General features: G+C 64.5%; 53 protein-coding genes and 2 pseudogenes (2 of these 55 cut by a window edge). 32 read left to right on the top strand and 23 right to left on the bottom strand.

Annotated elements, in window-relative coordinates:
• Positions 1 to 3,013 (top strand): annotated as a pseudogene (locus QRN59_RS21770) (NAD-glutamate dehydrogenase) (its annotated part extends 626 nt beyond the left edge of the window); the annotation flags it as partial.
• 58 nt (positions 3,014 to 3,071) lie between these two features.
• Here the strand turns inward: QRN59_RS21770 and QRN59_RS21765 are convergent.
• From QRN59_RS21765 to QRN59_RS21745, 5 genes are all read right to left on the bottom strand, one after another.
• On the bottom strand, positions 3,072 to 4,259 hold the full coding sequence (locus QRN59_RS21765) for an acetyl-CoA C-acyltransferase (protein WP_284984536.1): 1,188 nt from the start codon (positions 4,257 to 4,259) through the stop codon (positions 3,072 to 3,074).
• A gap of 78 nt (positions 4,260 to 4,337) precedes the next feature.
• The gene (locus tag QRN59_RS21760) at positions 4,338 to 6,413 is read right to left on the bottom strand and encodes a 3-hydroxyacyl-CoA dehydrogenase NAD-binding domain-containing protein (protein ID WP_284984535.1); all 2,076 of its coding nucleotides are present in this window, start codon (positions 6,411 to 6,413) and stop codon (positions 4,338 to 4,340) included.
• A gap of 15 nt (positions 6,414 to 6,428) precedes the next feature.
• A complete protein-coding gene (locus QRN59_RS21755; protein WP_284984534.1) occupies positions 6,429 to 7,592 on the bottom strand; it encodes an acyl-CoA dehydrogenase family protein in 1,164 nt (387 codons plus the stop codon).
• Positions 7,589 to 8,830, bottom strand: coding sequence for a CaiB/BaiF CoA transferase family protein (locus QRN59_RS21750; RefSeq protein ID WP_284984533.1), 1,242 nt, complete (start codon positions 8,828 to 8,830; stop codon positions 7,589 to 7,591). The genes QRN59_RS21755 and QRN59_RS21750 overlap by 4 nt, the downstream gene beginning before the upstream one ends.
• 33 nt (positions 8,831 to 8,863) lie before the next feature.
• A complete protein-coding gene (locus QRN59_RS21745) occupies positions 8,864 to 10,225 on the bottom strand; it encodes an MFS transporter (RefSeq protein WP_284984532.1) in 1,362 nt (453 codons plus the stop codon).
• Between the two features lie 360 nt (positions 10,226 to 10,585).
• Here QRN59_RS21745 and QRN59_RS21740 point away from each other — a divergent pair, with 360 nt between their 5' ends.
• The 5 genes from QRN59_RS21740 (at position 10,586) to QRN59_RS21720 (ending at position 14,948) form a co-directional block, all read left to right on the top strand.
• Positions 10,586 to 11,617: a LacI family DNA-binding transcriptional regulator gene (locus QRN59_RS21740; RefSeq protein ID WP_284984531.1), complete on the top strand. Its 1,032-nt coding sequence runs from the start codon at positions 10,586 to 10,588 to the stop codon at positions 11,615 to 11,617.
• A 97-nt stretch (positions 11,618 to 11,714) separates the two neighbouring features.
• Positions 11,715 to 12,716 (top strand): VOC family protein, encoded by a 1,002-nt coding sequence (locus QRN59_RS21735; protein ID WP_284984530.1) that lies wholly within the window; start codon positions 11,715 to 11,717, stop codon positions 12,714 to 12,716.
• A gap of 59 nt (positions 12,717 to 12,775) precedes the next feature.
• Positions 12,776 to 13,318 (top strand): carboxymuconolactone decarboxylase family protein, encoded by a 543-nt coding sequence (locus tag QRN59_RS21730; RefSeq protein WP_284984528.1) that lies wholly within the window; start codon positions 12,776 to 12,778, stop codon positions 13,316 to 13,318.
• A gap of 60 nt (positions 13,319 to 13,378) precedes the next feature.
• A complete protein-coding gene (locus QRN59_RS21725) occupies positions 13,379 to 14,488 on the top strand; it encodes an alcohol dehydrogenase catalytic domain-containing protein (RefSeq protein WP_284984527.1) in 1,110 nt (369 codons plus the stop codon).
• 175 nt (positions 14,489 to 14,663) lie between these two features.
• Positions 14,664 to 14,948, top strand: a complete 285-nt coding sequence (locus QRN59_RS21720) for a hypothetical protein (RefSeq protein WP_284984526.1) — start codon at positions 14,664 to 14,666, stop codon at positions 14,946 to 14,948.
• 27 nt (positions 14,949 to 14,975) lie between these two features.
• Here QRN59_RS21720 and QRN59_RS21715 read toward each other — a convergent pair whose 3' ends face one another.
• Entirely contained in the window at positions 14,976 to 15,506 is a 531-nt protein-coding gene (locus tag QRN59_RS21715) for a cupin domain-containing protein (protein WP_284984525.1), read from the bottom strand.
• 174 nt (positions 15,507 to 15,680) lie between these two features.
• Here QRN59_RS21715 and QRN59_RS21710 point away from each other — a divergent pair, with 174 nt between their 5' ends.
• From QRN59_RS21710 to QRN59_RS21670, 9 genes are all read left to right on the top strand, one after another.
• Positions 15,681 to 16,763, top strand: a complete 1,083-nt coding sequence (locus tag QRN59_RS21710) for a fumarylacetoacetate hydrolase family protein (RefSeq protein ID WP_284984524.1) — start codon at positions 15,681 to 15,683, stop codon at positions 16,761 to 16,763.
• A complete protein-coding gene (locus QRN59_RS21705; protein WP_284984523.1) occupies positions 16,760 to 17,749 on the top strand; it encodes a C-terminal binding protein in 990 nt (329 codons plus the stop codon). Before QRN59_RS21710 ends, QRN59_RS21705 begins: the two co-directional genes overlap by 4 nt.
• A complete protein-coding gene (gene eno, locus QRN59_RS21700) occupies positions 17,746 to 19,050 on the top strand; it encodes a phosphopyruvate hydratase (RefSeq protein ID WP_284984521.1) in 1,305 nt (434 codons plus the stop codon). Before QRN59_RS21705 ends, eno begins: the two co-directional genes overlap by 4 nt.
• Positions 19,047 to 20,108, top strand: a complete 1,062-nt coding sequence (locus QRN59_RS21695; protein ID WP_284984520.1) for a phosphotransferase family protein — start codon at positions 19,047 to 19,049, stop codon at positions 20,106 to 20,108. Before eno ends, QRN59_RS21695 begins: the two co-directional genes overlap by 4 nt.
• The gene (locus QRN59_RS21690; RefSeq protein ID WP_284984518.1) at positions 20,105 to 21,043 is read left to right on the top strand and encodes a fumarylacetoacetate hydrolase family protein; all 939 of its coding nucleotides are present in this window, start codon (positions 20,105 to 20,107) and stop codon (positions 21,041 to 21,043) included. Before QRN59_RS21695 ends, QRN59_RS21690 begins: the two co-directional genes overlap by 4 nt.
• Before the next feature lie 70 nt (positions 21,044 to 21,113).
• Complete coding sequence (locus QRN59_RS21685) at positions 21,114 to 22,052, top strand: quinone oxidoreductase family protein (protein WP_284984517.1); 939 nt, start codon at positions 21,114 to 21,116, stop codon at positions 22,050 to 22,052.
• 30 nt (positions 22,053 to 22,082) lie between these two features.
• Positions 22,083 to 22,319 (top strand): hypothetical protein, encoded by a 237-nt coding sequence (locus tag QRN59_RS21680; RefSeq protein ID WP_284984516.1) that lies wholly within the window; start codon positions 22,083 to 22,085, stop codon positions 22,317 to 22,319.
• 202 nt (positions 22,320 to 22,521) lie between these two features.
• A complete protein-coding gene (locus QRN59_RS21675) occupies positions 22,522 to 22,662 on the top strand; it encodes a hypothetical protein (RefSeq protein ID WP_284984515.1) in 141 nt (46 codons plus the stop codon).
• 115 nt (positions 22,663 to 22,777) lie between these two features.
• On the top strand, positions 22,778 to 23,392 hold the full coding sequence (locus QRN59_RS21670) for a carbonic anhydrase (protein WP_284984514.1): 615 nt from the start codon (positions 22,778 to 22,780) through the stop codon (positions 23,390 to 23,392).
• Positions 23,393 to 23,556: 164 nt separating this feature from the next.
• Here the strand turns inward: QRN59_RS21670 and QRN59_RS21665 are convergent, their stop codons facing one another.
• Positions 23,557 to 24,258 carry a FadR/GntR family transcriptional regulator gene (locus tag QRN59_RS21665; protein ID WP_284984513.1) on the bottom strand — a complete coding sequence of 234 codons (702 nt, stop codon included), beginning with the start codon at positions 24,256 to 24,258 and terminating at the stop codon, positions 23,557 to 23,559.
• 140 nt (positions 24,259 to 24,398) lie between these two features.
• Between QRN59_RS21665 and QRN59_RS21660 the strand changes: the two genes are divergently transcribed.
• From QRN59_RS21660 to QRN59_RS21605, 12 genes are all read left to right on the top strand, one after another.
• The gene (locus QRN59_RS21660) at positions 24,399 to 24,545 is read left to right on the top strand and encodes a hypothetical protein (RefSeq protein ID WP_284984512.1); all 147 of its coding nucleotides are present in this window, start codon (positions 24,399 to 24,401) and stop codon (positions 24,543 to 24,545) included.
• A gap of 80 nt (positions 24,546 to 24,625) precedes the next feature.
• Entirely contained in the window at positions 24,626 to 25,945 is a 1,320-nt protein-coding gene (locus QRN59_RS21655) for an MFS transporter (protein ID WP_284984511.1), read from the top strand.
• Positions 25,942 to 27,237 (top strand): CaiB/BaiF CoA transferase family protein, encoded by a 1,296-nt coding sequence (locus QRN59_RS21650; RefSeq protein ID WP_284984510.1) that lies wholly within the window; start codon positions 25,942 to 25,944, stop codon positions 27,235 to 27,237. Before QRN59_RS21655 ends, QRN59_RS21650 begins: the two co-directional genes overlap by 4 nt.
• Positions 27,234 to 28,013: an enoyl-CoA hydratase/isomerase family protein gene (locus QRN59_RS21645; RefSeq protein WP_284984509.1), complete on the top strand. Its 780-nt coding sequence runs from the start codon at positions 27,234 to 27,236 to the stop codon at positions 28,011 to 28,013. The genes QRN59_RS21650 and QRN59_RS21645 overlap by 4 nt, the downstream gene beginning before the upstream one ends.
• A 68-nt stretch (positions 28,014 to 28,081) precedes the next feature.
• Positions 28,082 to 28,291: a YegP family protein gene (locus tag QRN59_RS21640; RefSeq protein WP_284984508.1), complete on the top strand. Its 210-nt coding sequence runs from the start codon at positions 28,082 to 28,084 to the stop codon at positions 28,289 to 28,291.
• A 98-nt stretch (positions 28,292 to 28,389) separates the two neighbouring features.
• Positions 28,390 to 28,800, top strand: a complete 411-nt coding sequence (locus QRN59_RS21635) for a CBM35 domain-containing protein (protein ID WP_284984507.1) — start codon at positions 28,390 to 28,392, stop codon at positions 28,798 to 28,800.
• 449 nt (positions 28,801 to 29,249) lie between these two features.
• The gene (locus QRN59_RS21630) at positions 29,250 to 30,245 is read left to right on the top strand and encodes a LacI family DNA-binding transcriptional regulator (protein WP_284984506.1); all 996 of its coding nucleotides are present in this window, start codon (positions 29,250 to 29,252) and stop codon (positions 30,243 to 30,245) included.
• A 499-nt stretch (positions 30,246 to 30,744) separates the two neighbouring features.
• Complete coding sequence (locus QRN59_RS21625) at positions 30,745 to 31,791, top strand: sugar ABC transporter substrate-binding protein (protein WP_284984505.1); 1,047 nt, start codon at positions 30,745 to 30,747, stop codon at positions 31,789 to 31,791.
• 93 nt (positions 31,792 to 31,884) lie between these two features.
• On the top strand, positions 31,885 to 32,943 hold the full coding sequence (locus tag QRN59_RS21620; protein WP_284984504.1) for an ABC transporter permease: 1,059 nt from the start codon (positions 31,885 to 31,887) through the stop codon (positions 32,941 to 32,943).
• 4 nt (positions 32,944 to 32,947) lie between these two features.
• Positions 32,948 to 33,790, top strand: coding sequence for an ATP-binding cassette domain-containing protein (locus tag QRN59_RS21615; RefSeq protein WP_269992230.1), 843 nt, complete (start codon positions 32,948 to 32,950; stop codon positions 33,788 to 33,790).
• The gene (locus tag QRN59_RS21610; RefSeq protein ID WP_284984503.1) at positions 33,787 to 34,350 is read left to right on the top strand and encodes an ArsR/SmtB family transcription factor; all 564 of its coding nucleotides are present in this window, start codon (positions 33,787 to 33,789) and stop codon (positions 34,348 to 34,350) included. Before QRN59_RS21615 ends, QRN59_RS21610 begins: the two co-directional genes overlap by 4 nt.
• A 246-nt stretch (positions 34,351 to 34,596) precedes the next feature.
• Positions 34,597 to 34,959, top strand: a complete 363-nt coding sequence (locus QRN59_RS21605; protein ID WP_284984502.1) for a hypothetical protein — start codon at positions 34,597 to 34,599, stop codon at positions 34,957 to 34,959.
• A gap of 241 nt (positions 34,960 to 35,200) precedes the next feature.
• Here QRN59_RS21605 and QRN59_RS21600 read toward each other — a convergent pair whose 3' ends face one another.
• Positions 35,201 to 35,827: a LysE family translocator gene (locus QRN59_RS21600; protein WP_284984501.1), complete on the bottom strand. Its 627-nt coding sequence runs from the start codon at positions 35,825 to 35,827 to the stop codon at positions 35,201 to 35,203.
• A gap of 123 nt (positions 35,828 to 35,950) precedes the next feature.
• Here QRN59_RS21600 and QRN59_RS21595 point away from each other — a divergent pair, with 123 nt between their 5' ends.
• A complete protein-coding gene (locus QRN59_RS21595) occupies positions 35,951 to 36,403 on the top strand; it encodes an Lrp/AsnC family transcriptional regulator (protein ID WP_284984500.1) in 453 nt (150 codons plus the stop codon).
• A gap of 301 nt (positions 36,404 to 36,704) precedes the next feature.
• On the opposite strand, the gene QRN59_RS21590 is transcribed toward QRN59_RS21595, so the two are convergent.
• From QRN59_RS21590 to QRN59_RS21570, 5 genes are all read right to left on the bottom strand, one after another.
• Positions 36,705 to 37,967, bottom strand: a complete 1,263-nt coding sequence (locus QRN59_RS21590; protein ID WP_284984499.1) for a glycoside hydrolase family 1 protein — start codon at positions 37,965 to 37,967, stop codon at positions 36,705 to 36,707.
• Positions 37,968 to 38,130: 163 nt separating this feature from the next.
• Positions 38,131 to 38,961, bottom strand: a complete 831-nt coding sequence (locus QRN59_RS21585; RefSeq protein WP_284984498.1) for an ATP-binding cassette domain-containing protein — start codon at positions 38,959 to 38,961, stop codon at positions 38,131 to 38,133.
• Positions 38,958 to 40,775, bottom strand: a complete 1,818-nt coding sequence (locus QRN59_RS21580; RefSeq protein WP_284984497.1) for a dipeptide/oligopeptide/nickel ABC transporter permease/ATP-binding protein — start codon at positions 40,773 to 40,775, stop codon at positions 38,958 to 38,960. The genes QRN59_RS21585 and QRN59_RS21580 overlap by 4 nt, the downstream gene beginning before the upstream one ends.
• A complete protein-coding gene (locus tag QRN59_RS21575; protein ID WP_284984496.1) occupies positions 40,772 to 41,713 on the bottom strand; it encodes an ABC transporter permease in 942 nt (313 codons plus the stop codon). The genes QRN59_RS21580 and QRN59_RS21575 overlap by 4 nt, the downstream gene beginning before the upstream one ends.
• A gap of 56 nt (positions 41,714 to 41,769) precedes the next feature.
• A complete protein-coding gene (locus QRN59_RS21570) occupies positions 41,770 to 43,287 on the bottom strand; it encodes an ABC transporter substrate-binding protein (protein WP_284984495.1) in 1,518 nt (505 codons plus the stop codon).
• Between the two features lie 205 nt (positions 43,288 to 43,492).
• Between QRN59_RS21570 and QRN59_RS21565 the strand changes: the two genes are divergently transcribed.
• Positions 43,493 to 44,491: a LacI family DNA-binding transcriptional regulator gene (locus tag QRN59_RS21565; protein WP_284984494.1), complete on the top strand. Its 999-nt coding sequence runs from the start codon at positions 43,493 to 43,495 to the stop codon at positions 44,489 to 44,491.
• Between the two features lie 60 nt (positions 44,492 to 44,551).
• Here QRN59_RS21565 and QRN59_RS21560 read toward each other — a convergent pair whose 3' ends face one another.
• Both QRN59_RS21560 and QRN59_RS21555 read right to left on the bottom strand, forming a co-directional pair.
• The gene (locus QRN59_RS21560; protein WP_284984493.1) at positions 44,552 to 45,580 is read right to left on the bottom strand and encodes a Gfo/Idh/MocA family protein; all 1,029 of its coding nucleotides are present in this window, start codon (positions 45,578 to 45,580) and stop codon (positions 44,552 to 44,554) included.
• 33 nt (positions 45,581 to 45,613) lie between these two features.
• Positions 45,614 to 47,326, bottom strand: coding sequence for a CocE/NonD family hydrolase (locus tag QRN59_RS21555; RefSeq protein WP_284984492.1), 1,713 nt, complete (start codon positions 47,324 to 47,326; stop codon positions 45,614 to 45,616).
• Positions 47,327 to 47,582: 256 nt separating this feature from the next.
• On the opposite strand from QRN59_RS21555, the gene QRN59_RS21550 reads away from it, so the two are divergent.
• Positions 47,583 to 48,584, top strand: a complete 1,002-nt coding sequence (locus QRN59_RS21550; RefSeq protein WP_284984491.1) for an alpha/beta hydrolase fold domain-containing protein — start codon at positions 47,583 to 47,585, stop codon at positions 48,582 to 48,584.
• 228 nt (positions 48,585 to 48,812) lie between these two features.
• Here QRN59_RS21550 and QRN59_RS21545 read toward each other — a convergent pair whose 3' ends face one another.
• The 6 genes and pseudogenes from QRN59_RS21545 to QRN59_RS21520 form a co-directional block, all read right to left on the bottom strand.
• Positions 48,813 to 49,466, bottom strand: coding sequence for a TetR/AcrR family transcriptional regulator (locus tag QRN59_RS21545; RefSeq protein WP_284984490.1), 654 nt, complete (start codon positions 49,464 to 49,466; stop codon positions 48,813 to 48,815).
• A pseudogene (locus QRN59_RS21540) lies at positions 49,463 to 49,651 on the bottom strand (hypothetical protein); the annotation flags it as partial. The gene QRN59_RS21545 and the pseudogene QRN59_RS21540, both read right to left, overlap by 4 nt.
• Before the next feature lie 4 nt (positions 49,652 to 49,655).
• Positions 49,656 to 49,910 (bottom strand): thiolase family protein, encoded by a 255-nt coding sequence (locus QRN59_RS21535; protein WP_284984489.1) that lies wholly within the window; start codon positions 49,908 to 49,910, stop codon positions 49,656 to 49,658.
• Positions 49,907 to 50,686 carry an SDR family oxidoreductase gene (locus QRN59_RS21530; RefSeq protein WP_284984488.1) on the bottom strand — a complete coding sequence of 260 codons (780 nt, stop codon included), beginning with the start codon at positions 50,684 to 50,686 and terminating at the stop codon, positions 49,907 to 49,909. The genes QRN59_RS21535 and QRN59_RS21530 overlap by 4 nt, the downstream gene beginning before the upstream one ends.
• Positions 50,683 to 51,483 carry an enoyl-CoA hydratase/isomerase family protein gene (locus QRN59_RS21525; RefSeq protein WP_284984487.1) on the bottom strand — a complete coding sequence of 267 codons (801 nt, stop codon included), beginning with the start codon at positions 51,481 to 51,483 and terminating at the stop codon, positions 50,683 to 50,685. Before QRN59_RS21525 ends, QRN59_RS21530 begins: the two co-directional genes overlap by 4 nt.
• Positions 51,480 to 53,120 (bottom strand): AMP-binding protein, encoded by a 1,641-nt coding sequence (locus QRN59_RS21520; protein ID WP_284984486.1) that lies wholly within the window; start codon positions 53,118 to 53,120, stop codon positions 51,480 to 51,482. The genes QRN59_RS21525 and QRN59_RS21520 overlap by 4 nt, the downstream gene beginning before the upstream one ends.
• 368 nt (positions 53,121 to 53,488) lie before the next feature.
• Between QRN59_RS21520 and QRN59_RS21515 the strand changes: the two genes are divergently transcribed.
• Both QRN59_RS21515 and QRN59_RS21510 read left to right on the top strand, forming a co-directional pair.
• Positions 53,489 to 54,985 (top strand): glycoside hydrolase family 43 protein, encoded by a 1,497-nt coding sequence (locus QRN59_RS21515; RefSeq protein WP_284984485.1) that lies wholly within the window; start codon positions 53,489 to 53,491, stop codon positions 54,983 to 54,985.
• A 43-nt stretch (positions 54,986 to 55,028) separates the two neighbouring features.
• Positions 55,029 to 56,039: an alpha/beta hydrolase gene (locus tag QRN59_RS21510; protein ID WP_284984484.1), complete on the top strand. Its 1,011-nt coding sequence runs from the start codon at positions 55,029 to 55,031 to the stop codon at positions 56,037 to 56,039.
• A 53-nt stretch (positions 56,040 to 56,092) separates the two neighbouring features.
• Here QRN59_RS21510 and QRN59_RS21505 read toward each other — a convergent pair whose 3' ends face one another.
• Positions 56,093 to 56,296, bottom strand: coding sequence for a hypothetical protein (locus QRN59_RS21505; protein ID WP_284984483.1), 204 nt, complete (start codon positions 56,294 to 56,296; stop codon positions 56,093 to 56,095).
• Between the two features lie 59 nt (positions 56,297 to 56,355).
• Positions 56,356 to 57,671, bottom strand: partial view of an MFS transporter gene (locus QRN59_RS21500; RefSeq protein WP_284984482.1) — the 3' portion only. The gene runs 61 nt beyond the window's last position; 1,316 of the gene's 1,377 nt are visible here — the last part of the coding sequence; the start codon falls outside the window, past its right edge — the gene reads right to left on this strand; it ends in the stop codon at positions 56,356 to 56,358.

Genomic DNA, 57,671 nt, shown 5'->3' with positions numbered 1-57,671 from the left:
TGTTTCTTTACGACCTCGGCGTGAAGTATCCCGGCGGTGTCGACCCCGAGGCTACGAGCGGACTGCTCGCGGAGGCTTTCGCGGCCGCCATGCGGGGGGACAGCGAATCCGACCGGATCGACGCACTCGTCATCCGGGAACGGCTTGGCTGGCGGCAGGCAGCAATCCTGAGAAGCTACGCGAAGTACCTCCAGCAGCTGGGGACCACCAACTCGTACGGATTCATCGCGGACACGCTGATCAGCAACGTCCGGGCAACGCGCGCGCTCCTGGCACTGTTCCAGGCGAAGTTCGATCCCGGACTGGACGGGCCTGACCGTGTCCGGAGCATTGCTGTGGCGACGAAGGAGTTGCTGGGCGCGATCGACGACATCCCGGTCCTCGACGCAGACCGCCTGCTGCGCACCTTCATGAACCTCGTGGAAGCCACAACGCGGACCAACTACTTCCAGGGCAAGGCCCACCTGAGCTTCAAACTCAATCCTGCTGCGATCGCCAGTGCCCCGTTTCCGCGTCCGAAGTACGAGATCTGGGTCTACTCGCCGCGGGTGGAAGGCGTGCACCTGCGCTTCGGGGACTTGGCGCGCGGAGGTTTGCGTTGGTCCGACCGAAGCGAGGATTTCCGGACCGAGGTCCTGGGACTCGTCAAGGCCCAGAACGTGAAGAACTCCGTCATTGTGCCCACCGGGGCCAAAGGAGGCTTCTACCCCAAACGATTGCCGGACCCTGTGACGGACCGCGAAGCCTGGCTCGCGGAAGGCCTGGAGTGCTACCGGATCTTCGTCAAGGGCATGCTGGACCTCACAGACAATCTGGTCACCACGCCACGAGGTGAAGAGGTGGTTCCCCCGGACCGCGTGGTGCGCCATGACGGTGATGACTGCTACTTGGTGGTTGCGGCCGACAAAGGAACAGCATCGTTTTCGGACGCAGCCAACGCCGTGGCCCGGGAATACGGCTTTTGGCTGGGCGACGCGTTCGCTTCCGGAGGATCCGTGGGATATGACCACAAGCAGATGGGCATCACCGCCCGTGGTGCATGGGAATCCGCCAAGCACCACTTCAGCGAGCTTGGCATGGATCCACAGAGAGAAGACTTCACCGTGGCCGGCATCGGAGACATGAGCGGGGACGTGTTCGGAAACGCGATGCTGCTCTCGCCGCACATCCGCCTCGTGGCCGCATTCGACCACCGGGACATCTTTCTTGATCCGACCCCCGACGCCGCAACATCCTTCGAAGAACGCAAACGCCTCTTCGGTCTTCCCCGTTCGTCCTGGGCCGACTACGACCCGGCCCTGATCAGCGAAGGCGGGGCTGTCCACTCCCGCGCGGCCAAGAACATCGAGATCACCGAGCAGGTCAGGCTGTGCCTCGGCCTGGAGCCGGGAACTGTATCCCTGCCACCCCACGCACTGATGCAGGCCATACTCCGGGCGCCCGTGGACCTGCTCTACAACGGCGGCATCGGAACATACGTCAAAGCCTCCACCGAGGACCACACCGACGTCGGCGACAAAGCCAACGACACCATCAGGGTCAACGGCAACGAGCTCAGGGCCCGGACCGTGGCAGAGGGCGGGAACCTGGGCGTCACCCAGCGCGGCCGGATAGAGGCGGCCCTGAACGGTGTCCTCCTCAACACCGATGCGATAGACAATTCGGCCGGCGCGGACTGCTCGGACCACGAGGTCAACATCAAGATCTTCATCGACCGGATGATCGCGACCGGCAAGATGCGGCCCGAGGAACGGACAGGGTTCCTGCATTCCCTGACCGACGAGGTAAGCCGCCTGGTCCTGGCAAACAACAGGGACCAGAACGTCCTCCTCTTCAACGACCGGCACCTGGCCCCGGAGCTGAGCCCCGGCTTTGAACGGATCATGGACTGGCTCGAGACTGCCGCGGACCTGGACCGGAACCTGGAAGCTCTGCCGGGCACGGAACAACTCCAGGACCGGCTGCGGGCAGGCACCGGGCTGACCGCCCCGGAACTGTCGGTGCTTGCCGCCTACGCAAAGGTCGAACTGGCAAAGGAGCTCACCGCCAGCAACCTCGCCGACGATCCTGGTTCAAGCGGGTCCTCCGCGGCTACTTCCCCCGCCAGCTGTCCGAACGCTTTGACGCCGAACTGGACTCCCACCCGTTGCGCCGGCAGATCATCTGCACCGTGGTGGCCAACGACATGATCAACCTCGGAGGGATCACGTACGCCTTCCGCGCCATCGAGGAAACCACCGCCACCGCCGCGGCCGTGGCCAGGGCCTTCGTGGTTGTCCGCGAGGCCTACGACCTGCAATGGATAACGGGCAGGATGACCGCCCTTCCCTCCGGGTTTCCCAGCGAATGCGCGGCGGAAATGGCACTGTATATGCGCAGGGCCCTGGACCGGGCAACCCGCTGGTACGTGACACACGATCATCGGGACCAGCCCGTCGAGGATGCCCTTGCGAGGATCGGGCCGACCTTTGGGCTGCTGCGGGCCCGGACCCTGGACTTTCTGCGCGGCTCCGATCGTGACCACACCGAGGACCGGTTGGCGCGTTGGGCTGACGCCGGGATGCCGGATGAGCTGAGACGGCGCTCCTCCGATCTGCTGGAAAGCTTCGGGCTCCTTGACATCTCCTTGATTTCGGAACTGGTTGACGAACCAGCGACCACGATCGCTGATATGTACTATGCGGTTTTCCATCGGATCGGTGCGTTGAGTCTGCTGCTGCGCATCACCGACCTGCCCCGGCAGAACCGCTGGGAAGCCCTGGCCCGGGCCTCATTGCGCGACGATGTGTACTCCGCCGTCGCAGACATGACCCTTTCGGTCATGCAGACCACTCGGGACCCTGATACGACAGGTGCCAATACCGTGGAACGCATCGTGGAATGGGAGCGCGGACACCAGGAACAACTGGGAAGGATCAAGGACACCTTCGCGGAGGTCACCAAACCCGGACAGGTGGACCTCGCCTCGATCTCCGTGGCCCTGAAACTCCTGCGAACCACGGTGCGGCGGTGAGGGACAGACCAGCACCTACGTGACTAACCGGTTAGGCGGAGCATCGGTCTGGTTTGAGTCAGCGTGACAGGAGCAACGCTTCCCCCTGGCCGCCCCCGCCGCACAGTGCCACGGCCGCCTTGCCGGTGCCGCGGCGCATGAGTTCGTATACGGCCGAGACGACAACCCGCGCGCCGGAGGCACCAAGGGGATGGCCAAGGGCGATCGCTCCCCCGTTGATGTTGACTCTGTCCATGCCGATTCCGAGCTTTGCCGCGGAATGCAAGGCTACCGAGGCGAACGCCTCATTGATCTCCACGAAGTCCAGATCCTCCACGCTCCAGCCGGCCACCTCAAGTGCCTTGCCAATGGCACGGGCCGGCTTGTCCGGCAGCGAGGTGTCTGGCCCCGCTGTCTGGCCCGGGGCGCAGAGAATCGCCATGATCTCGAGACCGTGGCCGTCTGCATAGCCGCGCGTTGTCAAGACGGTGGCGGCCGCGCCGTCGTTGAGCGGCGAGGCATTTCCCGCGGTCACCGTGCCGCTCGGGGAGAACGCCGGCCTGAGCCTACCGAGCGACTCCTCGTTGCTGTCCGGACGTACACCCTCGTCAGTTCCTGCCAGTTCGGCCTCGCCGCGGCCCCGCGAAACCTTGACAGGGACGATCTCCGCGTCGAAGAACCCGGCGGCCTGAGCAGCGCCTGCCCGCCGGTGGGAATCGGCTGCGGCCTTGTCCTGCTCGGCGCGCGAGATGCCCAAGGCGTCATTGGCGCGATCGGTGGCCAGCCCCATGGATTCCTCATCGAAGGCGTCCGTCAGCCCGTCGTGGGCCGCAGAGTCGACCAGCGCAGCGTCACCGTAGAGATGCCCGACGCGCGAACCGGGCAGCAAATGCGGGGCGTTGCTCATTGATTCCTGTCCGCCGGCGACTACCACCGCGGCTTCTCCCAGCCTCAACATTCGGCTTGCGTCGATGATGGCGCTCAGTCCGGACAGACACACCTTATTAATTGTGGCGGCGTGGGCGCTGAGCGGAATGCCGCCGGCGACGGCTGCCTGCCGCGCAGGATTCTGTCCTGCCCCGGCCTGCAGGACGTGTCCCATGATGACGGCATCGACGGCATCGGGGCGGATCTTGGCCCGGTCCAGGGCCGCGGCGATCGCGGCGCCGCCGAGATCGACGGCGGTCAGCGGGGCGAGTTGTCCCATCAGTCTGCCTTGCGCCGTGCGGGCGGCCCCGACGATGACGACATCTGTACTGCGGTTCATTTTCTTCTCCTTGGACGGACGAGGGATGGAGGGCCGGTCTGCCGGCAAGGGGACGACCCGGGCTAAGCGAGGGCTGGGCTACTCGACAGCCGGGACGAGAACGCGCAGATCCGGATGGAAGGCGGCGCCTGCTTCCCGGTCCAGCAGTGGGGTCAGACCGCCGGCATGGAACGGGAAATTGGCGCCAAGGACCATGCATAGGTCGATCTGCTCCGGCCCGGCCACCACCGACTCGTCCAGCATGGACGTGACTTCCCGGGTCAGCGCGGCAAGGATTCTGGCGCGGATGGCGCCAGACTCAGCCGGGTGCGACGCCGGCAGCAGGGCAGCGGCGGCAGGTGAGAGGCCGCCGTCGTCGTCCAGATAGCCTGGGAGTCCCGCGGCGACCAGCTTCGTGAGGCTGGTGCTCACGCCGAAGCGCTGCGGATAGGCCTGGTGCATGGTCTCGCAGATATGCAGCTGCACGGCCGGGCCGATGAATTGCAGCAGTTGCAGCGGTGTCATGGGCAGGCCCAGCGGGTCCAGGGCGTGGTCCACGGTCTCTGGATCGGCGCCGTCGTCGAGCAGGGAAAGGACTTCGCTGAAGAGCCGGGTCAGCACGCGGTTGACTACGAAGCCGGGCGTGTCCGTGGCGAGAACGGCTGTCTTGCGCAGCCGCCGGGCCAGTTCGAACGCCGTCGCAAGGGTGGTTTCGTCCGTGTGCGGCGCCGTGATGATTTCCACCAGTGGCAGCACGGCCACGGGGTTGAAGAAGTGGAAGCCGAGCAGGCGCTCGGGCTTGGCGAGGGACGCGCCCATGGCCTCAATGGACAGCGAAGAGGTGTTGGTCAGCAGCAGGGCGTCTGGCCGCAGCAGCGGTTCAAGCTCGGAGAACACGGCGCGCTTGACCTCCAGTTCCTCGAAGACTGCCTCGATGACCACGTCGCAGTCCGCGAAGACTGCTTTGTCTGTGCCTCCGGTGATCAGGGCGCGGACGGCCTCGGCCTCGATGGCCTGCAGGTGCCCGCGGCCCACGAGTTTGTCCAGCTGTCCGGCGGTCCACTCCAGTGCCCTGTCGATGTGCTCCTGGGATAGATCGGTGATCCGTACCGGGACGCGCAGTTGCCGCGCGAAGAGGAGGGCGAGCTGGCTGGCCATCAGCCCGGCACCGACGACGCCGACCGAGCGCACCGGCAACGGTGCCGCGGCCGGCCTGCCCGCGGGCTTCTTCGCCAGGGACTGCGTGAGGTGGAAGGCGTACATGCTGGCACGGGCCTCGTCGGAGAGCAGCAGTTCGCCGAAGGCCCGGATCTCCGCTGCCTGTCCGGCGGCCTCCTCGCTTCCGGAAGCGGAGGCGATCAACTCCAGGGCACGGTAGGGGGCGGGCGCGGCGCCGTGCAGGCGGGCATCGAGTTGTGTGCGGACGGCCTCCAGTCCTGCGGATCCAACGACGGCGCCGGAGGGATCCTGCTCCGCGCTGCGGTCGGCGCGGGCCGGAGCAGCGGCCGTGGCTGTAGTCCCGGAAAGAACGCCGGCGGCGAAATCCAGCGATGCCGCCATGAATCCGTCTTCGGGCAGTATGGCATCGACCAAGCCAAGCTCGGCCGCGGCCCGGGCGGAGAGGTTCCTGCCCGCGAGCGAATCCGTGACCACCAGACGCCCTGTCTCTGCGGGCCCGAGTAGTGCCACGGCGCGCGGGATGCCGCCCCAGCCAGGCACCAGACCGAGGCGGACCTCGGGGAAGCCCAGGGCCCGGACCGAATCCGCAACCGTGCGGTAGTCGGCGTGCAAGGCCAGTTCCAGCCCGCCGCCCAGGGCGGTCCCGTTGATGAATGCGAAGGTGGGCACCGGTAGTCCCACCAGTTGTCCGAGCACCTCCAGCCCCCGGCGTGCTACCTCCTCAGCCTGCTGCAGCGTGGTGGCCTCGGTCATCGTCTTCAGGTCCGCACCGGCACAGAAGACCGAGCCCTTGCCGGTCACGGCCACGGCGTCTATCCCGGAAAGGTCCAGGGCGCTCACTGCGGCCTCGAACCCGGCAAGCGATGCCGGGCCCAACGTCACGGGGCGCCGGCCGGAGTTCGTAAGGGTGAGGACGGCAAAGCGGAAGCCGCCGCGGTCAAGGTAGGTGGTGTTTGTCTCGGTAACGGTTTCGCTCACGGCGGGCGTCTCGGTCACGATGCTCCCCGCACTCTACGAGAAGCTCGGGATGCCGGTGATCGCGCGGCCCATGATGAGCGTGTGGACCTCGTCGGTGCCCTCATAGGTACGCACGCTCTCAAGATTGTTGGCGTGCCGCAGCGGAGAGTGCTCGAGGGTGATCCCGTTTCCGCCGAGGATGGTGCGGGCGGAACGGCAGATCTCGATCGCCTGACGGACGTTGTTGAGCTTGCCGAACGAGATCTGCTCGGGACGCAGACGGCCGGCGTCCTTGAGCCGCCCGGTCTGGAGGGCCACAAGCGTTCCCTTCTGGATCTCCAGGACCATGTCTACCAGCTTCTGCTGGGTGAGCTGGAACGAGGCGAGCGGTTTGCCGAACTGGGTGCGCTGGTTCGCGTAGCCCAACACGGCCTGGTAGGCGTCACGGGCGGCGCCCATGGCGCCCCACATGATGCCGTACCTCGCCTCGTTGAGGCAGGAGAACGGACCACGGAGGCCGACCACGCCGGGTAGTGCGGCACTGCCGGGCAGATGGACGTCCTCCAAGGTGATGTCGCATTGAATGGACGCGCGCATCGACAGCTTCTCGGGGATCGCGGTAGCCGAGAAGCCCGGGGTGTCGGTCGGGACGACGAAACCGCGGATGCCGTCCTCGGTGCCCGCCCAGATGATCGCAACGTCGGCGATCGAGGCGAGGCCGATCCAGCGTTTGGCTCCGTTCAGCACCCAGTCCGACCCTTCACGCTCGGCTCGGGTGAGCATATTGGCGGGGTCACTGCCGGCGGTGGGCTCGGTGAGACCGAAGCATCCGATCAGCTCACCTGCGGCCATGCCAGGCAGCCATCGCTCTTTGTGCTCATCTGAACCGAACTTGGAGATCGCGCTCATGGCGAGCGATCCCTGGACGGACACGAAGGTGCGGATGCCGGAGTCGCCGGCTTCAAGCTCCATGGCGGCGATCCCGTACTCGACGGCGGTGCGGCCGCCGCAGCCATACCCCTTCAGGTGCATGCCCAGCAGGCCGAGACTCCCCATTTCCTTGACCAGATCCTGGGGGAACACCGCGTCCTCATACCAGGACTTGATGTTGGGCCGGATCCGGTCATCGACGAACCGGCGGATCTGGCTGCGCAGGTCGATCTCCTGCCGGGTAAGCAGGGAGTCGATGTCGAGGTAGTCGGTGGCGAGGTCGGTCACTGGTGTACTCCCATTGGCTGGTGGTTGCTGCTGCTGTGGTGGTGTTGCGGGGGTTCGGCGGTGGTTGCGGTGTCAAGCCAGGTGCGCACTTCGTCTGCGTGCTGACCGAGCCGTGGTGGCCGCCGAACGTAGGTGACGGGCGTGTCAGAAAGGGTGATCGGGTTGGCTGCCAGGTCAACGCTGTCCGGGCCAGTGCCCACGGTGATGCGGGCGTTGAGCCCGAGCTCGCCGGCCATCGCAAAGGCGTCGGCGATGTCGTTGACGGGGCCGCAGGGGACCCCGCGGGCTGACAGCAACTGGTACCAGTACTCGGCGGTCTGCTTGATGGTCCGTGCGGTGATGGCCTGATCGAGTTCATCGATGTGGGCGACGCGGTCCGAGTTGGTCGCGAAACGTGGATCGTTCGCGGCGTCGGGGATGCCGAGTGCCGTGCACAGCTGCGCGAACTGCCGGTCGTTCCCGACTGCGATGACGACCGGTCGGTCCGAAGCCGGGAAAAGCTGGTAGGGCGCGATCGAAGGGTGCCGGGTGCCCAGGATGCCCGGGACCGCTCCTCCGGCGGTGTAGCCGACGCTTTGGTTGACCATGCTGGACAGCAAGGTACTGAGCAAGTTGACCTCGACGAGCTGGCCTCGGCCGCTTGTCTCCCGTGCACGCAGGGCGGCCAAAACGCCGATGGCGGCGTGCAGGCCGGTCAGTACGTCGACCAGGGCGACGCCGGCCTTGACCGGCTCACCCGGGCGCGGGCCGGTCACGCTCATCAGTCCTCCCACGGCCTGCACCAGCAGGTCGTAGCCGGGCAGCGCCGCGGCGGCCTCCTCCGAACCGAACCCGGTGATCGAGCAATAAATGAGCCTCGGGTTGATTGCGGCGACCTGGTCGTAGGACAGCCCATGCCGTGCCATCGTGCCCGGACGGAAGTTCTCGATCAGCACGTCAGCGCGCCGAATTAGCTCGACCAGGTCGTCGTGGTCCGCGGGGTCAGACATGTCCGCCGTGAATGAGCGCTTGTTACGGTTCACCGACAAGAAGTAGGTCGCCTCATGGTCATCGGTGAACGGTGGCCCCCACTGACGGGTGTCGTCGCCAGAACCCGGACGCTCTATCTTGATCACGTCGGCGCCAAGGTCACCGAACAGCATTGTCGCGTAGGGTGCGGCGAGTACCCGGCTGAAGTCGGCAACGACGATCCCGGCCAGTGCCCCGGCAACGCGATCATGCGAACTGGCGTCAGGCACCTGGTTCTCCTTCCGAAATGATCACCAGCGTGATCAATGAGTGCCCGCGCGGGCCGCGTTGTTGAACAGGGAGGTTTGCACGATCAGCATGATGGCGGCCGCCACCAGCGGCAGCACGGTGACCTGCAGCAGGCCGGCTCCCTGCCAGCCGAGCATCGGCACCAGCGCCGCGAACAGCAGCCCGGAGAAGGCGGCCGATCCGTAGTAGCACGTCACGAACAGACCGGCGGCTCGCCCGACCTGGTGAGGGCGGACCGCCCGCTGGATCGCGCTGTTGGTGTTGGGGAAGAAGACACCGGTACCGAACACACCCATCAGGCAGGCGAAGACGCACTGCCAGGCGAACGATGCCTGCACCTGGTAGATCAGCACGCCGATCACCGCCATCACGACCAGGGAAACGATCAAAAGGATCCGCTGGTTGATCCGGTCGCCGATCCACCCTCCGAACAGGCCGGCCAAGCCTCCCAGACCCACGAAGCTGAGCGCGAGCGCGGACTGAGCGGTGGACACGTGAAGTTGTGTGGTCAGGAAGGTCGGGTACAGGCCCAGGAACCCGTAGAGAGCGAGGGCGCCGCAGCCGGAGGCGGCGGCGATGGCCAAGGAGTTGCGGTTGTAGGCTTTGGCCGGCATGTAGTCGTAGGAGCCTTCGACGCCGGTCATGCTGATCGCCCGCTCGGTGAACTTCCGGCTGACAGCCAACGCGGCGACCACTACGACCAGCAGGCCGAGCAGCCCGAAGATGATGAACGGGGACCGCCAGGATCCGAACTGACCGGCGAACGTGACACCGAGCGGCGGGCCGAATATCGCCCCCAGTCCGAACGCGAAACCCAAGACCCCCAGGGCGAGGCCGCGGCGGTGGTGGAAAAACGCGCCGACAGCAGCGAAAAGGGCCGCGGCCTGCATCCCCTCACCCAGCCCCGAGATGATCCGGTACAGTGCCATGTCGCCCCAAGAAGAGGCCAGCGGGGTGGCCAGGGTGCCGAGGGAGTAGATCACGATGCTGACCACCAGGACGGTCTTGCGCGAGAACCGCTCAACCAGGAACCCGGCAGGGATGCCGGCGACCGCCATCCCGAGGGTAAAGATCGTGGCCAGCAGTCCACCGGACTGCAGGCTGAAACCGTACTCGTTGCTGATCGTGGTCAGCAGGGGCGGGAAGACCTGCCGGTCCATCGCATTGAGCATGAACGTGAACGCCAGCACCCCGAGCGAGACGGCGGCGACGGCCTTGGAGGCTTTGCCTTCAGGGTTGTTCTTCACCCGGGACGGCGCCGGGCTGGCGGGGATCGCGTCCACGGAGATCGCATCCATGGGCTCCGGGTACGTGGGTACGGCGTGACCGGCTGCACCGGGGGCCTGGCTGGCGCCGGAAGGGGTCGGGTGGGACATCATTGTCTCCTAGTCGGGAGGGGCTTGCTTTCGTATGGGAGGTGAGGCGTGTATTGAACGGACGCGGAATGCGGCAGGGCGGGCCGGTCCCGGTCATACCTGGAAGGGCGGCCGGCAGAGGATCTGCACCGGGCATCTGAACCAAGGTGGAGCTGACGGGTCCCGCGAACACGGGGTATAGAACGATGCTAACGATAGCACTACGGCGCGCCTAGTCAAGAGTGGGTTCTATTTCACAGTTGATTGGTCGCAGCTCTTGACCTGCCCGAGGGTCGTGCTATCGTTAGCACATGGGTGGCGCGCAGACCCGCCGTCCCCATCATATGATGATTCACTAGCAGCATTGCGTCAGGAGGCACGATGATCACGACGAAGGATATCGCTGCGCATCTGCAGCTGTCAGTGTCCACCGTCGGCCGGGCGCTGGCCAATGACACCCGCATCAGTGAAGAGACCAAGGCCCGCGTCCGCCAGGCGGCCTCGGAACTGGGCTACGTGGGCAACCATGCGGCCAGGATGATGCGGGGAGCACCGAGCAATGTGGTGGGGCTCGTCATTCCAGACATCCGCAACAGCTTCTACTTCACCATCGCCCACGAATTGTCAGCGATCATGGCCGGTGCGGACTACCAACTGATGCTGGCCGAGACGTTCGACGATCGCCTCATCGAGCGCCGCCACCTTCGCGAACTGTCCGCCAGCCGTGTAGCTGGCGTAGTGATCGCTCCGACGCCGAGCCCACACAATGACTCCGTCAGCTTGCTGCGCGGTATGCCGCACGTCCAGTTGCTGCGAAGGCACGAGTCACTGGGTGCCCAGTGGTTCGGCCTGGATGACCAGCGGGCGCTCAGGGATGCCACGACCCACTTGCTGGATCTCGGTCACACCCGGATCGCCTACATAGGCGCGCCTTCCGAGCTGCCCACGGGTCGGGAACGACTCGAGGGCTACCACCAGGCCCTTCGCGATCGGAGCGTCCCGATACGTTCCAACCTGGTCGAACTAGGTCCCCCGGCGTCGCCCGAGCATGCCCGGGAGGCTGTTCGCCGGCTGCTGAACCGGCCAAGCCCGCCCACCGCCGTCGTGCTTGGGTCTGTCCTGCACACCGTAGGCGTGCTGGACGGCTTGCTTGATATGGACGTCGACGTCCCCTCGGAGCTGTCCGTCGTCGGCTTCGGCGATCAGAGCGGGTTCTCCTGGTGGGGCCCCGGCCTCACCACCATCAGTCTCCCCATCGGCGACGTCGCCACCTCCTGCGGGCTGTGGTTCATCCGCCGGCTCAATAATCCGCCGGCTGGCAACGACCCCTACGAGTCGGCATCTGTGGGCTGGCTCGTGCCGCGTGGCAGCACTGCTGCACCGCCCGCGGTGGCGCGCGAGCGCTCCGCCTAAAGACCGCAACACCCAACAAAAGAGCGCGCGCCTGCGCGCCTTCCAGATTGTAGGTGCTAACGATAGCACCCACCTTGACCCCATTGGAGAGGACAGCATGCTGCCACCGGTCGACTTGCGCCCCCCGTTCAACATCACCCGAACCAGCCACCTGCGCCTGAATGTGGCTGACCTCACCGCAAGCCGTGATTTCTACACCACGGTCCTCGGCCTGGTGGTGACCGAGGAGGACGACTCCACGGTCTATCTGCGTGGCCTCGCGGAGGCCTGTCACCACAGCCTTGTGTTGGAGAAAAGCACCGACGGCGGTACGGCCCGCCGGATAGGATTCCGCGTCTTCTTCGAGGAGGACCTGGACGAGGCCTATCGCTACTTTCGTAACCGGGATCTCCCGGCAGAGTGGGTGGACATGCCACATCAGGGGCGCACCCTGCATGTCTCAGACCCGGTCGGGACGCCGCTGGAGCTGTGCGCAACCATGGAGACCCGGCCCCGGCTGCACATCAACTTTGAGCAGTACAAAGGCGCCCACGCCCAGCGTTTGGACCACTTCCAGCTGCTCACGCCCGACGTCTACGAGTTGTGCGCGTTCTACAGCGACCTGGGATTCCGCAACTCGGAGTACCTCGAGTACGGCGACGAACTCGTAGGCGCCTTTATGTACCGCAAGGGCACCTGTCTTGACTTGGCAATGGTGCCCGGCGACGGTCCAAGCCTGCACCACTTCGCCTACACCGTCTCCGAGAGCCATGACATCTTCACCGCCTGCGACTTCGCCGGCATCCTGGGCTACGGCGACCAGGTGGAACGCGGCCCGGGCCGGCATGGACCGGGCGGCATGCTCTTTGCGTACCTCCGCGATCCGGACGGCCATCGCGTTGAGGTCTTCAACAGCCACTACCAGACGATTGATCTTGAGACAGAGCCGGTGCGTTGGGACGCCGCATCGGTGAGCACCAACGCACGCTGGGGACTGCCTGCCCTGGAGCAGTGGTACTTCGAAGCCTCGCCCTTCGTCGGCACTCCGCTGAAGTCCCCGGCGGTCCGTCCTGCCCCCATGACACTCGAGAAGTTCCTGGCCAGCCCCCAACTCCCCTAATTGCCAGCCCCTCTAATCACCAGCCCCTCTGACCCCAAACTGACTGGAGCACCACCATCATGTCCCGAGTTCCGTCCCTGTCCCGCGATGACGCCGCCTCGGTCCACCAGCAGCCGCTGTGGGACCGCATCGAAGCAGAGCGCAAAATGCCCACCGCCAATATCTTCCGCTCACTGGCGAACGCCCCGGTCCTGCTCGACGCATTCCTGTCCTACGCCAACGCCATGCGTGACAGCTCCCTCCTGAGCCCCAAGCTGCGGGAGCTGGCCATCCTGTCCGTGGGCCATGCCACGGGCTCTGAATATGAGATCGCACACCACCAGTCACATGGCCGCAAAGCCGGCCTCACGGACGAGCAGCTTGCCGCAGTGGCCGACGGCGACAGCGCCGAGCTTTTCAACGACACGGAACGCGCCGTGATAGCCCTGGCACACGAATCAACCATCAACGTGAACGTGTCCGATGCCACCTGGGCGGCCGCGGCCAAGCACCTCGACGACCAGCAGATGGTGGAGCTCACCCTGACCATCGCCTGGTACAACTCGGGAGTACGGGTAATGGGCCTGCTCGGCATCGAACTCGAGGACAGCTACCGCAAGTAGCTCCCCCGCCACGTTCCCCCTGAATCACCACCCTTTTCATTCCCTAGAAGGAGCCCGTCAATGGCGACGATGCGCGCAGCCCGGCTGCACAAGATCGGCGAACCCATGTCGATCGACACCATTGAAGTACCCAAGCCCCGACCCACCGACGTACTGGTCAGGGTCAAGGCCGTCGGCATCGTGCCGAACATGGCCAACGTGATCAACAACTGGCCCACCTGGTTCCCGCACCAGCCCATCCCGGCCTTCCCTGCAATCTTCGGCCTTGATCCCACCGGGGTGGTGGAGGAGGTCGGAGAATCCGTCATCAACGTCAAGCCCGGTGACCGGGTGTACGTGAGCCCGTTGCGTTCCTGCGGCAGCTGCTACGCCTGTTCCGGCGGCACCCCCAGCCGCTGCCGCTACTACACCCTCAACGGGTACTTCAGCACCTCCCGAGATGGCCAGCGGATCTTCGACCTCTACCCCTATGGCGGGTTCAGCGAGTTCATGACCGCGCCGCAGCAGGCGCTGGTCAAGATCCCGGACAACCTTCCGTTCGAGCTCGCCGCCCGTTTCGGCTACATCGGCACGGCCTATGGAGCGCTCCGCCTGGCCGACGCCGGACCGGGCACCGTAGGCCTGATCGACGGTATCACCGGAACGCTTGGCGTGGCGGCGACTGTGCTCTGCCTGAGCATGGGGGTGGCCAAGATCCTCGGCACCGGCCGCAACCAGGAGCTCTTGGACCGGGTGAAGGCCCTTTCACCCCGTCGGATCGAGGTCATGAACCTCGGTGAGCAGTCGTCCGGCGAGTGGGCCAAGGCCAACACACGTGGCGACGGAGCCCACTTCGTGATCAGCGCACTCGGAGCCCGGGCTGACGCGGCCACCATGGTCGACTCCATGCACGGAGTCCGGCGCGGCGGCCGGGTGGTCAACGTAGGCGGGGTCGCCGAAGAAGTCCCTGTCGACATGAAGTGGCTGATGGACGAGCAGGTTCAGATCATCGGCTCAAACTGGTTCACTGCCGCCCAGGGTCAGGAGATGGCCGACATGATCGAGACCGGCACCCTGGACCTCACTTATCTCGAGACCGAAGCGTTCCCGTTGTCCGATGTGAACACGGCAATTTCCGGGCGGCTGAAAGACCCGCGCGGCGGCTTCAGCAACTACGTGGTCATTCCCTGACCACTTGATCAGGCCGGTCGTCCGCTGCATGGACGGCCGGCCGTCCTGCAGCGGCCGGATCACATCCTCCCCTGGAAGGATGGTGGCACGAGGAGGCGCAGGCCGAGGACGCGAAGCACAACCCGGCGGACCGGCTTCGTGAGCGGCTGAGAGTGAACCCGATACGGAGAAGTCAGTGAACTCCACAGCAACGACAAGAATTGATGAGTGGGCCAAGCTCACAGGTGTAGACGTTGAAATCTGGCAGCGAAACCGGATGATCCGGAGAGGCCGCGTTGAAATGGCAAGCAGCGATTCACGCCTGGCCTGGATCATGGCAGACGGCATCGAAACAAGGACCCTTGTCGAAAAGTCGCAAGATCATGTCATCCGGATATCCATCAGGAACACCGAGATGTTCAGCCAGGGTCAAGTAGAGCATCCAGAGAAGATAGACTTCGTCCTATACGAGGGGGGCTAGCAGGCCGGCTTCAGCCTCCCCTAGCACTCAGGCGCTGGCGCCGGTGAGCACAAACGCCACCGTCGCCGGCGCCTGCGTTTTGTTCCGCCAAGCGTGCCGCGCAGCGACCTGCACGACCGTATCTCCCGGCATCAGGCGGACCTCCGCGCCGTCGTCCAGCTCAAGCCACACCTCCCCTTCGAGCACTACCCCGTAGTCCACACTGGGTGTCCGGTGCATCCCGTCCGGCTCGAACACTTTGGCAAGATCCGGTGCGTAGGTAGCAAGTTCCCGACCCGCCGCGGCGGGATCGAAATCAGGACTCATGACCACCGAATCAGGGGCGTAGCGGACGATCACAAAACTTGCACCGCCGGGGCCAGGGACCACAGGGCCGTGATTGTCGGTGGGCTCGGCGTCGGGTGGCGTGCTTGAGGGTACCCCAGGCGTGAACCAGATCCGAATCTGAGCCTGTCCCGGCATCGTCTCGAAGTCGTGGCTGTGAGGTACCGCCCCGTCGGAGACCAAGACGGACTTCCCAGTGCCGTCCGTACCGGTAACCACTCTGCGTACTGTCACCTAAGTTCCCATCGTCAGTCGAGTGCCATCGATAGCACTATGGCTCATTTGTTCCACCCATGTCAACGCCTCCATCTTTGGTGGCACAATGCTCCATACCAGCGCGCTCGTGGTGTCAGATGGCAAGAGTCATTTAGGGATGGCACCTCGGGCGGGTTGTGCTATCGTTAGCATATGTTCGAAGATGACAACCGAGACGCCAGCATCGCCCCAGCGGGGGTGGTGCTGGCCCAGACAGCTCACACGGTAGAGACGACCGCGGTCTGGCTGGTCCATCGCGACCGCGCCCTCCCACTGCGGACGTGGGCGGCGGACTGGCCGTGCGCAAGGTTCGCCTCAATCGCCGACCTGATCCGGCAGTGGGGCGCCCACCACGCCGAGCTTCGACGACTGACCGAGTCTCCACAGACCGCCGAGGCGATCGCCGAGCACGGCCTGCCGGCCGGCTCGCTGCTGTTTGAGTCGCCGTTGCGGCCCATGCAGCTGTTCTGCACCATCGGCAACTATCGGCGGCAAGTCATCGAGGCCGCCGTCGATGGCGCTGACCCGGCCGACGCCGATCGCGTGCGCGCCGCCACCGCGCAGGCCCTGATGCAGCGACGCCGGGACGGCAGCCCCTACATCTGCCTGACCAGCATCGACCGGATCGGCACCCCTCTGGGTGAACTGGAGCTGGATCCGGACGTGGACACCCTGGACTGGGAGGTCGAGATCGGTGCCGTCATCGGCGGGTCCGGCACCCGGATGACACTGTCCGAGGCGCACGCGGCGATCGCCGGCTACTGCGTGGTCAATGACCTGACGATCCGCTCCCGCGTCTTCCGGCCGGACCTGCCCGCCCTAGGCAGCGACTGGTTGCAGTGCAAGGGCCTGCGGGGATCGCTCCCGGTCGGACCGTTTTTCGTGCCCGTCTGGCAGGTCCCCGACCCCTCGGCCCTGCGGCTGCGGCTGTCGGTCAACGACACGCTCATGCAAGACGACACTGCCGAGGACATGGTGTTCAGCATTCCCGAACAGCTCGCGTACCTGTCCCAGCACATCCGGCTTCGCCCCGGCGACCTGCTGTGCACCGGTTCCCCCGCCGGATTCGGCCTCCACCACGGCCGCTTTCTGCGCGCCGGAGACACCGTCAAGGCGTCGGTGACCGGGCTTGGCGAACAGGTCACGCGGTGCGTGGACCCGTCATTCCATCAAAACCCTTCCGACCCAAACCCGGCCGTTCCAAGCCGGACCACGAAAAAGGAGCACGCGTCATGACCCCACAGCAGACCGTCCTGCTGACCGACCGGGCCTGGCCCGACGACAGCATCGAACGAGGCATCCTCGAAGGCGCCGGCTTCCGCCTCGTCGTCGGCCCGGCTGACCCGGCACCGGTCGAGACCATCGACGCCCTGATCGCCGAACACCAGCCCGCCGCCATCCTCACCTGCTGGGCCACCGTGTCCGCTACAGCGATCGCGTCCTCGGCCCCGCTGCGCGTCGTCGCCCGGATGGGAGTGGGCCTGGACAACATCGCAGTGTCCACCGCCACGGATTGCGGCGTGCAAGTCACAAACGTCCCGGACTACTGCGTCGCAGAGGTCTCCGATCACGCCGTCGGGCTGGCCTTGGCCTGGACCCGCGGCCTGGTCGCCGCCGACCGCGAGGTCCGCGCCGGCAGATGGAACCCCGCCGGGGCGCGGCTGCGGCGGCTGTCCACCCTGACGTGCGGTGTCGTCGGATACGGCCGCATCGGCAGGGCCACGGCGGCCAAGCTGCGGGCGCTCGGTGCCCGCGTCGTGATCAGCGACCCGCACCCTCCGGCCGACACCGGGGGCATCGAAGTGATGCCCCTTGACGGCCTCCTCGCCGCCAGCGATATTGTCGTCCTGCATGCGCCCCTTACGCCGCATACCCATCACCTGATCGGCGAACGGGAGCTGGCGCTGCTGCCGCAGGGCGCCTTCGTGATCAACGTCAGCCGCGGCGGACTGATCGACACCGCTGCCCTGCTCGCCTCCCTGCAAACCGGGCATCTCGGCGGAGCAGGCCTGGATGTCTTGGAAGAGGAGCCGATGGTTCCCACCGAGCTAATGGCCCACCCCGGCGTGATCGTCACCCCGCACATCGCCTTCGCCTCCGAGGCCTCGGTCATCGACTTGCGCCGCAGCGCCGCCGAGGAAGTCGTCCGCGTCCTGCACGGCGAACCGGCCCACTACCCGTGCAACACCCCGTCCCCCCTGACCACTGGAGTGTCATCTTGAGCACCATCCGCACCGTTCACGGCCGCCAGATCTTCGACTCCCGCGGCCGCCCGACCGTCGAGGTCGACATCGTCCTCGACACCGGCGCGATGGCCCGCGCCTCCGTGCCCTCCGGAGCCTCAACCGGCACCCACGAGGCCCACGAGCTGCGCGACGGCGACCGGTCGGCATTCGACGGCCTCGGCGTCACCGCCGCAGTCGACCACGTGAACGGCGAGATTGCATCCGCGCTGCGCGGCCACGACGTGGACGACCAACGGGCCATCGATGAGCGGCTGCGGGACCTGGACGGGACCCCTACGCTGTCGCGGCTCGGCGCCAACGCCGTCCTCGGCACTTCACTGGCGGTCTGCCGCGCCTCCGCCGTGGCCAGCGGGCTGCCGCTGTATCGGCGGATCGCCCAGCTCGCCGACGCCGGCGAGCCGGTGCTGCCGATGCCGATGGTCAACATCCTTTCCGGCGGCCTCCACGCTGGCCGGGGCATGGACGTCCAGGACTTCCTGGCCATACCGGTCTCGGCCACCTCCACACTCGAGGCGATCCAGCTCACCTCCCGCGTCCGCGCCGCCGCGACCACCCTCTGCGCCGAACGGGGGCTGCCGACCCTGCTGGCCGACGAGGGCGGCCTGAGTCCCGCCTGCCGCACCGGCGAGGAAGCCCTTGAGCTGATCACCCAATCCATCGAGGCCGCCGGCCTGGAGCCTGGCACTGACATCGCCATCGCCATCGACGTCGCTGCGACCTCCCTGTACGACAGGAATGCCGGTGATTACCACTTGCGCCGGCAGGAACTGCATCTCAGTACCGCCGAGATGATCGACATGGTGTCGTCCTGGGTCGACCGCTTCGCGATCGTCTCGATCGAGGACCCGCTCGACGAGGAGGACTGGGAAGGCTGGCAGATTCTGACCAAGCGCCTGGGACATCGGATCAGGTTGATCGGCGACGATCTGTTCACCACGAACAGCCAACGGCTCGCCAAGGGCATCGCCAGCGGCGTTGCCAACGGCGTCCTGGTCAAGGTGAACCAGAACGGCACACTGACGGGCACCCTCGACGTGGTCGCCGAGGCGCGCGCCGCCGGCTACGCCCCGGTGGTGTCGGCCCGATCCGGAGAAACCGAGGACGACTTCCTGGCCGACCTGGCGGTCGGGACCGCGGCCGGGCAGATCAAGATCGGGTCCGTGCGGAACTCCGAGCGACTGGCCAAATACAACCAGCTGGTGCGCATCGCCGAGGACTCCACCCTGGGCTTCAGTAATCTGCCCTTGCTGGCCCCGTCCCCTGTGGCTGTCCGGTGAGCGGCGCCGAGCCCGAGGCCCGCGTGCAGGAGTTCCTGCTCCGCCACGGACTGATGCGGCCATCGGAGACCGCGATACTGACCCCCCTGACCGGTGGCGTGAGCTCTGACCTGTGGCAGGTGGACCTGCCCGGTCGTACCCTCTGCGTGAAAGGAGCGCTGGCGCAGCTGAAGGTCGCGCAGGAGTGGCTCGCGCCCACCTCCCGCAACCGGGTCGAGTACGAGTGGCTGCTGTTCGCCGGCACCGTCGCTCCCACGCAAGTCCCGCAGGTGTTCCCCTACGACGAGCAGGCCGGACTGTTCGCGATGCAATTCCTCCCGCCCAAGGACTACCCGGTCTGGAAGGCCCAACTCCTTGGCGGGCACATCGACCCGGCCGCCGCGCACGCCGTCGGCGACCTGATCGGCCGGCTCCACGCAGCGAGCGCCAAAGACCCCTCGGCAGCGGGCACGTTCGCCACCGACGACAACTTCGACGCCCTGCGCATCGAGCCCTATTTTCGGGTCACCGCCCGGGCGAACCCCGACCTGGCAGACCGGATCGAGGGGCTCGCCGCGGTGACCGCCGGCACGCACTTGGCGGTGGTGCACGGCGACGTCAGCCCCAAGAACATTCTTCTCGGTCCGCACGGCCCGGTGCTGCTCGACGCCGAGTGCGGCTGGTTCGGTGACCCGGCGTTCGATCTCGCGTTCTGCCTGAACCACCTCCTGCTCAAGGCGATCATCCTGCCCGGCCACACCGGGCGGCTGCACCGCTCCACCCGCCTGCTGCTGGACAGCTACGCCAGACACATCGACTGGGAACCGCCGGCGGACCTGATGGAACGCGTCGCGGCTCTCCTCCCGCTGCTCGCCCTGGCCCGCGTCGACGGCGCCTCCCCCGTGGAGTACCTGGCACCCCCGCAACGCAGCCAAGTGCGCGCCCTCGCGCGGGACCTGATGTCCCGGCCCGGCTCGACCATAGATTCGATCCTCGACGACTGGATGCTGGCGGCCCGTACGGCCAGCGTCGGCACGACGCAAATCAACACCACGCAAATCAAGGAGCAGACCCCGTGACGTTCTCCCTGTCCACCATCCGGATCGACGGCACGCCCACCCCCGTGCTCCGCCTCCTTGACGGCCGCCTGTTCCGGCTCACCGACCTCGCCCCTGAGATACTGGCCGCCGATCCGGCAAGAGGGCTGATGACCGTCTTCGCCCATTGGGAGACTGCCGAGCCCGTACTGCTCGCCGCCGTCGACGCCCTCGAGAGCAGTGCAGTCGATCCGGTCGCCGAGCCGGCCGAGCCCGAGGACTGGCTGACCCCGCTGCAGTACCCGAACAAGGTCATCTGCGCCGGCGCCAATTATTACGACCACGTCGTCAACGACGGCGGTCACGCGGGCTTCTCGAAAGAGGACAACATCCCGGTCTTCTTCCTCAAACCGCCCACCACCACCCTCGTCGGCCAGGGCGGATCAGTCCATTACCCCACCCAGACCGAGAAGTTCGACTACGAACTCGAGCTGGCATTCGTCATCGGCCGACGCGGCCGGCACATTCCGGTGGACCGGGCCCGTGAACACATCGCCGGATACACGATCGCGCTGGATCTCTCGGCCCGTGACTGGCAGCGCCACCCCAAGCACCTCGTCAGGTTCGACCTTTTCGGCGGCAAGGTCTTCGACGACAGCTGTCCGCTCGGGCCCGGCATCGTGCCGGCCCGCTTCATCGACGACACCAACCTGCAGCTGCAGTTCTGGCTCAACGGCGAACTCCGGCAGAACGCCAACACCTCCGACCTGATCTGGCCGGTGCCCGAGCTGGTCTCCCGGATCAGCGAGCACGTGACCCTCGAACCGGGCGACGTCGTGCTCACCGGCACCCCCGCCGGGGTCGGACTCAGCACCGGGACCTGGATGCACGTCGGCGACCAGCTCAAGGGGCAGATCAGCGGCCTCGGATCGATCAGCGTCCAGATCATCTCCGCCGACACCGATAAACCGAACTGATCCTCCCCCGCCGCGCACATCGCCGAGCGCGGCCCGCCCACGCCCCAAGCCAGACACGAAGGACCACACCATGAAAGCAGCCGTTCTAACCCAGACCGGAACCAAGCCCGTCTACGCAGATTTTCCCGATCCCCGGCCCGGCACCGGACACGTCGTCGTCGACGTCACGGCGGCCGGTGTCCACCATCTCGACCTGGCCAAGGCCTCCGGCGCCTACGGCGACCCGGGCACTTTGCCATACGTGATCGGGGCCGACGGTGTAGGCCGGACCGCCGCCGGCCGCCGGGTCTTCTTCACATCCCCGGTGACGCCCTACGGCGCCTGGGCCGAGCGCACGCTCGTCGCCGAGCAGGACCTGCTCGACCTCGCCGACGACGTCGACGACATCACCGCGGCCGCGCTCGGCAACACCGGACTGGCCGCTTGGCTCGCCCTCACCTGGCGCGCGGACCTTCAGCCCGGCCAGAACGTGTTGGTGCTCGGCGCGACCGGGGCTCTCGGATCAGTTGCCGTCCAGCTCGCCAAAGCCCTCGGCGCGGCCAAGGTGGTCGCCGCCGACCGGGATCCCGAGCGGCTCGCCCGCTCCAGCGAGAACGGCGCCGACGCCACCGTGACGATCACACCGGACACGGACCTGGTGGGCTCCTTCCGCGACGCCGCCGGTAAGCACGGCTTCGACGTCATCATCGACCCGGTCTGGGGCGACCCCGCCCTGGCCGCCATGCACGTCGCCGCCCGGGGCGCCCGACACATCCAGATCGGCCAATCCGCCGCGGCAACCATCCAGCTGCCCGCCCACATCCTCCGCGGAGCACGCCTGGAGATCCTCGGGTTCGCCCACGTCGACCCGCCAGTCCAAGTCCGCCGCGACGCCTACCTGAAACTAACCGAGCTCGCAGCCACCGGCGCCCTGACCGTCGATACGATGTCCCTCCCGCTCTCCGACTGCCAGCAGGCTTGGGAGCTGCAACAGCAGGGCGCCCCACGCAAGCTCGTCTTAATCCCCTAACCCCTAGCTCCGGTCAGAAGAAGGAACGCAATGATTGACCAGAAAATGCGCTACGCCGTGGAGGTCAGGATCACCCATCGCAAGGAACTCGAGAACAAGCTCGACCAAGCCGTCGAAGGCGCGATCCAGCAAGCTCTCAAAAAGCCCGGGTGCGGAGTGCTGGTGACCCGGCACGACCACCAGACATTCACCGTGGAGCTTTCCCACGACGTTCCACACGGGACCATCTCCGAAGTAGCCCTCTACCATCCGTCTGAGAGCCGGTAGAGGAAAAGCTCACATGGGACTGCAAAGAAAGACGTGGGAACGGCGCGGCTAGACCCACAGGCAATGGCCACCGAGTCGTGGTGATGGACGGACCCCATCAGTGTCCGCACACTCCACGGTGCGCTCACCCCTCGGCACATACCGCATGTCTCGCGGACACACCGGGTGCTCCGCTCTACATGCACTTATCAAGGAGAAGACGATGTCCGATTCACGCATTGAGGAAACCAAGGAAGAGACCGACGAACTGTCTATGAGGGCGTTGCTTGAGGAAGAGTTCAGAGCCGTATTTGGTGGCATCACGCCCGTCGCCACCGCCTGGGCCGGCCTGACATTCAGCTGAGCCTCGCACGCTGACCCCAATACAGAGCATCCGGCGCCTGCGAGGCATGGTGCCGACGCGGCCACTGAGGCGATACCTCCCTTTTCGCATAGGTACGCCCCTTAAGGTGAGTAGGGTGAGCAACAGAATCGGCACGTACCAGGCGTGGCAGCGACTGCTTGACGGCAACGAGCGTTTCGTCACGGGAGATTCGCTGCACCCGAACCAGAACGCCTCCCGGCGCGGTGAGCTGGTGAACAACCAAAATCCGTTCGCAGTCATCTTTGGCTGCGCGGACTCTCGACTCGCTGCGGAGATCATCTTCGACGTTGGACTCGGCGACGTCTTCGTGGTGCGCACCGCCGGGCACGTGATCGACAACGCCGTGCTCGGCTCACTTGAGTACGCAGTCTCCGTGCTCCATGTCCCCCTGATCGTGGTCCTCGGACACGACAATTGCGGCGCCGTCACCGCCGCGAAAGACGCCGTGGAAACCGGGGAGGCGCCCCAAGGCCACATCCGCGACCTGGTTGAACGCATCACGCCCTCTGTCCTGAAGTCGATGCGTGAGGACAAGGTGGACCTCAACGACATGGTGGTCGAACACGTCAAAGAGACCGTGCGCCGGCTAGTGGACAGTTCACGGGTGATTTTCGACGCTGTGGACAACTACTCCACCGCCGTGGTCGGCGTCGCGTACCAACTCGAAGAGGGCCGGGCGCAGCTCGTCTCCACAGCCGGCGTCCTCTAAAGCCGGCGAGGCCTGCACCTCCTGTAGCCGCACAGGATTAGGGTGGCCAGCAAGGACTGCGTGGGGTCTCGCCGTAACCAGAACGTATTGCTGCATGCCCCAGAATCTCTCCGCGCCGCCGCTCCACTGCCCATGAACCGCTAGCAGCATCCCGCGGGCGATCCTTACCTGAGTAGATCGACGTCGGAGACAAGCTCGATGTGCGTCAACATCGCTTCCGCTGCGGCCTCGGGGTCCTGGGCACGGATCGCATCCGCTATCTTGCGGTGGGAAGCGAGGGATTGCTCGGGCCGCCCCGGCTGCCCCAGGGATTCCAGGCGTGTTTCGAGGATCATCTCGGCGATGAAGGTCATGAGCTGGGCCATCACTGATGAATGCGCCGCAGCCGTGACCGCCTGGTGGAAAAGCTCGTCGCCGTGCAGGCCTTTGCCTGCGTCGGCGATCTCATCAGCCATCACCTGCAGCGCCGAATCGATTGCCTCCATCTCGGCCTCGGTGCGCCTGACCGCGGCGAGTCCGGCGAGTTTCACTTCGAGGGTGCTTCGGGCTTCGACGATCTCGGGAAGCCTGCTTCTGTGTTCCCTGAGGCTTCTGATCACGGTGGCGATGCTGGGCCGGTATACGAGGACGGCGCCGGTGCCGTGCTGCACGTCGATGACGCCCAGAACCTCCAGTGCCACGAGCGCCTGGACCAGCGTGGCCCTGGATACTCCGAGCCGCTCCGCCAGATCCCGTTCGGCGGGCAACAAATCACCCGGACCAAGCTGGGCTGACTCGATGTAGCCAAGGAGCTGCGTCACGAGCTGTTCGTACAGGCGGGGCCTGGAAACACGCGCCAATGGATCAGATGGTGCAGTCTCGCGCACTGATGCCTCCTCACATAGTCCTCTGAGTAACAAGAATACACGGAGGAGCATTGACAAGGTGACTCACTGTACTAGAGGCTAGTCCAGTGATAATGTAATCGACGTCACATCAGATCCGTTTGATCCTTGGAGGAACACTGATGGCCGGTCCTGTCTTATCGATAGTCGCGCCGGCTCTGACGTTCCTGTTCGGGATCACCTACCTGTCCGCCGTCGCCGGGAAGGTCCCGGCGACCGGCTTCCTGTCCCCGGCGGGCCGCCTTGCCCGCCATCGGCTGTCGCGATGAGTTCTTCCGAGTCGTCTGGCCACAACCTCACATATCCCCCACCGGGCACACGCCCGGAACATCAGACCAATGGAGTGATGATGACTGTTCAACAAGTGACACGGGAGCAGGCCGTACGGCGTGCCACCGTGGCCAGCGTGGTTGGAACAACAATTGAGTGGTATGACTTTTTCCTCTATGGAACCGCGGCTGCGCTGGTTTTTCCGCAGCTGTTCTTTCCGGGCCAGTCTGCTTTTGCCGGCATTCTGGCGGCCTTCGGCACCCAGTTTGTCGGCTTCGTGGCACGTCCGGTCGGTGCTGCGATCTTCGGTCACTTCGGTGACCGCATCGGCCGCAAGACCACGCTGATGGCAACGCTGTTCCTGATGGCCTTCGGCACGGTACTGATCGGGCTCCTTCCCACGTATCAGAGCATCGGTGTCGCCGCTCCCGTCCTGCTGGTACTGCTGCGGATTATCCAGGGCATCGGTGTCGGCGGGGAATGGGGAGGATCCGTTCTGCTCAGCATGGAATGGGGAAACCAGAAGAGACGGGGCCTGTCCGCCAGCTGGCCGCAGATGGGAGTGCCGCTCGGCCTTGTTCTCTCTACCGGAGTTGTGCGTCTGACCTCCGGTGTCACGGGCACAGAAGGATTCGCCGCTTTCGGCTGGAGGATTCCCTTCATCCTGAGCATTGTGCTGATCGGCGTCGGCATGTTCGTGCGGCTGCGCGTCGTTGAGAGCCCGGAGTTTGAGGCCGTACGCACATTGAACAAGGTGGTCAAGTCCCCGATTCTGGAGGTCATCCGGCGCCAGCCGAAGCAGATCCTGCTTTCGGCCCTGCTGCGGACTTCCGAGCAGGCCCCGTTCTACCTGTTCATCACCTTCGTGCTCACGTATGCCGTCAAGCATCTGAAGCTCAACAGCAACTCCATTTTGGATGACACCCTCGTTGCGGCTGCACTGGGACTGATCAGCATCCCCGTGTTCGGGCGGCTCTCGGACTGCTTCGGCCGCCGCCGCGTGTACGGGACCGGCATCATCCTGACCGCACTGTTCGCTTTCCCCTACTTCGGCCTACTCAACACCGGCAATGCCCTCCTGGTCGGAATCGCCGTCGTCGTGTCCCTGGTAATCCACGATATGCAGTACGGGCCGCAGGCAGCGCTGATTGCCGAAAGCTTCGACCCGGACATCCGCTACACCGGTGCAGGCATGGGCTACCAGCTCGCCAGCGTGATCGCCGGCGGCCCGGCACCCCTGATCGCCGCCGCCCTTCTGGAACACTACGGGGATTCCACAGCCATCTCCATCTACATCATCATCTGCACCGTCGTCAGCATGGCCGCCCTGATCCTGCTGCCCAAGGCCGCGCACGCCCTGGCCGCCACAACCCCGAAAGCCGTAGGAAACCCTGCATGAGCATCCAAGAAAAAAGCCTCCAGGACACGAGGGCCCGCAGCGGCCGTCCCCAGGAACCAGCACCGGACCCGATCCCCCTCACGGCACCCTCCGGGGAGGCGTCCGGCGGAGCCTTGAAGGACCTGGTGGTGCTGGACCTGACCCGGATACTCTCGGGCCCCTTCGCCACCATGACCCTGGCGGACCTCGGCGCTGACGTGATCAAAATCGAACAGCCCGGCCAAGGCGATGACACCCGCCAGTGGGGCCCGCCCTTCCAGGGCGAGGAAGCGGCCTACTTCCTCTCCGTCAACCGCAACAAGCGCAGCCTGGCCGTCGACCTGAAGTCAGCCGAAGGCCTGGCCGCCGTACGCCAACTGGCCCTGAAGGCGGACGTGCTCGTGGAGAATTTCCGGCCCGGGACCGCGGCCCGCCTGGGCCTGGGCTACCAGGACCTCTCCACGGAGAATCCCGCCCTTGTTTACGCGTCCATCAGCGGCTACGGCCAGACCGGACCGGATGCCCTGCGTGCCGGTTACGACGCGATCGCCCAGGCCCGGAGCGGCATCATGAGCGTGACCGGCGAAGCGGACGGACCGCCGGTCAGGGTCGGCGTCAGCAGCGCCGATCTCGTCGCCGGCATGTGGGCGACCATCGGCATCCTGGCCGCCCTGCACGAGAAAAAGCGCACCGGGAGCGGCCAGTGGGTTGACATCAGCCTGCTCGACGGCTCCGTCTCCTGGCTGACGTACGTTTCCAGCGGGTTCTTTGCCAGCGGCGAAACACCCCAACGCTACGGCTCGGCGCACCCCACCATCGCCCCTTACCAGGCATTTGCCACCGCCGATGGGTTCGTCATGGTCGCCGTGGGAAACGACAGAATGTGGAGGAGCCTCACTTCCGCCCTGAACCGCGCAGATCTGGCGGCCGACGAGCGGTTCGCGTCCAACCCGTCCAGGGTCGCTTACCGCACCACCCTCATCCCCCTCCTCGAGGAGATCATGCTCACCCGGACCACCGACGAATGGGTGCAGGCCCTGGACCTGGCAGGCGTGCCCGTCGGCCCCATCCAGACCGTCGACCAGGCCCTCAACGACCCCCAGGTCATCGCCCGCGGCATGGTGGCAGAACTGCAGCACCCCACCGTCGGGGCAATGAAAATGGTCGGCTGTCCGGTCCGGCTCACCCGCACCCCCGCCTCCATCAGGACCGCCCCGCCCCTGCTGGGCCAACACACCGATGACATCCTCTCCGGGCTTGGCTTCAGCACAAACCGCATAGCTTCCCTGCGCGAAGCCGGTGCAGTCCAATGACCTCACCGAGCCCGGCAGGCCTGGACACCATGACCCTCGACGACTCCGGGTCCGTCGCGACCCTGACCATCGGAACAGGCCAACGCTTCAACGCCCTCGGACAGCAGGAATGGGAAATCCTGAAACACGCAGCCACCTCGCTGGCCGAACACGAAACGCTCAGAGCCGTCGTCATCCGCGGCCGGGGAGGCGTGTTCTGTTCCGGCTCAGACCTCAGGGAATGGGAAGACGCCTCCCCCGACGCTGTCAGCGCCAGCTTCGCCGGCATGGAAGCGGCACTCCAGGCCATCGAAGACCTTCCCGTCCCCACCGTCGCCGCGGTGGAAGGCTTCGCGACCGGGGCAGGATGCCAACTCGCACTGGCCTGCGACCTTCAACTCATGAACCAGTCCGCCAAAATCGGCATGCCCATAGCCCGACTCGGTCTGCTGGTGCCGGCGACCTTCGCCAACCGGATGTCCCTGCGGATCGGCCCATCGAGGACCAAAGACCTGCTCTACGGCGGACGGTTGCTCACCGCCCATCAAGCCAACGACATCGGCCTCATCACCACAGTGGTAGCCGACGACGACGTCGACGCGGCACTCGGAGAACTGCTCACCCGCTGGGACGGCCTGTCGGCCGCATCACTGCGGGCATCCAAAGCCGCAGTGGACCTCGGGCTCAGTCCGGTCGCGCACCCCGCCCGGCACGCGCCACAAGGCCCCGCATCCGACCCGCAGGAATTCGCCTCGCGAGTGAACTCCTTCCTGCACCGCCACAGCCGGCGACGCTAGGCAGGAGCGGATGTGCGGGACAACAAGCCAAGGGGAAACAACCGGAACCAACGACAAAGGGAACGACCATGGCCGCGCAATTCAGACTCTATGCTGACACGGACGCCCTCTTGAGGTTCGAACTCGTCACGGACAATGGAGTTGTACTTCTCACCTCGGTTTCCTATGAGAACGAAGATGCCGCCATTGCAGCAATCTGGTCCGTACGTGAAACCGCAGCCAACCGACGGATCGTTGACCCCACCGGTCTGGTATCCGAAGCACCGGATCCCGGATGAGCTCCCTGATGTCCAGCGTGGACTCGGACTGTGTTGAGTCAGCGAAAGAGTTCGCGGGTCATTCCGAAGGGTACCCGATCGGAAAGGACAGCCGTGTAATGGCCCGGCGTCTGGCGGGTGATGAGGATCCCGCGCGTCCTGGCGTGCAGGGCTGCTGTCTTTCGCTCTCGCACGGCTACGTGGGCCGCGTCGACGGAACCACGAATGCCCGCGACGACAGTTTCGTCGACTTCCAGGTGGACGTCCCCACCGCCGGAACCTACACAATGGCGATCAAGTACGCCAATGGAACAGGAGCAACCTCAACCCAGGGCCTCGCATACAACGGAGGCGCCTGGTCCACCATTTCCTACCTGGCGACCGCGGGCTGGGGCCAATTCACGGACTCAGTGAGCGCCACGCTCACGCTGTACGCAGGCTTTAACACGATCCGGCTTGCGAAGAGCGCACCGTTCTACGCAGGAGGCACAGGATACGCGGAACTCGATTCAACCACCCTCACCCAATAACTGCCCTGACGTAGGGAGGATCGACGGCACGCAACAGAGGTTGAGCCTCTAGCGGATGTTGTGCCCCAAGGAGAGGTCGATTAGTAGCTCGCTAAGAAGTAGCTCCCCAGACGCTCGGGACGGGGGTTGCCCGTCCTGGCGCCCCGGCCCCCGGGGGACGACAGGCTGAAACCTGCCCCAGAAAAGGGCGATACGAAGCAGCCACAAGCATGAGCGTCTGTGCCGGTGGTGGAGCCGACAAACGACGCGATCCTGGTAGCCAGCCGTGTTCCGGACGACGTGGCTAGCGCTATCGCCAATGGTCCAAAGCCCCACCGCTTCGCCTAAATGACCAAGTGATACGCTCGGGACCGTCAGTACAAGTTAGGAAGCTCGGAAGGCCTACGGCCATAGCCGACGATGGGAACCGATTCGAAATGGTAGTGCACGACAAGCAGAATCGAACTCCCGTGCGACGCGTAACGCTCGAGGACGTCGCCAAGCAGGCTGGCGTATCGCGCGCGATGGCCTCCCTTGTCATTCGGGAAGAGCCCGGCCCTACCTCCATGACTCGCCTCCGGGTTCTGGCCGCTGCACGAATGCTCGACTACAGGCCGGACCGCCGTGCCAGGTCATTGGCCAGCCCGACGTCTCGCCTGATTGGCGTGACATTCGGGGGAGCCGGCCACTTCCACTTCGATCTGCTCGAAGGCCTCTACGCAGCGGCTGCCGACCATGGATACGACCTCATCCTCAGTGCCGTCACCCCCGAACGGGGAGAACAACAGGCGCTGGATTCCCTTGCCGACTTCAGGTTCGATGGTCTCGTCATGCTCGGACCGCCCGTAGCACAGCCGGCCATGGCCGGGACCATTCCCATGACAGTAATGGGCTGGAGTGTCGATCACGAGTCCGTCGATGTCGTCCGGACCTCCGACGAACACGGAATGGCCTTGGCGGTGAACCATCTCGCCGATCTCGGGCATCGGCGCATCGCCCATTTGGACGGCGGCCGTGGCCTCGTCGCCAATGCGCGCCGGGAGGCGTACATCAGGGCCATGGGACAGCGTGGACTTGGCGGGGAAACCATGGTGGTCTCCGGCGGGGAGGATTCCCTTGACGGGCTCAGGGCGGCAGGCGAATTGCTTGCCGCGGCCGAATTGCCGACGGCGGTGGTCGCCTTCAACGACGATACGGCTGCAGCTGCCGTGAGCCTCTTCGCCCGCGAGGGAATCGACGTCCCCGGCGGCATATCGGTTGTCGGGTGGGATGACAGCCATCTCGCCCACAATCCTGCCTTCGACCTCACCAGCGTTGCCCAGCGGCCGCACGAGATGGCCCGTGCCGCCATCGAGCGGATCGTCGCTCGATGCGACGGCTTGGATGTTCAGGGGCGGGAAATCGTCCTCGAGCCAACACTCGTCGTCCGTTCGAGCACGGGGCGCCCCCCGGCGATGGACCGCTGATTGGCCTCTGGTCGACGCTTGGACCCGCCTAAGTTCGACAACTCTCCGGAGTCCCGGGGGCGGGGATAGCTTTCGGGGGTCCCCGTGTTGTCTCAAACCTGTCGGTTCAGAAAGGACCGCCGCTCCCCCAGCTGATGGCCCGCATGCTTCAGCCACAACGGCACTCCGCCCTGACGCATGCCGGCCACTTCGCCTCCCGACGCGCAAAGATCGCGTTCATCTGCCCCCAAGGCGCTTCTCCGCACCGGCAGTCCACGGCGGATAGGCACTGGGGAGCCGCCCACCCCAGAACATCGCGGTTGCCGCCGCGTGTTCATGGCCGCTTTCAAGCGTCGCTCCCCGTGCAGTCGAGAGCCGTCGTAAGAGCGCTCCAAATTGTTCTGACAAAGTATTGACACCGACCATCCCTATACGCCATTGTGTGATGGGCGCCACATTGGAACGCCTTGGATTTGGACCGCTCCATAAATCGGTCCGGCTCTGTGAAAGGGAATAACTGATGACGATGAAGTCAATCGCCCGAATGGCAAGGAACCGCCGGGTCATGGCCGCAGCAGCGGTCCTCGCCGTGCTGGCGACGAGCGCGTGCTCCCAGTCCGGTAACGCGTCCGGCTCGAACAGCGGCGCGGCCGCGGGAGGAAACGGCAAGGCCAAGATCTTCGTCATCGGGGGAAAGTCCGACGACCCGTTCTGGTCAAAAGTCAAGCGCGGCGTCGACGACGCGGGCAAGGTCGTGCAGGCCCAGGGCGGCTCGGTGACGTTCCTCGGCCCGCAGAACTACGACAACCTCGGCCCCGACGCGGCCAAGCTGATCGACTCGGCCCTGAGCCAGGGCGCTACGGCGGTCATCGCCCCGGACTGGGTGCCCGACGCCGAAGACGCGGCCCTCAAACGCGTGACGGATAAGAAGATCCCGCTCATCATCTACAACGCCGGGGGTCTCCAGGCCGCCGACAAGGCGGGCGCGATCAACTACGTCGGCAGCGAGGAATACACCGCCGGCTCGGCCGGCGGCAAGTACCTAGGCCAGCACGACGTCAAGCACTCCCTTTGTGTGAACACCCTCCCGGGTTCGACGAACACCGAGGACCGGTGCCGCGGCGTTGCAGACGGCATCAAGGCCAATGGCGGAACCTCAACCGAGCTGCCGCTCCCCTCCTCCCAGTTCGGCAACCAGACCGCCGTCGCCCAGGCGATCAAGGCGGCGGTGCTCAAGGATCCCAGCATCGACTCGGTTGTCACGATCAGCACCTCTGATGCAGGCAGCGCGGTCAGCGCGGTTCAGCAGGCGAACCTGACCGGGAAGGTCAAGCCGGCGACCTTCGACATGGACACGGCAACGCTGAACAACATCAAGAACGGGTCCGTCCTGTTCGCGATCGACCAGCAACCCTACATGCAGGGCTACCTCTCGGTGTCCATGGCCAACTCTTACGTTTCATATGGCCTCAACCTCCCGCAGCGTCCCATTCTGACGGGTCCTGCAATTATCGATTCGCAGAACGTCAACCAGGTCCTCGCCGGCGACCAGGCCGGCGTCCGTTGACGACGAGCCGGGCCCTGAGTCCACAGGGCCCGGCTCCCGACTCCCGGGCGCGTCAAAGCCGTCGCGTCCCGTATTGAAGGTGGTAATCCAACCATGGCAGTTAACATGACCCACGGCCCGTCCGAGGTCTCCGCCAAACGGAAGACGCAAACAGCGCCTCCGGCATCCTTGTCCTTCCTCCGTCGGCCCGAGGCCGGTGCGCTCATCGGCACGCTGGCGGTCTTCGTGTTCTTCGCCATCTTCGGCGGCGGACAATTTCTCTCCAGCGGCGGTTCGGCCAGCTGGCTCAATGTCGCCGCCGAGCTCGGCATCGTCGCCATCCCGGTCGGCCTCCTCATGATCGCGGGCGAACTTGACCTCTCGGTCGGCTCGGTGATCGCCGCAAGCTCGATGACCACGGCGATCGTCTCGGGCTATTGGGGCCTGCCTACGATCGTCGGCATTGTCGCCGCCCTCGTCGTCGGCGGCGCCATCGGGTTCGTCAACGGGCTCCTCGTCACCAAGACCAACGTGCCGTCCTTCGTCGTCACATTGGCGACGAACTTCGGCCTCGCAGGCATCACGCTGGGCTTCTCCCGCGTCATCACCGGCACCACCAGCGTCTCGCTTAACCCCGATGAATGGGCAAAAGGCCTGTTCGGCACCCTCATCGCGGGCCAGTTCGAGGTCGCCATCTTCTGGTGGATCGCCGTCGTCGTGGGGGTCGGGTGGTTCCTTCACTTCGCCCCCCGCGGGAACTGGATCGTCGCCGTCGGAGGTGACACAATCAGCGCCCGCTCCACGGGTATTCCCGTCGAGAAGGTAAAGATCGGGCTGTACATGGGCTCGGCGCTGGGCGCGTCGCTCGTGGGCGTGATCCAGACGATCCTCTACAACGGCGCCCAGGTCGCCAACGGCCAGGCGTTCGTATTCAACTCGATCATCGCCGTCGTTGTCGGCGGCGTGCTCCTCACCGGCGGCTACGGATCGGTCGTCGGCGTGGTACTCGGAACCCTCACGTTCGCGATCGTCAGCCAGGGCATCTACTACACCGGCTGGAACTCCGACTGGGCAGCACTTATCCTCGGCATCCTGCTGCTCGTTGCGGTTCTCATGAACAACACCTTCCGGAAGATGGCCCTGTCCTCCGGCACCCCGAAGAAGAAGGCCTGACCAAATGAATGCCCCATTCCTGAAGCTGACGGACGTCTGCAAGTCGTTCGGCTCAACCCAGGTTCTCAACGACATCTCCCTCGAGGTAAAGCGCGGTGAAGTCCTCTGCCTGCTCGGAGACAACGGCGCCGGCAAGTCCACCCTGATCAAAGTGCTCTCGGGCTTCCACGAGCCGACCTCGGGAACCATGGACGTCGAGGGCGAGCGTGTCGTGTTCAAGAGCCCCCGGGACGCCAGCGACCGCGGGATCGCAACGGTCCACCAGTTCGGCGGGACTTTCCCTCTGATGAGCATCGGCCGATGCTTCTTCGTCGGCGCCGAGCCCAAGAAGGGGTGGGGACCGTTCAAGCGCTTCGATCGCAAGTTCGCAGGCGAGGTCGCCGTGCGCGAGATGCGGAGCCTCGGCATCACCCGTATCACCGACGGGGACCGCCTTGTCGGCGGCCTCTCCGGCGGCGAGCGGCAGGCCCTTGCCATCGGCCGCGCCGTGCACTTCGGCGCCAAGCTTCTCATCCTCGACGAGCCCACCGCTGCGCTCGGCGTCAAGGAGGCGACCCACGTCCTGCGCATCATCATGCAGGCGCGCCAGCAAGGCCTTGCCGTCATTCTCGTGACCCACAACGTCACGCACGCGATGAAGGTCGGAGACCACTTCGCCGTCCTCATCCACGGCGCACTAGCCGCCGACTTCCGCAAGGGCGAGCGCACCCGCGAGGAGATCACCGACCTCATGGCCGGCGGCGAGGCCATGGCCGAGCTCGAAGCCGAGATCTCCGCCTTTGAGCAGGCCCACGACGGACACGCCCCTGAACCAGAGGACCTCGAGAGGATTCTGAACGAGAAATGAGCCCAAACGCCCCGGAGCCGGGCCGGCAAGACCGGCCGATCCGATCAATCGCGCCGTCCCGGCTCCGGGACTCACGGCATCAGGGGGACCTGGCAGTACCGAGCCCAAAGAGGACATCCTCCGGTCATTCCAAGAGGATCGAAGCCACCGTCGCGCCGCAGCGGGGAGCAGCCCGAGCAACCGTCCCGGATAACCGTGCACCCAGTCGGGAAAAGGAAGGAGGCGCGCCCATTCTCGGCCGGAGCCTGCTTTTCAGCCCCGCCAAGCTCCACCTCCTGTCCCTCCTTCTGGAGGGACTGGACACGGTCGGCGACTTCGCAGCAGCGCTGGATATCTCGCCGTCCAGCGTCTATCAGCACCTGGCTGCACTGCATGGGCGGGGCTTCGTGATCAGCTCCGCCCACGGGCGGAGCAAGACCTACACGTTTGCTCCCACCGTCGACCAGATCGCCCTACGGCGTGCGTTGCTGGAGGCGACTCGGGACGGCACCGCCACGCGGAGCGGAGCCGACCACCTGAACCACCTGCGCGACTGGGCCGCTGCCTCGGCCGCTTCCTGAGCCTCCGCGTTCGGATCCACTCTCGGGGAAGACCCACACCCAGCGAGAATTGCCTCAGCGGAAAAGGGAACACACGACGAAACCGGCCGGATCCGGTGGTGCCACGGGGACCGACCAACGAAGGACAGCATGACGTCCGTCCATGCACTCCCCACGGATGTTCCTACCCCGTCCCGGCGGGCGTGTCCGGAGGCCGGGCCTTGCGCCCGCGGCGGACAGCATTCCGGCAGGCGAGGAAGGAACACCGTGGAAGAAGCGACCTCGGAAGGAACCGGGCGCCGCGCCGTCTACCCGCTGGAGGCGCTCGTGCGCGCTGCCGGCCACACAACGACGGCGGCCATCGATGTAGGCGAACAGGACTTGTGCCTCCCAGCCCTGATGGCCGGTGCCGCCATTCTGGCGCAGGCCGAATTCCGGGACCGTCCCGAAGGACTCAGCCTTGCCATCCTCGATCGAGCGGAGCAGATCATGCACGACACAGTGCACCTCCGCCCAGGGCCGACCGGACCAGCGGGCGCACGGTTTCAGGGCTCGTGCCGCGCGGACCAGGAACCTGCCCTTGAAACCGATTTGACCCAGGGACCTGTCACCGGGCCTGGGCTGGCCTGACCCGGATGGTCCTGAGCTCGGACGTATCGCGGTGCAATCCCCAGATGGCTTCCCGTCCATAACGGGGCGGTTCTTGCCGGCGCGCACCGGACCGCGATACCGAGGCGCATGCAGGCGTCGGCCACGTGAGGGGTTGTGAGGTCCAGATAGGTTCGGTGGAGCAATTCTGAATGCAAGGCTAGGGTCTCCAAAGCTTCCTGGTTGTGGACGATGGCAGCGGGCTAAATAGTTGTCAGCGGGCCTACGAGTTCCAGTGGAGGACCTGTTCGATGAGCAAGACCACTCCGATGAGCATCATGGCAGCGCCGGAAAACCGGGATACCGTGCGGGCGGCGGTGGGCCGGGCCCGCAGCACCACGCGGGCTCCGGCTCCCACACCGGTGTAGATGACTGCGCAGCTGGCAACGTGCACCAGTCCCAGTGCCACGATCTGCCCGGCAACGGGCCACGAATTATCGGGGTTCGTGAACTGCGGCAGGAGCGCGAGGAACAGGAGGAAGACCTTGGGATTCAGTCCACTGATCCCGGCACCCTTCAGCGCCTGCCGGGCCCAACCGCCTTCCACGTAATCCGCACCTGCCCGCGGGACCGACGGGTTTCTGAACATCCCCAGACCCAGCCACACCAGATACGCAGACCCCACGACAGTCAGCACGGTCAGCACCACCGGCGAACCCGCAACTACCGCCCCCACGCCTGCAGCGACCACCGCAGTGGCCACAAGGTGTCCGGTCAGCAGTCCGGCGACGGCCGGCACGACGGTCCGGTGCCTGAGCCCGGCCGAGATGGCGTAGGCCCAGTCCGCCCCCGGTGTCACCACGAACAGAAAGGACACCGCCCAAAATGCGGCCACGGTCCCGAACGGCATATTTCTCTCCTTCGCACTTCAGAACCCAGCGCGTCTGGGCCTAAAGAAAGTTTAGGGAAGTACGGCCCAAATGTGCTTCCAAATTCTTTGGAATCGGCGCTTGTTTCAGGGAGAATCTTCTCTATGGACAACATGGACAGGAAGATTCTTGCTGAGCTACAGATGGACGGCCGCCTCTCGCTGACCGACTTGGCTGAGCGCGTAGGGCTGAGCCTGTCCCCTTGCCACCGTCGGCTCCGAGCATTGGAAGAATCCGGCGCCATCAGCGGGTATCGGGCACAACTGGACGCCGAGGCTCTTGGCCTCACATTCGAGGCCCTGGTTTTCGTAACGATGCGCGACGGAGACCGCGACACTGTCGCTGCCTTCGAAGCAGCCGTTGCCGGGGTGCCTAACGTCCTGCGGGCGCAGCGCCTCTTCGGAGACCCCGACTACCTGCTTCAAGTAGTCGCCCGCGACATACGGAACTTCCAACGACTCTACGATGAGCAGCTCTCCGCTCTCCCCGGCGTACAGCGACTGAGTTCGACATTGGTCATGAAAAACGTCGTGGAAAACCAGCCACTACCACTTTGAACGATTCCTCGCCTCGGCCAAGCTTGCCAAGGCGATGTTCCATGTGACAGTCCGCGTCCCGCCCCGGCTCAACTGCGAACGCCGCCGATGCCGTCGATCAACGTCGTCGAAAAAGGGTGTTCGAGTAACGTCGGAATCGGTGACCACAATGGCATGAAGAGCATCGATGTCGAGGCCGCGCCGTGGCCTCTCTCAGAAACACCTGCCCACCGGTCGTCAGGCGCCAGATCGGCCAGAGCGGTGCAACTGACAAGGAATCAGCGCCGCCAGCAAGACCGGCAGGCGCTGATCCCTCCTTGGGTCATTTGATCAGACCTGCCGAGAGCCCAGCGGTTCGAGCTACCTCGCCGAGCCAGATGGCGCTCGGCTTCGGGGTGCGTTCGAATGTGGTTCGGTCCACAGCGACCAGACCAAAAGTCATCTGATATGCGTGCACCCACTCGAAGTTGTCGATGAACGTCCAGTGCAGATACCCGCGCAAATCCAGCCCGTCGGCGATCGTCTCGGACACGCCCTGCAGCGCACCGGTGGTGTAGTCGATCCGGCGCTTATCGTCGTTCGTCGCGATGCCGTTCTCAGTCACGATCATCGGAGTGCCGCCTGTGACCTCCCAGGCACGACGGAGCGCGATGCCGAGGGCGTCGGGCCGGTAGGCCCAACCGGTCTGAGTGACTTCCGCGCCTTCGGGGGCCCCTTCGAGCCCATTCGGTCCGACGAGCTGACTCGTATAGGCCTGGACACCGACCCAGTCATCATCGCGTGCCGATTCGAGATAGGAGTCCTCCCACACGCGCTGGTAGCGCGGCAGCTCTTCTTCGCAACCAGGCCTCGCGACGAGGCTCTGAACAGCGACGGTCCAGCCGACCTTAGCAGATGTCGTCGCGTGAAGAATCTCACGGGCGCGCGCATGGGCGCGCAGCATGGTCTGCGCAGCTTCCTCCTTCGGCTCCGGCATCGAGAACGCGTTGATCCCAGCCTCGCCTGAGACGACGTCCTGCGTGCTGCCCATTTGCGCGATGACGGCTTCCGGGTCAGGCGCCTGCAGCACCAGCGACATCTGATGCATCACGGCGAAAATGTTAGGTTCGTTGATCGTCGCCACCCAGGTTACCCCGTCGAGAATTGGCGCGACTGCGGTCACGTAGTCGCCGAAGCGGTCCGCTGCTTCGGCGGATCCCCACCCACCTGTTTTGGCAAACCACAGCGGGCTTGAGAAATGGTGGAGTGTGATCACTGGTTCGATACCCTGCGTCAGGCAGTACTGGATGATCCGACGGTAGTGAGCGAGTGAGGCGGCCGAGAACTCGCCGCGTGACGGTTCGATTCGTGCCCACTCGATGCTGAAGCGGAAAGCGTTGAAACCGAGGGATTTCAAGAGGTCGATGTCCTCTTTCCAGCGGTGGTAGAAGTCGACGGTGTCGCCACTGACCTCCGAGAACGACGAACCCTTCAGATGCTCAAGAGCCCAGAAGTCGCTGAGTGTGTTGTTGCCCTCGTTTTGGTGTGCGGCGGTCGATGCCCCCCAGAGAAAGCCTTTGGGGAAAGCAGCGGCGAGTTCGCTCATGTCGGTTCCTTAGCCTGTCGTCGAATCAAGAATGGGATTTCCGGGGCGGCCACCACCGCGTTCAGCGTGAACCGAACGGGACCGGGGTCCTCCGCGGGGATGCCGAGCGTCCTCTTGGTTTCCCGCAGGAACTCCTCAGGCGCATCGTTGAATCTCACCAGTATCATGCGGCAGCTTCCCGGAGTCGTCGGCGCAGCGCCCTGCGCTCGCGCTGGAGGTCTGGATCTGCGGTGGGTGCAGAGAGCAGCAAGCTGCGCGTGTATTCGTGCTGAGGCGTAGTGGTGACCTCAGCCACGGGACCCGTCTCGACGAGCTCGCCTTTGTACATGACCGCTACACGGTGACTGATATGGCGCACGACGGACAGGTCGTGCGTGATGAACAAATACGACACCCCGGTGTTCCGCTGGATGTCGACAAGCAGGTCGAGCACTCGAGCCTGCGTCGACAGGTCAAGGGCCGAGACAGGCTCGTCGCAAACGATGAGCCTCGGCTCAAGCGCGAGTGCTCGGGCGATGGCCACACGCTGCCGCTGTCCTCCACTGAACTCACGGGGGTAGCGCTGTGCGGCATTCGACGGGAGTCCGACCTGGTCGAGGAGGCGCGAGACCGTCTTTCGCGAATCGGCCGCCGACACACCCTGCGCGACGATCGGCTCAGACAAGATCTCGGAGATCTGAAGCACGGGATTCAGCGACGTGTACGGATCCTGGAAGATCACCTGCAGACGCTTGGCAAGCGGCCGGCGTTGCTTCTGGCTCAGGCGGGTAATGTCTTCGCCTTGGAACGTGATCGAACCCCCCGTCGGATTAGCAAGGCCGAGGACCGCACGCCCGAGCGTGGTTTTCCCCGATCCGGACTCACCAACCAGTCCCAGTGTCTCCCCCGGTGCGATTTCCAGCGAGATGCCACGAAGCACTTCGGGGGAAGCTGATCGGAAGCCCCGTCCCGGGTAGCGCAGCCGAAGGTCGTCGATCGTCAGTAAGGCGGTCATTTCGTCTCCTCGAGTTCACGCATATCCGAATGGGGCGCCGGGTCAGTGCGCACGGTGTTCTCGTCGAGAATCGACGCGATGAGCTGCTGCGTATATTCGTGAGCGGGTTCGTGGAAGATCGCCCGCACCTTCCCGGTCTCGACCACTTGACCGTTGCGCATCACGACTACGCGATCGCAGAGATCGGCGACCACGCCGAAGTTGTGCGTCACTAGCAGCACACCCATCCCCAGTTCGCCTTGGAGATCGCGCAACAGGTCGAGGATCTCCGCCTGGATCGTAACGTCGAGAGCCGTTGTCGGCTCATCGGCGATCAGCAATTTCGGACGACTCGCCACCGCGCCGGCGATGAGCACACGCTGAGCCATGCCACCGGAGATCTGGTGGGGGTACGACGCGAAAGTCCGCTCCGGATCGGCAATTCCCACGCGCGCGAGCAACTGCAGGATCGTCGCCTTGGCTTCCTTCCGCGACATCCCCGCCATAAGCCCCTCGACGAGTTGGCTACCGATAGTGAAGGATGGGTCAAGGTTCGACATCGGTTCCTGCGGGATGTACGCGATGACGCTTCCGCGCATCTTGCGCAGCTCTCGAGAGTCCTTCGCGACCAGCGAGTCACCTGCAATGGTCAGGACGTCTGCTTCGACCTGGGCCTCCGGCGGGAGAAGGCCGAGGATCGAGAACGCGGTCTGTGTCTTACCTGATCCGGACTCTCCGACCAACCCGACGATCTCGCCGGGCGCCACGTCGAGCGAGACGCCGTCGACGACTGACTTCAACACGCCGTCAGTCTGGGCATAACCAACTGACAGATTGCGAACAGTGAGAAGCGACCTCGCGCTGCTCACGTCGGGCGCGCCAGCCGTACGTGCCCGGACCATCCTGGTTCGGGTTGCGGCAGCCGAAGCGGCCGCTCTACGCTCGGCCCTGGTGGGACGCTCTGCGTCCGTGAGTGCATCGCGATACGCGTTTCCAAGCAGGATGAGCGCACTGGTCAGCAAGGCCTGAACCACCGAGGGCCACACCAGTTGTAGCGGATACGAGTAGACGTTGATGAATGCGTCGCTCGTCATCGAGCCGAAGCTCGGCGTCAATGTCGATCCTACGCCCAGAAAGGCCAGCCCTGACTGGATTCCAATCGCCGCGGTGGCGAGAAAGGACACAGAGATGATGATCGGCCCACGCACGACGTAGAGCACGTGCCGCGAGAGGATACGCCGATTCGACAGGCCGGAGACGCGCGCTGCGTCGACGTAGAGCTCATTCTTGACGCCGACCACGAGGTTCCGCACCAGGCGGTAGGTACTCGGCGCCAGGAACAGGCCGAAGATGAACATCGTCGCCTGGTACGCACCGCCCGTCACCGGAGAGAGCACCAGCACCAGAACCAGGGCCGGAAACGTCATCAGCAAGTTGAACGTCCACGACGTAATCGCATCAGTCTTCTTGCCCACGTACCCCGCAAGCAGGCCGAACAGCGTGCCGACAAGCGTCGCCACCCCTGCGCCGATCAGGCCAGAGATCACCGAGACGTTGATCGAGACAAGGATCCGCGCCCAGATGTCGCGCCCGTTCTGGTCGGCCCCCAGGATGTACCCGGGAGTGCCTGGAGGCGCGTTGACCACTTGCAGAGACGTGAAGGTCGCATCGTGGGCGCTGAAAAACTGAGCGAAAACGCCAAGGAGCACAATCACGATCAGCACGATCAGCGAAATGAGACCGAGCGGCTTCTTCAATAGCCGGCGTATCACCCCGGATCGCTTCTTTTCCGGCGCCGATACGGCGGCGATGTTGTCGATTTCGGTAGTGGTCAAGAGACACGCACCTTCGGGTTGAGCCAGCCACTGACTAGATCGACGATCAGATTGACGATGACGACAAGGAGGACGCTGAAGAGCGTCACGCCCAGCATCACCGGCAGGTCACCTTGGATCGTTGCCTGGTAGGCATAAGTTCCGAACCCTGGGAGGGCGAAGATCTTCTCGATGAACAGGGCAGAGCCAAACAGACTGATGAACAGGAGGGAGAACGTGGTGAAGGCCGGTCCGGATGCATTGCGCAGCGCGTGCTTCAGCAGGATCGACATGTCCGAGATTCCGCGGCTACGCAGTGTACGCACGTAATCGCGACCGAGTTCGTCGATGAGCGACCCACGGATTTGCGCCGCAAGCGAGGCGATCCCGGCAATCGACAGGACGATGGCGGGAAGGATGATCGAGGCGAACCAGCCCGAGGGTGATTCGGCAAGGGAGGTGTAGCCGACTGCGGGCACGATTTGCAGCGTGATCGCGAAGACGTAGACCAGTATGATGCCGAGCAGGATCGCGGGAAAGATAAAGGACAGCGTGGCGATTCCTTGAAGCACCACGTCCAGTGGGCCCCGCTTCGAGGCCGCCGCCACACCGAGGATCACGCTCAACACGAGAGTGAAGATCAGGGACACGACGACCACAGACAGAGTGACGGGCAGTCGCGCCGCGATTCCCGAGGCAACCGGTTCGCTGGTGAAGTACGAGATTCCCAGATCACCATGCAGCACGCCAACGAGCCAGTTGATGTACTGCTCGATGATCGGCTGATCAAGTCCCAGCTTCGCATTGAGCGCCGCCACCTGATCCTGGGTGGCGCCGGCGCCGAGTATGTTGTTGGCCACCGGGATGTTCGCCGCGTGGGTGAGGAAGAAGGTGATGGCCGTCACGATAAAGACGAGGACCAGACCCGCGCCGAGGCGGCGCAGAATATACACAATCACGATGGACTCCAGGGTGTGGCGCGGGGGCCGAGCCCCCGCGCAACGTCGAGCGGTGGTTAGTTGGATGCCGCGACGCCGAACGGAAGGAGGTTCAGCGATGGGGTGACCGGAGGGGTGTACTTGATCCGACTCGTCGTCACCCACGGCCCAGTCGAGGAGAGGATCGGAGCGGCCCAAGCTTGGTCGACCAGATACTTGTTGACGGCCCCGAACGCAGCACCCTGTTTGTCGGCGGGGGCAGCATTCGCCTTGGCGAGAAGCTCGGTGAGTTCCGGCGTGGTCGTCCCGTATGGATTGAACGCTCCCGAGGTGGAGCCATTGAGGTCGGATGCGTCATCTCCGGAGAAGCCGTTGTACATGAAGTACAGGCCATATGTTCCGCCGTAAACCTTCGCGAAGAAGTCCTGGAACGGGACGGTATCGTACGTGACCTTGATTCCGATGGCACCCAGTTCCTGTGCGATGGTGGCGTCATACGCTTGCGAGACAACCGTGCTGGGCATCTTCACGCTGAATCCGTCCGCGTAGCCAGCTTCGGCCATCAGCTTCTTCGCCCCGTCAACGTCGAACGGGTAGGTCTTATCGAGATCTGCGCTGTAGGCGGCACCGGTCGGACTGACGAGCTGTTCGGTGCCGTGCGCTCCGGCGACGAGCTTCGTCGCGATAGAGCTGCGGTCGACAGCCATGTTGATGGCCTGGCGCACCCGGACGTCCTTGAGAGCGGGGACGATCTTTCCATCGCGGTCTGCCAACCAGATGGCGCCGACCGCTTGGGGAAGCGAGGTACCAGTAGTGAACTGGCTCTTCGGGAACTGGCTGACCTGATCGGGATTCACGCCTCCGAAATCGAGCTGGCCGGTCTTCAGTGCGTTCTGCGACGCCGTCGGGTCTTGAATGACCCGAATCTTTACGGTTTCGAACGGATAGGAGGACGCGTCCCAGTTGCCTGGGTTTCGCTTGAGGGTGTAGACAGATCCTGCCGTCGTGGCGGACTTGTCAAGGGTGTAGGGACCGGACCCGACAGGGTCGAGGCTTGAACTCTTCGCAGTCAGGACCTTGGGCGCTCCGACCCCTCCTTGAACTCCGCCGAGCTTCGAGAGCAAGGATGCGTCGGGAGTCTTCAGCGTGATGACCGCTGTGGTCGCGTCTGGCGCCGTCACGTCGGAAATGGTCGCCAGCTGGGCCGAGTACGAAGGCTCCTTCATCGTCTGCTTCAGTGAGGCTACGACAGCCGCCGCGTCAACGGGCTCGCCGTCGGAGAACTTCTGCCCTGTCCGGATCTTGAGGGTCAGGACGAGTTTGTCAGGAGAGTACGACCAAGACTCCGCGATTCCGGGCGTCGCCTCGCCCTTCACATTGGTCTTAAGGATCGAGTCGTAGACCGAGGTGAAGAGCGTCGAGTCTCCGCCCGACCAGTCGCCGACGGTAAAATTCGTCGGCGGCGCCTGAATGGACAAGTTGAGCGTCTGCGGGGCAGCCGAACTCGGCGAACTGCTCGGCGCGGAGCAGCCAGCCAGCAACAGCACTGCCCCCGCCGCTGCCGCGGCTGCTCGCAATCCATGGGTGTATTTCATTGAGACTCCTTCGTCGAATGCTGTGGGTTTCGGGCTGTGATGTTCGCGCGTCCAGGGCGCCGGTCGGCGGTCCAGCCCCACCATCGGTGGTCTCACCGGCGTGGGTCTCGCGATACTGCATGCTAGGTCACACGCAATACTACATTCAAGTGGTAATTTCGCAAGAGGGCGAAATGACGTTGATAACGTGTGGGAAGATGGCGACATGACAGCCACAAAAGAGTTCGATCGCCCCGCTACGGCCGGCGATGTTGCCCGGCGCGCAGGTGTTTCGAGATCGACGGTGAGCAATATCTTGAACGGCAATGACGCTCGTTTTCCCGAAAGCACTCGCGAACGGGTTCACTCGGCCGCACGTGAACTCAACTACCGGCCGTCACTTGCTGCCAGGTCACTGGTGAGCGGCATCAGCGACACGATCGTGGTGTTGCTGCCCAACACGACGTTCGGAAGTAATCTCCAAGACGCAATCGATCAGGTGATGCAGGGCACGCGGCATTTGGGAGCAAATGTCGTTGTGCGTTTCGCCGGGAGCACACTCGAGAGCTCCTTCGCCGCGATCCTCGCGCTCCGGCCACTCGCACTCATCGACTTCGCGGGTCTGCCCTTGGCCGACCGTCAGCTCCTCGAGCAGCGCGGAACGATCATCTTCCCCCGTCGGTACAGCGACGAGGGCCGAAATATCCCTGATGGCGGCATCACCGAGGTCCAAGCGAATGCCCTGCTCGAACGGGGCGACCGACCGCTCTGGTTCGCCTCCCTCTCCGATAATCGACTAGATCCGTACGGACCTGGGCGATTCGACGCGTTGCAGGCGTACTGCGCAACAGCCGGGCTTCCCGAACCTGGCCGGATCGAGGTGCCGCTAGTTCTGGACGGCGCCATTGCATCCCTCAGCTCTGTCCTTGGCTCCACGACATCACCGGTCGGCATCGCCTGCTACAACGACGACGTCGCCCTCGCGATTCTCGCGGCAGCGCGGGAACTGAACGTGGAAGTCCCCGATCGGCTCTCGGTGGTCGGGGTAGACCACACGCCGGTCGGTCAGCTCTGGTCGCCCCCGCTCACGACCGTGGACACAGATCTCCGCGGCCTGATGGATGCCCTGACACGGGATCTCCAGGTGCGCCTCTCTGATTCGGATGCGCCGGAACTAATCGCCGCACCGCTCCGCTTCACTCTGATCCGCGGCGGCACCACCTAGGGTCGTTCCTGACCGTCGAGCCACGCGGCCGGCGAACGTCATTCGGGGCGCACGTCCGGACTACGACAGCTGTCGCCTGATCTCATCCAGCGAGTCGAACACCGCCGCTGCATCCTCATTGGTGTGCGTGGTGTTCTCCAATTCGCCGCGCACGATCGACTCGTTAACCGCGCGGAGCATTGGCACGTACCCGTTGCCCTCCCACAGCGTCTCAATGGGCTCGTTCGGCTCACTGTCGGGTGAGAACGGGGTGTGAACCGTCATCTTGGAAGTCGCCCAGAAGCCCGGCTCGGTTGAGATCCAGCCCTTTGTGCCGCAGATGGATGCACCGAGGTCCAGGAACTCGACCATGGAACTCGCGCCCCGAGCGTACCGGCCGTCTGAATAGCTGAGCGTGAAATGCTCGCTCAGGTCGACACCGTCGTCCCGCACCACCCCTGCCGCCTGGATCGCCTCAGGGATTCCGAAGACCATGTGGGCAAGCGTCACGGGATAGATGCCCTGATCGAGCAAGGTGCTGCCCCTCATTTCAGCCTTCCACCTACTGGAGTCGTCTTTCTGAAAAGGGATCCCGAACGAAGCGTCCACGCTTCTGACCTCTCCGATGCGACCGGAGCGCAGGAGTTCCAGGAGCCGGATATGCAACGGGTTGAACTTCATCCACATGGCTTCCATAAGAAACAGTCGCTGGCGCGCGGCGAGGGCTCCGAGTTCCCGCACCTCGGCTGCAGAAAGGCCCATGGGTTTTTCGCACAGTACGTGCTTCCCCGCAAGAAGAGCTGCCTTCGCGATCTCGAAATGGGTCACGTGCGGTGAGCCGATGTACACGGCGTCGATCTCGGCATCAAGCAACTCGCGATAATCGCCGTAACGCTGAGGTATCTCGAACTCATCGGCGAACGCGTCAGCCTTTTGCAGATCGCGCGATGAGACTGCTGCCACGTCCGCACCCTCGACGAGCCGCAGATCGGCGGTCATCTGTCGCGAGATCGTGCCGGTGGCGACGATCCCCCACCGCACTATGGGATCGGCGGCGCATTCGTCCGCGGTGAGCGATGGGTCTTGATCCGGCTGACTCTCGGTCGTCATCGAAGGTTCCTTAGTTTGTGGGAGTGGGGACGTTCAATCGGACAGCGGCCGGTTGATAAGAGGGAGAACGAGTCGGCTCGGCGTGGCTGGTCCGTGCAGCACCGTGTTGCGTGCGACGACGAACGCGGCCTCGCCGGAGATGTGGCCGCCGGTGTTCGTGTTCCGGTCGAAGCGTGGATAGTTGCTGCTCGAGACTTCGAGGCGAATCCGGTGTCCCTCGAGGAAGACGTTCGATGTCACAGACAGATCGAGCCTTACCTCGTACACCTCACCGGGAGTGAGGAGCTCCGGGGCATCGAGAGCCGTGCGGTAGCGCATGCGGAGAATGCCGTCAGTGAGGTAGAGGGCACGGCCATCCGGATACACGTCGACGAGCTTGGCCGTGAAGTCGGTGTCAAGCGCAGACGACGAAACATGCAAGATGAGCGCAACATGCCCGGTCACCTCGATCGGCTTATCGAGCACCGGCGTCGTGTAGCACAGCACGTCCGGTCGCTGCTCGACCGTCGACTGGTCGACAGGGCCGCATCCACCTGCTTCCCCGGCGCGCAACATCCGCCCGCCGACCGATGGCACCGGGTCCGCGGGGTCGTAGAGGAATTGGTCGCGTGCGTCGGAGGCCGGTGCTGACGGCGTGAGCTCACCGTCACCCGCGGACGACGAAGCATTTCCGCCACCAGAGAGGTAGTAGTCCGTGTAGACGGTGTCATGCAACGGCCAGGACCGTTCGTCGCGCCATTCGTCGGCACCCATTACGAAGATCCGAACCGGCGCATCCCCGTCGAGGGCCGCGCTATTACCGCGCAGGTGTGTGTCGAAGAAGCGCATATGAAGCTGCTCGACCCCGCTTGCGGTACCGGACGCCGACTCTCCGAAGTCGCGATCAGGATAGGTGCCAGTCTGGCTGAGGTGATCCCACGGGCCAATGAGGAGTCTCTGCCCCTCTCGCGCCTCCGTGGAACCGGCGGACTCGCGCATCAGGCGGTACGAGTTGGCGGTATCGTTCACGTAGACATCGAACCAGCCACCGACGCTCAGAGCGGGCACCGTGATGGCTGCCGGTTCGTCACTCACGGCGAGCGCCTTCCAGTAGTCGTCGCGACCAGTGTGCTTCATCCATTTCGACCACCACGCAGTCTCGTCGCGAAGGCGCTGCCGGGCTGCCATCGGAAGCACATCGACGAGCGCCTCACCCTCGGTGACGACGGCCATGTATTCCTCAATGGACGAGAGAGTCGGCGCGATGGAGTTGAGCGTCGACCAGGTGTGAACGAGGTGCCATGACATGGCGCCCCCTTCACTGAACCACGGAGCGTTGTAGACATCGGTCGAAGCAAAATGCGGAGCGATCGCAGCCAGCCCGTGGGGACTGTTCGATGCTGTCTGCCACTGCACCACGCCGAGATACGAGGCGCCGTACGAGCCCACGTGCCCGTCGCACCAGGGTTGCGCCATGATCCACTTAACAGTGTCAACACCATCGTCTGCTTCGCCGACGAAAGGTTCGAATCCTTGGCCCTCTGACCGGTAGCGGCCGCGCACATCCTGCCAGACAACGGCATATCCGTGCTCGACCAGAGCTTCGCGGCTGGGAATCAAGGGCGCGTCGGGGAATGCGTCCTTGCCGTACGGCAAGCGCACTAGCAGCACCGGCGCGGGTGATCCATCCGGAGTCCAGATGTCTGTCGCCAGACGGAGGCCGTCCCGCATCGGAACCATAATGTTGGTGGTGGTCGAGTGCGGCACTCTATTCTCCTTGGATCAGCTATCGTCTGGGATCGCTGGTTGAACCCGGTGGACGGGAATTCCTACAGGTCAATGAAGGGAACATCCGATTAGGCAGAAACCGTATCGGTTTCGGCTTTCTGTGGCAAGCATGACGCCAGGATGCGGTTTCGCGGTTGTCTCGTAATACCGAATGAGTTACGGTTTATCTCGGCCACGGATACCGGCAACGAAGCCGCTAGCGAAGATGCCGAACATGTTCCTACGAGGAGACGCAATGACGACAACCGAAAATGCGAACAGTATTTCATTGCCCGCCGGCCTTAGCCCCGAGGCGACTGCATGGTTGACCATGCTGTCATCCTTTCCGACCACGACCCCGCCGCTCCCCGACGATCTGGAAGCCTGGACGGCTGCCACCGCAGCAGCCGCGTCCCCCGAACAGATCGACGCCATCGCACTGGCCACCACCGGTGCAGTGCGCACCGGCATTGCAGTGGAGATCGACGAGGTCGCGCTCTCGAACTCGGCCGTATTCGTCGGCACGCCGGAAGAACTGCCGGTGGGCGACGAGCGGGTGCTGCTGAGTATCCACGGCGGTGCATTCACGGTCGGCGGCGGCGAATCGGCACGGGCCGCTGCCGGCTTCGTTGCTGGAGCGTACGGCGTGACCGTATGGAGCCTCGACTACCGGATGCCCCCGAAGCACCCGTACCCTGCCGCGCTCGACGACTGTGTCGAGGCCTACCGTGCACTCCTCGAAACGCACGATCCGACGTCGATCGCCGTCAGCGGACTCTCCGCAGGCGGCAACCTCGCCGCCGCTCTCCTCCTGCGCGCCCGGGATGAAGGACTCCCGATGCCCGCCGCCGTCGTGCTCAACTCCCCCCTGGTCGACCTCACACTGTCAGGCGACACCGTTGTCGCCCAGCCGTTCGGCACCGATGGCGCCCTGGCGAACCCTGTCGCCCTGTACGCCGGAGGTCACGACGCTCATTTGCCGTACCTCTCTCCGCTGTTCGGTGCGTTCGACGAGCACTGGCCGGCCACGATCCTATTCAGCGGCACCCGCGACTTCCTGCTGTCGGACACAGTGCGCATGCACAACACGCTCCGTGATGCGGGAGCCAACGCCCAACTGCATATCTTCGAGGGCGCACCACACGGTCTCTTCGGCGGAAACGCTCCCGAGGACCGGCAGCTCACACAGTTGGCTAGGCAATTCCTTGACCGGGCCTGGGCCGGCGCCGGAAGTGCTGTAGAGGAGCACCAGGCGTAGACACGAGAGGACGACCCGTCATGCCCGCGACACCGCCCGCACCGTTCGGTCTGCGCACTAACCGGCGCACTGATCCAGTAGGAACTGAGACTGCGCCGACGTTCAGCTGGAACCCCGACCGGAACCGCACTAGCGGCTACGAGATCGAAGTCGGAACGACGCCTTGCCGATCAGACGTCTGGGGATCGGGTCCCTCCGATGGTGCGATGATAGGTCCAGACGAGCATTCTACGACGCAATCGCCGGGCGGACCGAGAGGCCATTGACGATCAGCTCACCAAGCTCGGAGAAGGCCTCACCCGCCGTCAGCCCCGTTGCCTCCAAGAGTTCTCCGGATTGCACGCCGTCAATAAGCATGGCAATCGCCAACGCAGCCAATGCCGCATCTGCTCTCCGGAAGGAGCCCGCGAGCACACCCTCTTCGATGAGTTGGCGCACGCGCCGCGCCGCTGCACTGGAATTAAGCCTGTAGATCTCTGCGGTCGGCTCGTAGCCCACCATGTCCACATAGAACGCCACGGAATTGCGGCGCATGGCTCTGCCGACACCGTCGAGGTACTTGGTCACTTTCCTTGCCGGATCGGTTTCCTTCGCCAACTCCGCCTCGATGGTTGCCGTCGCACGTGCGAAGAAGTGACGGGTTACCGCCTGGATGATCTGCTCCCTTGAGCTGGCGATGGAGTAGATCGTTGACTTCGAACAGTGCAGCCTGCGGCAACATTCCTCGATCGTCAAGGTGCTGAAGCCCTCGGCGAGAAAGAAGTCCTCCAGCCGGTCCAGGAGCTCCGTGCGCCGGGCGTCAGCGGCGGCGGATCGACCCTGCGGCTGGCGCCTCACGTCGACTGCCGCAGAGTCGAGGTATTCATCCGACCAGTTTCTCATATAGCCTTCCCCACCTGGACTCCGGGCGCCTGAGAAGAATGTGGCGCCCCGAGGATGAGCGCGTCACCCCGGCCACCGCCACCGCACAATGCCGCGACGCCGAACCCAGACCCGCGAGGGCGCATCTCCATGGCGAAGTGAAGAACAAGCCTCGCTCCGGAGGCACCCAGCGGATGCCCGATGGCGTGATCAGCCGGGCCAGCGATTCACTGCTTGCATCTGCCCGGATCGACTCGTCGCGCGCCAGGGGCACTGACCCATGAGGACATAGTCGATCAAGCTGGGATCGACTCCGCTGCGGGCCAGCGCGGAACGGATCGCCCTGGAGCCAAGGTTCGTGCTGCTGAGGCCCGAGGCCGAGCCGAGAAATGAACCGAAGACGGTGCGGGCTCCCCCGAGGATGACTGTCGTTGCCGTCCTGTTCCTCCTTTCGGCGCCGATCATCGGATCGAAGATCCGATCGAGATCCCGCCATCGATGTCAAGTACGGTGCCGGTGATATAGGCTGCCGCCTCGGATGCGAGGAAGGCTGCACCCTCAGCGATATCAGAGGGCCGGCCCGTGTGTCTCATGGGGATCTTCTTCGTGAGCAGCTCGCGCGCCCGTGCATCCATTGAGGCGAGCATCGGGGTCTCAATGAGCCCCGGCGCGATCGCATTGACCGTGATACCGTCCCGGGCGCCTTCGAGGGCGAGTGCACGGGTCAGACCCACGATTCCGGCCTTGGCTGCCACGTAGTTCGCTTGCCCGAAGTTTCCTCGCCAGGACATCGACGCGAACGAGATGATTCGCCCGTACCCGTTTCGCCTCATTCCCGGAAATACCGCCCTCGCGCAGGTGAAAGCCCCCGTCAAGCTCACATCCAGCACGGCGTTCCAGTCCTCATCGGTGATGTTCTCAACGCGGTTGTCCCTGATGATCCCGGCGTTGTTGACCAGAACATCAATCCGGCCATTGCGCCCGATGACGGCGTCCACCCATTCCCCCACCTGCGCAGAGTCCGTCACGTCGACGACATCCCCGCTGACCGCCACACGATAGTCCGAACTCAGCGAGTCAATGCAGGCGGACAGGGAATTCTCATTGAGATCGATAAGTGCGAGCGAAGCACCCTCTGCGGCGAATCGCTCGGCCATGGCTCGGCCGAGTCCTTGGGCGCCCCCGGTAATCGCGACGGTTCGACCCGCGAAACGTGCCAGGCCTTCATCCAGAATGCTCAAACCAAACTCTCCTTCGTTTGTGATGCACGCATAGGGGAGCGGTTTTCCAGGAACTTCCTCAAAGTGGTCGGCACGTCGCTTTCTTCCCAGTTCTCCCCGAACTCATGCAACTCTCTCTCCAGTCCGTCGGCCGTCCCCAGGCCAGCGATGTCCACGAGAAGCCTCTTCAGCCGCCGCTGGGCAGGGCCGCTTCTTGCCGCGAGTTTCGCGGCAACCTTGGCCGCCTCGACCTCGAGGTTCTCGCGTTCGACGACGGCATGGATCCATCCGGACGCCGCCAGGCACTCGGCAGTAGCGGATTCGCCGGTAAGGTGCAGCCAGCGGGCGGTGCTGCGGCCGATCGCTCGCTCCAACCTCACACTGGATCCTCCGGCCGGAATCAGCATGTTGTTGAGGTGTCCGTCACCAATCAGTGTGCCGTGGGCCGCGAGCACAACGTCGCAGACCAGTGCGAGCTCGAGACCACCGGCGATCGCGTGCCCGTGGAGGGCTGCGATCCATGGCTTCGAGCTGCTCTCGATCGCGGTAAAGCACTCGGAGAGCGCCGTCAAGAAGCCCACAGGACCGTGCTGACCGCCCTCCCTCAGGAAGTGTCTAAAGTCGCCACCGGCGCAGAAGGAGGTTCCCTCCCCCGCGAGTACGACGACGTCCGTCCCAGGATCCTGCTCGATGTCCTCGAGCTGGGAGCGCAGGGCGTTGATGAGTTCATCGTTCAGGGCATTGCGTTGCCCTGGCCGGTTCAGACGCAGCCAACGCACCGAACCCTTTTGCTCGACGATCAAGACAGATGAATTCATGCCCTCTCCTTTGCAGCGAACTCAGCTTTTCGCTGCTCCCGCAGGACGAACCGCTGAACCTTGCCGCTGGGCGTCTTGGGCAGGGATTCGACAAAATGCACGGCTCGCGGATAGGCGTGGGCACTGTATCCATTCTTGATTGCCCCCTGAATCTCTGCGGCCAGGGCGTCGGATCCAAACTCGCCTGAGCGAAGCACAATGAATGCCTCGACGACTTCGCCACGGATTTCATCCGGCGCCGCGACAACCGCACACTCAGCGACCTGCGGAATCTGGCTGATGACCGACTCGATCTCAAACGGTCCGATGCGGTAACCCGCCATGATGATCACATCATCGTCGCGGGATGAGAAGCGGAAGTCACCGATTACTTCGCGCTTTCCGAGATCGCCAAGAAGGTAGTACCCGCTATCGCCGGCGAACCGGGAGGCAGCCTGCGTAGGATCCTGATACCCCCTGAATGTCATCATGGGCGACCCAGCACAGTCGATCGCGATCCGGCCCACGGTTCCAGCTGGCACGATGTTATCGTCATCGCCGAGAACGACGGCGGCCCACCCGGGCAACGGCTGCCCCATCGATCCTTCACTGATTTCACGGGCAAGATCCGGATGGTGGTGATTGGCGAAGATCATTCCAACTTCGGTTTGGCCGTAATGGTCATGCACGGCGAGCCCGAATTTGGCCAAGGTCCAGTGGTTGATGTCGGGCGTCAGGGGCTCACCCGCGCTGGAGAGCCGCTTGAGCTGAAACCCGGATTCCGAGGTGTCCTCGGCGTTCTTCAGTGCACGGTAGACGGTGGGCGCGGCGGAAAAATTCGTCACGCCCAGGTCACGGATAACGGCCCAGGTCGACTCTGCCCGGAATCCTCCCGACTGCAGAATGTTTCCGCTCGCAGAGGCCAATGGCGCGATGATGCCAGCGTACAGACCATAGGCCCATCCCGGATCGGCAGCACACCAATAGCGATCATCGGCGGTCACACCGAGTGCGAACTCAAGGTAGCCAACCCAGCCGGCGACGTGCCGCAGTGGATGGATGACCCCTTTCGGGTTGCCCGTCGTCCCCGAGGTGAACATATGCACGATCGGAGCGTCTCCGCCCTGGACATAATGAGGCACGTCGCGCCCGTTGCCATCCTGTATTAGGTCAGCAAAGCCGAGCCCCGACTCACGGTCCGATGCGCCTACCGTGACAGTGGTCCATGAAGCACCCGGCACCAGCTCGGCGCTCGCGGCGATCTTGGGAAGTTGTTCGAGATTCGTCACCACAACTTTGACATCGGCGTGTTCAAGTCGGTAGGAAATCGCCTTCGGTGCGAAGGCAGTGAACAAAGGCACATACACCGCTCCGAGGCGCCACGCCGCCAACATCGTTGTGACGATCTCCGCGCCCTTCCCGAGCAACGAAGCCACCCTGTCGCCCGGGCCCACACCGAGCGCGCGGAACGATGCCGCAAGCGCGATCGAATCCTGCCGGAGCCGGCCATACGTAAGGTCACGGAAACCGTCGTCGGTCCCGATGGTGAACGCCACGGCGTCAACCGGATGCCTGTCGCAGAACAACCAGGCCGCGCTCGCCCCGGGCGAGCCGAATTCCTCGAGCAGCCGGGTGACCCGCTGGTCAACTGAAGTCATGTCAATCACCTTTGATCAAGTAGTCGGAGTCCGAGTCGCCCGGACCGCATCTTACGAAAACGATAAACAGAATGAGTACGTATGTAAGTTCTAGCGTACTCTAAAAGTTACTACAAGCTCTGACAACCTCATTCAGATGTCGAATTTCGCGCTCCGACGCGAAATCTGCTAGCGTTGTCTAACGCGAATGATCCGCATCACCATAGCCATTCGCCCCCGGACTTCATCGAAGGTCCATGATCGAAGAGGATCCCATGGACCGCTCCGTACTAGGACTGCAGATTCATGCGGTGCGCGGGCGCCGGTCAAGTCGACAGCAAAGGAATGCACATGGCTGACTCAAGCCCCTCCGTCAGGGCGAACTCCCAATGAACAATCCGATCATCCCCGGCTTCTATCCCGACCCGTCGATTTGCCGAGTCGGCGATCGCTACTTCATCGCCAACTCGAGCTTCGAGTACTTCCCCGGCGTGCCGATCTCGACGAGCAGCGACCTGGTGCACTGGCGCCAGATTGGCAGTGCGCTCGATCGCTCGACGCAGATGCCTTTTCACGCGGGTGAGGCGAATAGCGGAATCTACGCGCCCACCCTCCGCTACCACAATGACCGGTTCTGGTTAGTCACCACGAACCTCGTGGAGGTCCGTCGCGGGCACCTGATCGTCTCTGCCGAAAACCCTGCCGGCCCCTGGACGGACCCGGTCTACGTCGCGGGCACCCTCGGCATCGACCCTGATCTCGCATGGGACGAGGACGGCACCTGCCACCTGACTTGGGCATCTTTCGCTCCCGATTTGCACGGCATTGTCAGCGCGCCGGTAGACCCGCTTTCCGGGACGCTACTCGCACCTCCGCGCCGGCTGTGGGCGGGAAGTGGTCTCGCCAGCGCGGAGGGCCCGCACCTGTACCGCATCGCGGACTGGTGGTATCTCCTCTTGGCCGAAGGCGGTACCGAACGTGGACACGCCGTCACGGTCGCCCGTGCCCGCACTCTCGACGGACCGTTCGAGGCCGCCCCGTCCAACCCGATCCTCAGCCACCGGAGCATCAACCACCCGGTCCAGAACACCGGGCACGCTGACCTCGTCGAGCTTGCCGACGGTTCTTGGGCGATGGTATATCTCGGGGTCAGGACCCGCGGGCAAACACCGCGCTTCCACGTTAACGGTCGCGAAACCTTCCTGGCCGGCATCGACTGGATCGACGGTTGGCCGCGCGTCGACGAAGACCGTTTCCCAGTCGAACCCGCCGATACCACCTTCATCGACCGCTTCAGCGGCAGCGCGCTCGATCCTCGCTGGATCGCCCCGGGCGCACCACCGGAATCGTTCGCCGGGCTCGGGGGTAATGGCTGTCTGTCGCTAACTGCGCCTACCGAAGGCGCACCGGATCGCCTATTGGGCTTCCGTGCGCGTGACGCCTCGTGGATCGCTACAGCTCGCCTGCGCCCCGGAGCCGGCGCAGTGCGGTTACTCGTCCGTCTCGACGGCGCGCACTGGTACGGCATCAGCGTGGACGCCGAGTCAGTCGAAGCGACCCTCCGCATCGGGCCCGCGACAACGACGACACGCGTCCCCCGTCCCTCTGGCGACTCAGTGACGCTGAGGATCACCGCGACGGAACCAGCACGCTCGTCCTACGGGCTTGAAGCCGACCAACCCGACCTGATCGAACTCGCCGTCGTCCGCGAGGACGGCTCCATCGACGCTCTGGCGAGTGCCGACGGCCGCTATCTCTCAACCGAAGTTGCCGGAGGGTTCACCGGCCGCGTCATTGGCCTGCAACCCCTCAGCGGAACGATCGTGGTCGACGAGGTCCGTTACCTCCCGGGCACCGCAACACAACCTTCGGGCGCCAGCGACTGACCCGCCGCCGCCTTGAACCCCCACCCAGAACGGAGAATCTCACATGACTAATTCGCAAACCAGGTCCCCAGGTGCTCTTCCTGCGCCCATTCCGATTCCGACGACGATCAGCGCCGAGGCGCAGGCAATGCTATTGGCGATGGAACAGATTCCCAAGCAACCTCAGCCCGTGCCGGAAGACGTCGAGGGCTGGCGGGCCCTCGTTGCGGTCGCCGCGGATGAAAGTCCGGAGACCGTCGAGGCAGTTGCGCTCGTGACTACCGCCTCCGTGGTTACGGATGTGGCCGTGGCCGTCGAACCGCGAGAGGCAGGCGGCGCCAAATACTTCGTCGCGACACCGGACAACACTGCGACGGACGATGATCGCGTCCTTCTCTTCATTCACGGTGGCGGGTTCACGTTCGGCGCGGGCCCGGTAGCCCACCGCTCCACGGAGCTCGTCGCCGGCTGCTACGGCGTACGCACATGGGGAATGGACTATCGGCAACTTCCCGACGATCCATTCCCGGCGGGGCTCGATGATTGCATGGCGGTTTACCGTCAACTCCTCACCGAGCACCGTGCCGAATCGATCGCGATCGCCGGGCAGTCGGGGGGCGCGAACCTCACGGCCGCGCTCCTTCTCCGCGCGCGCGACGAGGGCCTCCCCCTGCCCGCCGCCGTCGGCCTGATCTCGCCACCGGCCGACCTCACCCAGTCGGGCGACACCTACCAGACAAATGGCTTCACTATTCCGCAAGGCGGGCTAACGAACATGGCCCGCTTCTATGCGGGCGGATACGAGCTGGACCACCCGTACGTCTCGCCACTCTTCGGGACCTACTCGTCCGACTTCCCTCCGACTATCCTCACCGCTGGAACTCGCGACTTCCTTTTGTCCGACACGGTGCGACTTCATCGCAAGCTGCTCCACGCTGGCGTCCGGGCTGAACTCCACGTTTGGGAAGGTGCACCGCACGGCATGTTCATGGGCCGCGCCCCCGAGGATCGCGAGCAGGTCGCTCAGGTCCGCCGTTTTCTCGAAGACGCATGGTCCGCGGCAGCGCGCGCTTGATCATGGAACGGACTCGCGGAGCCCTGGAGTATCGCAACCGCCTCGCAGCGTGACTAGTACCGGAAGACCGTCGCCGATCGGCGACGGTCTTCCCTGCCTGAATCGAGGCTTTCAGGACGAACTACTTCGGCGCGATCATCCTCGGCGAGTTCGCGGGCTGACCTGGAAAAGACCGTCAGGCGCTCGTTGAGCCCTGGGTCGTCCCATTCGAACGTGCCCGTCCGCCAGATCCGTTCGAGGTCGTGTGCTCGAGGCACTCCAAGATGTTCCCCACTCCCGCGGTGCTTTATCGCAATGCCTTAGTCGCACGCGGCGCCTAGCGAGTGCCTTTCACCTTGAAGACCACGATGGCGCCGCCAACTAGCGTAAACGCGGCCGCGATGACGTAGAGCAAGGTGTAGTTCTTGTCGCTACCCGTCACGCCGATCAGAAGGATGGCTGGTGCGAGCACGGGTGCAATTGCCTGCGCCAAGCTCGTCGAGAATCCATTGATTCCCATGAAGCGTCCGGCATCCGTGTCGCGCTCCGGCAGCACGTCGAGGAGCAGTGCCTGATCGACAGCCGAGAACGCCCCAAGACCCACGTTTGTGATCATTGTGCCAACCAAGATCGTTGTCAGATCAGAGCTGAAAGCCATTAGTAACGCGCCGATGGTGAACAGCACCCCGGCAGCGAGGACGAACACACGGCGCCGCTTGAGTCGATCGGAGAGGAACCCTCCACCCAGCGCACCAACGGCTGCCGCGAGCACGCCGCCCAAGCCCAGAATCGCGACAAATGGGGCGAAGTCCGCAATGGTGCCGCCGGTTCGGCTCGTGATGAAGAAGAGCGTGAAGGTCGTATTGAAGGTGACGCCAAAGTTGAAGAGCAGACGCGCAAGCCAGTTCCAGGAAAAATCTTTGTACTTGCGAGGCGAGTACAAATACTTGCGAAGCACTGAGCCGAACCTCCCGGAAGGAGCGGCGAGTTCTCGCGTATCGGGGTCCTTCACGACCAAGACGAACAACAGGATCCCGACCACACCGAATGCCCCTGGGACCAGGAAGAGGAGATAGCTATTTGCTACGAGCGTCGATGCAATTCCTGCGCCAAGCACAGGCGCTACCATCTGGGTGAAACCAACGAGTCCTGCCACCCGCCCACGCTGCTCCTCGGGGAGCTTGTCTGCCTGGACGACAGTCAGGATCACCAAAACGGTTCCCCAACCGAGCTGAGCCAGGCACCATCCGATGCCGAGTTCGACGATGTTCGTGGCCGCCGCCATGACGAACAACGAAACCGTGCCGACAACCGCTCCGCCGATCAAGAAGGGGTTCCGGCGTCCGAAACGCGAGCGCGTCCGATCACTCCAAATTCCAACTAATGGACCGGCGAGCACAGGCACTGCAGCTCCGATACCGACGATGAATCCCAGATATTCCTCATGCGCCGGCTCCAGGGCCTGAACGCGGATCGCGAGCGAAATTGCGATCGGAGCAACGAGGGCCACAAAGCCGCCGAACGTGGCAATGACGATCATCCAGACGTAGAGACCGCTCACGCGCGACCGCACCGTGGGGGCGCTCGTGGTCTCGACGGGCACGCGCTCGGCCACTGCCGCCGCCGTGCGCCCCAGGACATTTTCGTCGACGT

The organism is Arthrobacter sp. efr-133-TYG-118 (genome assembly GCF_030209755.1).
In the GTDB taxonomy this organism is placed as follows: Bacteria; Actinomycetota; Actinomycetes; order Actinomycetales; family Micrococcaceae; genus Arthrobacter.
This window is presented reverse-complemented; position numbering and strand designations above follow the sequence as displayed.

Excerpts from the sequence above, each read along its gene's own strand:
- QRN59_RS21765 (WP_284984536.1), bottom strand. The coding sequence starts at position 4,259 with ATGAACCGCAGTACAGATGTCGTCATCGTCGGGGCCGCCCGCACGGCG.
- QRN59_RS21745 (WP_284984532.1), bottom strand. The coding sequence starts at position 10,225 with ATGTCCCACCCGACCCCTTCCGGCGCCAGCCAGGCCCCCGGTGCAGCC.
- QRN59_RS21740 (WP_284984531.1), top strand. The coding sequence starts at position 10,586 with ATGATCACGACGAAGGATATCGCTGCGCATCTGCAGCTGTCAGTGTCC.
- QRN59_RS21735 (WP_284984530.1), top strand. The coding sequence starts at position 11,715 with ATGCTGCCACCGGTCGACTTGCGCCCCCCGTTCAACATCACCCGAACC.
- QRN59_RS21730 (WP_284984528.1), top strand. The coding sequence starts at position 12,776 with ATGTCCCGAGTTCCGTCCCTGTCCCGCGATGACGCCGCCTCGGTCCAC.
- QRN59_RS21725 (WP_284984527.1), top strand. The coding sequence starts at position 13,379 with ATGGCGACGATGCGCGCAGCCCGGCTGCACAAGATCGGCGAACCCATG.
- QRN59_RS21710 (WP_284984524.1), top strand. The coding sequence starts at position 15,681 with ATGTTCGAAGATGACAACCGAGACGCCAGCATCGCCCCAGCGGGGGTG.
- QRN59_RS21705 (WP_284984523.1), top strand. The coding sequence starts at position 16,760 with ATGACCCCACAGCAGACCGTCCTGCTGACCGACCGGGCCTGGCCCGAC.
- QRN59_RS21685 (WP_284984517.1), top strand. The coding sequence starts at position 21,114 with ATGAAAGCAGCCGTTCTAACCCAGACCGGAACCAAGCCCGTCTACGCA.
- QRN59_RS21680 (WP_284984516.1), top strand. The coding sequence starts at position 22,083 with ATGATTGACCAGAAAATGCGCTACGCCGTGGAGGTCAGGATCACCCAT.
- QRN59_RS21675 (WP_284984515.1), top strand. The coding sequence starts at position 22,522 with ATGTCCGATTCACGCATTGAGGAAACCAAGGAAGAGACCGACGAACTG.
- QRN59_RS21660 (WP_284984512.1), top strand. The coding sequence starts at position 24,399 with ATGGCCGGTCCTGTCTTATCGATAGTCGCGCCGGCTCTGACGTTCCTG.
- QRN59_RS21655 (WP_284984511.1), top strand. The coding sequence starts at position 24,626 with ATGACTGTTCAACAAGTGACACGGGAGCAGGCCGTACGGCGTGCCACC.
- QRN59_RS21650 (WP_284984510.1), top strand. The coding sequence starts at position 25,942 with ATGAGCATCCAAGAAAAAAGCCTCCAGGACACGAGGGCCCGCAGCGGC.
- QRN59_RS21645 (WP_284984509.1), top strand. The coding sequence starts at position 27,234 with ATGACCTCACCGAGCCCGGCAGGCCTGGACACCATGACCCTCGACGAC.
- QRN59_RS21640 (WP_284984508.1), top strand. The coding sequence starts at position 28,082 with ATGGCCGCGCAATTCAGACTCTATGCTGACACGGACGCCCTCTTGAGG.
- QRN59_RS21635 (WP_284984507.1), top strand. The coding sequence starts at position 28,390 with ATGGCCCGGCGTCTGGCGGGTGATGAGGATCCCGCGCGTCCTGGCGTG.
- QRN59_RS21625 (WP_284984505.1), top strand. The coding sequence starts at position 30,745 with ATGACGATGAAGTCAATCGCCCGAATGGCAAGGAACCGCCGGGTCATG.
- QRN59_RS21620 (WP_284984504.1), top strand. The coding sequence starts at position 31,885 with ATGGCAGTTAACATGACCCACGGCCCGTCCGAGGTCTCCGCCAAACGG.
- QRN59_RS21615 (WP_269992230.1), top strand. The coding sequence starts at position 32,948 with ATGAATGCCCCATTCCTGAAGCTGACGGACGTCTGCAAGTCGTTCGGC.
- QRN59_RS21610 (WP_284984503.1), top strand. The coding sequence starts at position 33,787 with ATGAGCCCAAACGCCCCGGAGCCGGGCCGGCAAGACCGGCCGATCCGA.
- QRN59_RS21600 (WP_284984501.1), bottom strand. The coding sequence starts at position 35,827 with ATGCCGTTCGGGACCGTGGCCGCATTTTGGGCGGTGTCCTTTCTGTTC.
- QRN59_RS21595 (WP_284984500.1), top strand. The coding sequence starts at position 35,951 with ATGGACAACATGGACAGGAAGATTCTTGCTGAGCTACAGATGGACGGC.
- QRN59_RS21590 (WP_284984499.1), bottom strand. The coding sequence starts at position 37,967 with ATGAGCGAACTCGCCGCTGCTTTCCCCAAAGGCTTTCTCTGGGGGGCA.
- QRN59_RS21585 (WP_284984498.1), bottom strand. The coding sequence starts at position 38,961 with ATGACCGCCTTACTGACGATCGACGACCTTCGGCTGCGCTACCCGGGA.
- QRN59_RS21570 (WP_284984495.1), bottom strand. The coding sequence starts at position 43,287 with ATGAAATACACCCATGGATTGCGAGCAGCCGCGGCAGCGGCGGGGGCA.
- QRN59_RS21565 (WP_284984494.1), top strand. The coding sequence starts at position 43,493 with ATGACAGCCACAAAAGAGTTCGATCGCCCCGCTACGGCCGGCGATGTT.
- QRN59_RS21560 (WP_284984493.1), bottom strand. The coding sequence starts at position 45,580 with ATGACGACCGAGAGTCAGCCGGATCAAGACCCATCGCTCACCGCGGAC.
- QRN59_RS21550 (WP_284984491.1), top strand. The coding sequence starts at position 47,583 with ATGACGACAACCGAAAATGCGAACAGTATTTCATTGCCCGCCGGCCTT.
- QRN59_RS21545 (WP_284984490.1), bottom strand. The coding sequence starts at position 49,466 with ATGAGAAACTGGTCGGATGAATACCTCGACTCTGCGGCAGTCGACGTG.
- QRN59_RS21535 (WP_284984489.1), bottom strand. The coding sequence starts at position 49,910 with ATGATCGGCGCCGAAAGGAGGAACAGGACGGCAACGACAGTCATCCTC.
- QRN59_RS21525 (WP_284984487.1), bottom strand. The coding sequence starts at position 51,483 with ATGAATTCATCTGTCTTGATCGTCGAGCAAAAGGGTTCGGTGCGTTGG.
- QRN59_RS21520 (WP_284984486.1), bottom strand. The coding sequence starts at position 53,120 with ATGACTTCAGTTGACCAGCGGGTCACCCGGCTGCTCGAGGAATTCGGC.
- QRN59_RS21515 (WP_284984485.1), top strand. The coding sequence starts at position 53,489 with ATGAACAATCCGATCATCCCCGGCTTCTATCCCGACCCGTCGATTTGC.
- QRN59_RS21510 (WP_284984484.1), top strand. The coding sequence starts at position 55,029 with ATGACTAATTCGCAAACCAGGTCCCCAGGTGCTCTTCCTGCGCCCATT.